General features: G+C 69.7%; 59 protein-coding genes and 1 tRNA gene (1 of these 60 only partly in view). 23 read left to right on the top strand and 37 right to left on the bottom strand.

The features are described 5' to 3' along the window. Together ACFWYW_RS15600 and ACFWYW_RS15595 are read right to left on the bottom strand one after the other, a co-directional pair. Positions 1-112 carry the 5' portion of a hypothetical protein gene (locus tag ACFWYW_RS15600; RefSeq protein WP_379615696.1) on the bottom strand. 47 nt of this gene lie to the left of the window's left edge, so only the first 112 of its 159 coding nucleotides appear in the window; the start codon lies at positions 110-112; its stop codon lies off the left edge, out of view. A 1-nt stretch (position 113) separates the two neighbouring features. Next, positions 114-749 (bottom strand): class E sortase, encoded by a 636-nt coding sequence (locus ACFWYW_RS15595; RefSeq protein ID WP_379615698.1) that lies wholly within the window; start codon positions 747-749, stop codon positions 114-116. Between the two features lie 116 nt (positions 750-865). On the opposite strand from ACFWYW_RS15595, the gene ACFWYW_RS15590 reads away from it, so the two are divergent. Beyond that, positions 866-1,141, top strand: a complete 276-nt coding sequence (locus tag ACFWYW_RS15590; protein WP_184959033.1) for a cell division protein CrgA — start codon at positions 866-868, stop codon at positions 1,139-1,141. A 34-nt stretch (positions 1,142-1,175) separates the two neighbouring features. On the opposite strand, the gene ACFWYW_RS15585 is transcribed toward ACFWYW_RS15590, so the two are convergent. Both ACFWYW_RS15585 and ACFWYW_RS15580 read right to left on the bottom strand, forming a co-directional pair. Next, positions 1,176-2,030, bottom strand: a complete 855-nt coding sequence (locus ACFWYW_RS15585) for a rhomboid family intramembrane serine protease (RefSeq protein WP_379615700.1) — start codon at positions 2,028-2,030, stop codon at positions 1,176-1,178. 44 nt (positions 2,031-2,074) lie between these two features. After that, a complete protein-coding gene (locus tag ACFWYW_RS15580; RefSeq protein ID WP_379615702.1) occupies positions 2,075-2,611 on the bottom strand; it encodes a peptidylprolyl isomerase in 537 nt (178 codons plus the stop codon). Between the two features lie 159 nt (positions 2,612-2,770). Between ACFWYW_RS15580 and ACFWYW_RS15575 the strand changes: the two genes are divergently transcribed. Continuing rightward, positions 2,771-3,286, top strand: coding sequence for a hypothetical protein (locus ACFWYW_RS15575; RefSeq protein WP_379615704.1), 516 nt, complete (start codon positions 2,771-2,773; stop codon positions 3,284-3,286). A gap of 350 nt (positions 3,287-3,636) precedes the next feature. Next, positions 3,637-4,710: a hypothetical protein gene (locus tag ACFWYW_RS15570; RefSeq protein WP_379615706.1), complete on the top strand. Its 1,074-nt coding sequence runs from the start codon at positions 3,637-3,639 to the stop codon at positions 4,708-4,710. 392 nt (positions 4,711-5,102) lie between these two features. Here the strand turns inward: ACFWYW_RS15570 and ACFWYW_RS15565 are convergent, their stop codons facing one another. Continuing rightward, positions 5,103-5,561, bottom strand: a complete 459-nt coding sequence (locus tag ACFWYW_RS15565) for a hypothetical protein (RefSeq protein WP_379615708.1) — start codon at positions 5,559-5,561, stop codon at positions 5,103-5,105. A gap of 122 nt (positions 5,562-5,683) precedes the next feature. Here ACFWYW_RS15565 and ACFWYW_RS15560 point away from each other — a divergent pair, with 122 nt between their 5' ends. From ACFWYW_RS15560 to ACFWYW_RS15550, 3 genes are all read left to right on the top strand, one after another. After that, a complete protein-coding gene (locus ACFWYW_RS15560) occupies positions 5,684-6,355 on the top strand; it encodes a response regulator transcription factor (protein ID WP_184959038.1) in 672 nt (223 codons plus the stop codon). A 650-nt stretch (positions 6,356-7,005) separates the two neighbouring features. Then, complete coding sequence (locus ACFWYW_RS15555) at positions 7,006-8,337, top strand: ATP-binding protein (RefSeq protein ID WP_379615710.1); 1,332 nt, start codon at positions 7,006-7,008, stop codon at positions 8,335-8,337. A gap of 11 nt (positions 8,338-8,348) precedes the next feature. Beyond that, positions 8,349-8,732, top strand: coding sequence for a Rieske (2Fe-2S) protein (locus ACFWYW_RS15550; RefSeq protein WP_379615712.1), 384 nt, complete (start codon positions 8,349-8,351; stop codon positions 8,730-8,732). On the opposite strand, the gene ACFWYW_RS15545 is transcribed toward ACFWYW_RS15550, so the two are convergent. The 5 genes from ACFWYW_RS15545 to ACFWYW_RS15525 are packed head-to-tail and all read right to left on the bottom strand — an operon-like array spanning position 8,719 to position 11,959. Further along, on the bottom strand, positions 8,719-9,684 hold the full coding sequence (locus tag ACFWYW_RS15545) for a GNAT family N-acetyltransferase (protein WP_379615714.1): 966 nt from the start codon (positions 9,682-9,684) through the stop codon (positions 8,719-8,721). The two genes, ACFWYW_RS15550 and ACFWYW_RS15545, sit on opposite strands and share 14 nt — an antisense overlap. 11 nt (positions 9,685-9,695) lie before the next feature. After that, positions 9,696-10,088, bottom strand: coding sequence for a hypothetical protein (locus ACFWYW_RS15540; RefSeq protein ID WP_379615716.1), 393 nt, complete (start codon positions 10,086-10,088; stop codon positions 9,696-9,698). A 9-nt stretch (positions 10,089-10,097) separates the two neighbouring features. Further along, positions 10,098-10,694: a PadR family transcriptional regulator gene (locus tag ACFWYW_RS15535; protein ID WP_379615718.1), complete on the bottom strand. Its 597-nt coding sequence runs from the start codon at positions 10,692-10,694 to the stop codon at positions 10,098-10,100. A gap of 42 nt (positions 10,695-10,736) precedes the next feature. Next, complete coding sequence (locus ACFWYW_RS15530; RefSeq protein ID WP_379615720.1) at positions 10,737-11,531, bottom strand: MBL fold metallo-hydrolase; 795 nt, start codon at positions 11,529-11,531, stop codon at positions 10,737-10,739. After that, positions 11,528-11,959, bottom strand: a complete 432-nt coding sequence (locus ACFWYW_RS15525; RefSeq protein WP_379615722.1) for a GNAT family N-acetyltransferase — start codon at positions 11,957-11,959, stop codon at positions 11,528-11,530. The genes ACFWYW_RS15530 and ACFWYW_RS15525 overlap by 4 nt, the downstream gene beginning before the upstream one ends. A gap of 22 nt (positions 11,960-11,981) precedes the next feature. On the opposite strand from ACFWYW_RS15525, the gene ACFWYW_RS15520 reads away from it, so the two are divergent. Beyond that, positions 11,982-12,401 carry a VOC family protein gene (locus ACFWYW_RS15520; protein ID WP_379615724.1) on the top strand — a complete coding sequence of 140 codons (420 nt, stop codon included), beginning with the start codon at positions 11,982-11,984 and terminating at the stop codon, positions 12,399-12,401. On the opposite strand, the gene ACFWYW_RS15515 is transcribed toward ACFWYW_RS15520, so the two are convergent. Together ACFWYW_RS15515 and ACFWYW_RS15510 are read right to left on the bottom strand one after the other, a co-directional pair. Then, positions 12,394-13,023: a response regulator gene (locus ACFWYW_RS15515; RefSeq protein WP_379615727.1), complete on the bottom strand. Its 630-nt coding sequence runs from the start codon at positions 13,021-13,023 to the stop codon at positions 12,394-12,396. The genes ACFWYW_RS15520 and ACFWYW_RS15515 overlap by 8 nt on opposite strands. Beyond that, complete coding sequence (locus ACFWYW_RS15510) at positions 13,014-14,165, bottom strand: histidine kinase (protein ID WP_379615729.1); 1,152 nt, start codon at positions 14,163-14,165, stop codon at positions 13,014-13,016. Before ACFWYW_RS15510 ends, ACFWYW_RS15515 begins: the two co-directional genes overlap by 10 nt. 78 nt (positions 14,166-14,243) lie before the next feature. Here ACFWYW_RS15510 and ACFWYW_RS15505 point away from each other — a divergent pair, with 78 nt between their 5' ends. Genes ACFWYW_RS15505 through ACFWYW_RS15495 form a run of 3 tightly spaced genes read left to right on the top strand, consistent with a single transcriptional unit; the run spans position 14,244 to position 15,863 of the window. Then, on the top strand, positions 14,244-14,870 hold the full coding sequence (locus ACFWYW_RS15505) for a TetR/AcrR family transcriptional regulator (protein WP_379615731.1): 627 nt from the start codon (positions 14,244-14,246) through the stop codon (positions 14,868-14,870). Continuing rightward, entirely contained in the window at positions 14,863-15,549 is a 687-nt protein-coding gene (locus ACFWYW_RS15500; RefSeq protein WP_379615733.1) for a hypothetical protein, read from the top strand. Before ACFWYW_RS15505 ends, ACFWYW_RS15500 begins: the two co-directional genes overlap by 8 nt. Continuing rightward, complete coding sequence (locus ACFWYW_RS15495; RefSeq protein ID WP_379615735.1) at positions 15,546-15,863, top strand: hypothetical protein; 318 nt, start codon at positions 15,546-15,548, stop codon at positions 15,861-15,863. Before ACFWYW_RS15500 ends, ACFWYW_RS15495 begins: the two co-directional genes overlap by 4 nt. On the opposite strand, the gene ACFWYW_RS15490 is transcribed toward ACFWYW_RS15495, so the two are convergent. The 3 genes from ACFWYW_RS15490 to ACFWYW_RS15480 are packed head-to-tail and all read right to left on the bottom strand — an operon-like array spanning position 15,817 to position 21,824. Then, complete coding sequence (locus tag ACFWYW_RS15490; protein ID WP_379615737.1) at positions 15,817-18,384, bottom strand: LuxR C-terminal-related transcriptional regulator; 2,568 nt, start codon at positions 18,382-18,384, stop codon at positions 15,817-15,819. The genes ACFWYW_RS15495 and ACFWYW_RS15490 overlap by 47 nt on opposite strands. A gap of 51 nt (positions 18,385-18,435) precedes the next feature. Continuing rightward, positions 18,436-18,588: a hypothetical protein gene (locus ACFWYW_RS15485; protein WP_379615739.1), complete on the bottom strand. Its 153-nt coding sequence runs from the start codon at positions 18,586-18,588 to the stop codon at positions 18,436-18,438. A gap of 47 nt (positions 18,589-18,635) precedes the next feature. Then, positions 18,636-21,824 (bottom strand): BTAD domain-containing putative transcriptional regulator, encoded by a 3,189-nt coding sequence (locus tag ACFWYW_RS15480; protein WP_379615741.1) that lies wholly within the window; start codon positions 21,822-21,824, stop codon positions 18,636-18,638. A gap of 114 nt (positions 21,825-21,938) precedes the next feature. On the opposite strand from ACFWYW_RS15480, the gene ACFWYW_RS15475 reads away from it, so the two are divergent. Beyond that, positions 21,939-22,451: a universal stress protein gene (locus ACFWYW_RS15475; RefSeq protein WP_379615743.1), complete on the top strand. Its 513-nt coding sequence runs from the start codon at positions 21,939-21,941 to the stop codon at positions 22,449-22,451. A 1-nt stretch (position 22,452) separates the two neighbouring features. On the opposite strand, the gene ACFWYW_RS15470 is transcribed toward ACFWYW_RS15475, so the two are convergent. Genes ACFWYW_RS15470 through ACFWYW_RS15460 form a run of 3 tightly spaced genes read right to left on the bottom strand, consistent with a single transcriptional unit; the run spans position 22,453 to position 24,852 of the window. Further along, on the bottom strand, positions 22,453-23,025 hold the full coding sequence (locus tag ACFWYW_RS15470; RefSeq protein ID WP_379615745.1) for a YdeI family protein: 573 nt from the start codon (positions 23,023-23,025) through the stop codon (positions 22,453-22,455). A gap of 16 nt (positions 23,026-23,041) precedes the next feature. Further along, positions 23,042-23,422: a hypothetical protein gene (locus ACFWYW_RS15465; RefSeq protein ID WP_379615747.1), complete on the bottom strand. Its 381-nt coding sequence runs from the start codon at positions 23,420-23,422 to the stop codon at positions 23,042-23,044. Between the two features lie 38 nt (positions 23,423-23,460). Next, positions 23,461-24,852 (bottom strand): PLP-dependent aminotransferase family protein, encoded by a 1,392-nt coding sequence (locus tag ACFWYW_RS15460; RefSeq protein ID WP_379615749.1) that lies wholly within the window; start codon positions 24,850-24,852, stop codon positions 23,461-23,463. Between the two features lie 96 nt (positions 24,853-24,948). Here ACFWYW_RS15460 and ACFWYW_RS15455 point away from each other — a divergent pair, with 96 nt between their 5' ends. Then, positions 24,949-26,550, top strand: a complete 1,602-nt coding sequence (locus ACFWYW_RS15455; protein WP_379615751.1) for an FAD-binding oxidoreductase — start codon at positions 24,949-24,951, stop codon at positions 26,548-26,550. 427 nt (positions 26,551-26,977) lie between these two features. Beyond that, the gene (locus tag ACFWYW_RS15450) at positions 26,978-27,805 is read left to right on the top strand and encodes an alpha/beta fold hydrolase (RefSeq protein ID WP_379615753.1); all 828 of its coding nucleotides are present in this window, start codon (positions 26,978-26,980) and stop codon (positions 27,803-27,805) included. A gap of 29 nt (positions 27,806-27,834) precedes the next feature. Here the strand turns inward: ACFWYW_RS15450 and ACFWYW_RS15445 are convergent, their stop codons facing one another. The 4 genes from ACFWYW_RS15445 to ACFWYW_RS15430 all read right to left on the bottom strand — a co-directional run bounded on the left by ACFWYW_RS15445 (position 27,835) and on the right by ACFWYW_RS15430 (position 32,693). Further along, on the bottom strand, positions 27,835-30,054 hold the full coding sequence (locus ACFWYW_RS15445; RefSeq protein WP_379615755.1) for a heavy metal translocating P-type ATPase: 2,220 nt from the start codon (positions 30,052-30,054) through the stop codon (positions 27,835-27,837). A gap of 29 nt (positions 30,055-30,083) precedes the next feature. Further along, entirely contained in the window at positions 30,084-31,055 is a 972-nt protein-coding gene (locus tag ACFWYW_RS15440) for a hypothetical protein (protein WP_379615757.1), read from the bottom strand. Further along, entirely contained in the window at positions 31,052-31,261 is a 210-nt protein-coding gene (locus ACFWYW_RS15435) for a heavy-metal-associated domain-containing protein (RefSeq protein WP_184959061.1), read from the bottom strand. The genes ACFWYW_RS15440 and ACFWYW_RS15435 overlap by 4 nt, the downstream gene beginning before the upstream one ends. A gap of 67 nt (positions 31,262-31,328) precedes the next feature. Then, the gene (locus ACFWYW_RS15430; RefSeq protein WP_379615760.1) at positions 31,329-32,693 is read right to left on the bottom strand and encodes an MFS transporter; all 1,365 of its coding nucleotides are present in this window, start codon (positions 32,691-32,693) and stop codon (positions 31,329-31,331) included. Positions 32,694-32,896: 203 nt separating this feature from the next. On the opposite strand from ACFWYW_RS15430, the gene ACFWYW_RS15425 reads away from it, so the two are divergent. The 4 genes from ACFWYW_RS15425 to ACFWYW_RS15410 all read left to right on the top strand — a co-directional run bounded on the left by ACFWYW_RS15425 (position 32,897) and on the right by ACFWYW_RS15410 (position 34,589). Next, complete coding sequence (locus ACFWYW_RS15425; RefSeq protein ID WP_214319204.1) at positions 32,897-33,016, top strand: DLW-39 family protein; 120 nt, start codon at positions 32,897-32,899, stop codon at positions 33,014-33,016. A gap of 16 nt (positions 33,017-33,032) precedes the next feature. Beyond that, the gene (locus ACFWYW_RS15420; protein WP_379615762.1) at positions 33,033-33,764 is read left to right on the top strand and encodes an HAD family hydrolase; all 732 of its coding nucleotides are present in this window, start codon (positions 33,033-33,035) and stop codon (positions 33,762-33,764) included. A 15-nt stretch (positions 33,765-33,779) separates the two neighbouring features. Continuing rightward, a tRNA-Ala gene (locus ACFWYW_RS15415) sits at positions 33,780-33,852 on the top strand. A gap of 536 nt (positions 33,853-34,388) precedes the next feature. Continuing rightward, positions 34,389-34,589, top strand: coding sequence for a hypothetical protein (locus ACFWYW_RS15410; RefSeq protein WP_379615764.1), 201 nt, complete (start codon positions 34,389-34,391; stop codon positions 34,587-34,589). A gap of 112 nt (positions 34,590-34,701) precedes the next feature. On the opposite strand, the gene ACFWYW_RS15405 is transcribed toward ACFWYW_RS15410, so the two are convergent. Both ACFWYW_RS15405 and ACFWYW_RS15400 read right to left on the bottom strand, forming a co-directional pair. After that, the gene (locus tag ACFWYW_RS15405) at positions 34,702-35,076 is read right to left on the bottom strand and encodes a hypothetical protein (RefSeq protein ID WP_379615766.1); all 375 of its coding nucleotides are present in this window, start codon (positions 35,074-35,076) and stop codon (positions 34,702-34,704) included. Positions 35,077-35,555: 479 nt separating this feature from the next. Beyond that, positions 35,556-35,885: a Clp protease N-terminal domain-containing protein gene (locus ACFWYW_RS15400; RefSeq protein ID WP_379615768.1), complete on the bottom strand. Its 330-nt coding sequence runs from the start codon at positions 35,883-35,885 to the stop codon at positions 35,556-35,558. A 969-nt stretch (positions 35,886-36,854) separates the two neighbouring features. Between ACFWYW_RS15400 and ACFWYW_RS15395 the strand changes: the two genes are divergently transcribed. Then, complete coding sequence (locus ACFWYW_RS15395; protein ID WP_379615770.1) at positions 36,855-37,292, top strand: hypothetical protein; 438 nt, start codon at positions 36,855-36,857, stop codon at positions 37,290-37,292. 204 nt (positions 37,293-37,496) lie between these two features. On the opposite strand, the gene ACFWYW_RS15390 is transcribed toward ACFWYW_RS15395, so the two are convergent. Beyond that, positions 37,497-37,859 carry a hypothetical protein gene (locus ACFWYW_RS15390; protein ID WP_379615772.1) on the bottom strand — a complete coding sequence of 121 codons (363 nt, stop codon included), beginning with the start codon at positions 37,857-37,859 and terminating at the stop codon, positions 37,497-37,499. A gap of 160 nt (positions 37,860-38,019) precedes the next feature. Here ACFWYW_RS15390 and ACFWYW_RS15385 point away from each other — a divergent pair, with 160 nt between their 5' ends. Further along, positions 38,020-38,469 (top strand): hypothetical protein, encoded by a 450-nt coding sequence (locus tag ACFWYW_RS15385; RefSeq protein ID WP_379615774.1) that lies wholly within the window; start codon positions 38,020-38,022, stop codon positions 38,467-38,469. 181 nt (positions 38,470-38,650) lie between these two features. Further along, a complete protein-coding gene (locus ACFWYW_RS15380) occupies positions 38,651-39,700 on the top strand; it encodes a hypothetical protein (protein ID WP_379615776.1) in 1,050 nt (349 codons plus the stop codon). 878 nt (positions 39,701-40,578) lie between these two features. On the opposite strand, the gene ACFWYW_RS15375 is transcribed toward ACFWYW_RS15380, so the two are convergent. The 5 genes from ACFWYW_RS15375 to ACFWYW_RS15355 form a co-directional block, all read right to left on the bottom strand. Beyond that, a complete protein-coding gene (locus ACFWYW_RS15375; RefSeq protein WP_379615778.1) occupies positions 40,579-40,920 on the bottom strand; it encodes an STAS domain-containing protein in 342 nt (113 codons plus the stop codon). Positions 40,921-41,168: 248 nt separating this feature from the next. Continuing rightward, positions 41,169-41,798 (bottom strand): DUF6000 family protein, encoded by a 630-nt coding sequence (locus ACFWYW_RS15370; RefSeq protein ID WP_379615780.1) that lies wholly within the window; start codon positions 41,796-41,798, stop codon positions 41,169-41,171. Positions 41,799-41,949: 151 nt separating this feature from the next. Continuing rightward, positions 41,950-42,537 (bottom strand): hypothetical protein, encoded by a 588-nt coding sequence (locus ACFWYW_RS15365; RefSeq protein WP_379615782.1) that lies wholly within the window; start codon positions 42,535-42,537, stop codon positions 41,950-41,952. A gap of 71 nt (positions 42,538-42,608) precedes the next feature. Then, positions 42,609-43,157 carry a hypothetical protein gene (locus ACFWYW_RS15360; protein ID WP_379615784.1) on the bottom strand — a complete coding sequence of 183 codons (549 nt, stop codon included), beginning with the start codon at positions 43,155-43,157 and terminating at the stop codon, positions 42,609-42,611. A gap of 263 nt (positions 43,158-43,420) precedes the next feature. Then, positions 43,421-43,783 (bottom strand): hypothetical protein, encoded by a 363-nt coding sequence (locus ACFWYW_RS15355; protein ID WP_379615786.1) that lies wholly within the window; start codon positions 43,781-43,783, stop codon positions 43,421-43,423. Positions 43,784-43,839: 56 nt separating this feature from the next. Here ACFWYW_RS15355 and ACFWYW_RS15350 point away from each other — a divergent pair, with 56 nt between their 5' ends. Beyond that, positions 43,840-44,799: an NAD-dependent epimerase/dehydratase family protein gene (locus tag ACFWYW_RS15350; protein ID WP_379615788.1), complete on the top strand. Its 960-nt coding sequence runs from the start codon at positions 43,840-43,842 to the stop codon at positions 44,797-44,799. A 43-nt stretch (positions 44,800-44,842) separates the two neighbouring features. Here ACFWYW_RS15350 and ACFWYW_RS15345 read toward each other — a convergent pair whose 3' ends face one another. Continuing rightward, positions 44,843-45,733 (bottom strand): M23 family metallopeptidase, encoded by an 891-nt coding sequence (locus ACFWYW_RS15345; protein ID WP_379615790.1) that lies wholly within the window; start codon positions 45,731-45,733, stop codon positions 44,843-44,845. 219 nt (positions 45,734-45,952) lie between these two features. Here ACFWYW_RS15345 and ACFWYW_RS15340 point away from each other — a divergent pair, with 219 nt between their 5' ends. Continuing rightward, entirely contained in the window at positions 45,953-47,161 is a 1,209-nt protein-coding gene (locus ACFWYW_RS15340; protein WP_379615792.1) for a cytochrome P450, read from the top strand. Here the strand turns inward: ACFWYW_RS15340 and ACFWYW_RS15335 are convergent. The 4 genes from ACFWYW_RS15335 to ACFWYW_RS15320 are packed head-to-tail and all read right to left on the bottom strand — an operon-like array spanning position 47,128 to position 51,663. Next, positions 47,128-48,345, bottom strand: coding sequence for a cytochrome P450 (locus ACFWYW_RS15335; RefSeq protein ID WP_379615800.1), 1,218 nt, complete (start codon positions 48,343-48,345; stop codon positions 47,128-47,130). The two genes, ACFWYW_RS15340 and ACFWYW_RS15335, sit on opposite strands and share 34 nt — an antisense overlap. Continuing rightward, positions 48,345-49,070, bottom strand: a complete 726-nt coding sequence (locus ACFWYW_RS15330; RefSeq protein WP_379615794.1) for a hypothetical protein — start codon at positions 49,068-49,070, stop codon at positions 48,345-48,347. The genes ACFWYW_RS15335 and ACFWYW_RS15330 overlap by 1 nt, the downstream gene beginning before the upstream one ends. Before the next feature lie 38 nt (positions 49,071-49,108). Further along, positions 49,109-49,762, bottom strand: a complete 654-nt coding sequence (locus tag ACFWYW_RS15325; RefSeq protein ID WP_379615796.1) for a response regulator — start codon at positions 49,760-49,762, stop codon at positions 49,109-49,111. Then, positions 49,759-51,663: a sensor histidine kinase gene (locus ACFWYW_RS15320; protein ID WP_379640989.1), complete on the bottom strand. Its 1,905-nt coding sequence runs from the start codon at positions 51,661-51,663 to the stop codon at positions 49,759-49,761. Before ACFWYW_RS15320 ends, ACFWYW_RS15325 begins: the two co-directional genes overlap by 4 nt. Positions 51,664-51,693: 30 nt before the next feature. Between ACFWYW_RS15320 and ACFWYW_RS15315 the strand changes: the two genes are divergently transcribed. After that, the gene (locus ACFWYW_RS15315; RefSeq protein WP_379613000.1) at positions 51,694-52,677 is read left to right on the top strand and encodes a hypothetical protein; all 984 of its coding nucleotides are present in this window, start codon (positions 51,694-51,696) and stop codon (positions 52,675-52,677) included. Between the two features lie 40 nt (positions 52,678-52,717). On the opposite strand, the gene ACFWYW_RS15310 is transcribed toward ACFWYW_RS15315, so the two are convergent. Together ACFWYW_RS15310 and ACFWYW_RS15305 are read right to left on the bottom strand one after the other, a co-directional pair. Beyond that, positions 52,718-53,218: a hypothetical protein gene (locus ACFWYW_RS15310; protein ID WP_379613001.1), complete on the bottom strand. Its 501-nt coding sequence runs from the start codon at positions 53,216-53,218 to the stop codon at positions 52,718-52,720. Between the two features lie 109 nt (positions 53,219-53,327). Then, on the bottom strand, positions 53,328-53,735 hold a 408-nt coding region (locus ACFWYW_RS15305), incomplete at its 5' end, for a zinc-binding dehydrogenase (RefSeq protein WP_379640987.1).

The following is a 53,735-nucleotide window of genomic DNA, read 5'->3' as shown; positions in this document are numbered from 1 at the left end:
GAGGAAAAACCACATACCAGAGTACGGCTGCCGCGATCGCGGCCAGGACCGCGGCCGTCAGGAGCCGTTTGCCCAGCGGGGTGGGGAGCTTGCGCCAGAGCCAGCCGTACATGTCAGACCTTTCGTTCCTCGGTCTCCTTGAGCACGCCGTAGACGATCAGCCGTTGGGCGGCCGAGTACTCGGGATGACAGGTAGAGAGCGTGATATATGAGCGGATGGGGCTGATGTCGGGCTTGCCGGGAACGGGGGCGATGATCTCGATCTCGTTGGGTTCGACGATGTCCTGGGAGGTGACCCGGTAGGTGTAGCGGGCCTCGCGGGCCTCCACGACGATCTCGTCGTCGCGCTGGAGTTCGTCGATCCGGTTGAACGGGGCCGAATACGTGGTCCGGTGACCGGAGACGACGAAGTTGCCGACCTGGCCGGGCAGGGCCGTACCCGGGTAGTGGCCCGGACCCTTCTTCAGGTGGTCGGTTTCCACACCCTCCACCACCGCGTAGCGGTAGTCGCGGCCGAGTTTGGGGATGCGCAGCAGCGCCATCGCCTTCCCCAGCGAGATCTTGGGGATCTTGCCGTCGGCGGCCGGCTGCGCCGGAGTGGCGCTCTCCTCCGCGAGTTGCTGCTGCAGCAGGAGTTGCTGGCGCTGGGTGTAAGCGCTGGTGCCCCAGAGAAGGTAAGCGCAGAAGAGCAGCATGATCACGCCCGCCGTGATGCTCAGCTCGCCCACGCTCCGCAGGATGGCCCTCACCCGGCCAGGGTATTCGTGACTGATCCGGTTCCCTGGGGATCGCCATGTCATGCGCGTGGCGACTATCCTGGGCCACGCTTCAACTACGCTAACCACAGAGCCTGTGGACGATCCGGATGCCCCAGGCCCTCAGCAGGAGTTATCCAGTGTCCAAGCCCAAGGCTCGCAAGAAGGCGGTTTACACACCGCCGCAGAAGACCCAGCAGGTCAAGGTCAGCCCCCGCTGGCTGGCACCGACGATGGTGGGCACGTGGATCATCGGCATCCTGTGGATCGCCGTCTACTACATCGCGCCCGACGCGCCCTTCATCGGCGACCTACAGAACTGGAACCTGCTGATCGGGTTCGTTTTCATCATCTTCGGTGTGGTGCTTTCCACCCGCTGGCGTTAGTTCTTTCCACAGTCTTTTCCACACCTGGGGAAAGTCAGCTCACGATCGCGGACGTCCGGAGCAACACGAGCACGCCGAGGACGACCACCGCCCCCACCACCGTCAGCGTCTGTACCAGGGCGCGGTTGTTCTTGGGGGCGTACGCCAGCGCCGCGGCCAGCGCCGATCCGGTGATCAGGCCGCCCACGTGGCCGGTCCAGCTGATGTTGAACCCGGGCAGGAACGTGATCACCAGGTTGATCACGATCAGCACGGCGATGCCGCGCACGTCCATGTTGAGCTTGCGGCCGACCACGAAGATCGCGCCGAACAGGCCGAAGATGGCGCCGGACGCGCCGACCGTCAGCGTGTCGGGCGTGTCCAGCCAGTAGCCGAGCGTGGAGCCGCCGAGCGCGCTGACGACGTAGATGGCCGTGAACTTCACGTGCCCGAAGGCGCGCTCCAGGTAGGGGCCGACGACGTACAGCGCCCAGCTGTTGAACAGGATGTGGAAAACTCCGCCGTGCACGAACGCGGCGGTGATCAGCCGGTAGTACTGCTCGCCGAAGGCGACGCCCACCGGCCACATCCCCAGCCGGGCCGTGACGGCGTTGCCGGTCAGGTATTGCGCGCCGAAGACCAGGATGTTGACCGCCAGGATGGCCCAGGTGACGTAGGGCGTGGCGACTACCGCGCCGCCGAAGGCGGCTTTGGCCTGCCGTACACCCTTATTGCCTTCGGCTACGCACTCGGGGCACTGGAAGCCCACGGCGGCGTCACGCATGCAGTCGGGGCAGATGGGCCGGTCGCAGCGCTGACAGCGGACCCAGGTCTCACGGTCGGGATGCCGGTAACACGTCGGCACCGCCTCGGCGGGATGCTCGGGCGGGCTGGGCGGCTGGCTGGTCATGCTCGCAGCCTACGGCCTGCAGCCCGCCCGACGCGCACACGAACTCAGGCGGGCTGGCGGTCGAAAGTGAGCGACTCGATGACCACGTCCTGCTGCGGACGGTCGTTGCGACCGGTCGGCACCTTGCAGAGGGCGTCGACGACGTTCTTGCCCTCGATGACCTCGCCGAAGATCGTGTGACCTCCGTTGAGGTGCGGCTGCGCGCTCACGGTGATGAAGAACTGCGAGCCGTTGGTGCCCCTGCCCATGCGGATGCCCGCGTTGGCCATGGCCAGCAGGTACGGGCGGTTGAAGTTGTTCTGGGCGTGGATCTCATCGTCGAAGGCGTAGCCGGGGCCGCCGATGCCCTGGCCGAGCGGGTCCCCGCCCTGGATCATGAAGCCGTCGATGATGCGGTGGAAGATCGTGCCGTCGTAGAGCGGCTTGGTGGACTTCTCCCCCGTCTCCGGGTGGGTCCACTCGCGCGTCCCCTCGGCGAGTTCGACGAAGTTGGCGACCGTGTTCGGAGCAAGCTCAGGGAAGAGCTTGATACGGATCAGGCCGTGGTTTGTCTTCAGGTTTGCGATCAGCTTCTCAGCCACGAGACAGCTGCCCCCCTCTATGCACAGGGTTGGTTTTGTGGTGTTTTGATGACGATGGCCCTTGGGCCGTTGGCAGCATCCTCCCACGGCTCACGATGATTGAGCCGCCTTGTACCGGGAAGGTCACGCTCCGGGGCCCCAATGACAGGGGAGGTTGTCGTGTCCCTGACACTTAGAAGACGCCGTGCGGTGATCGAAGTACCCGATACATGGATGGGCCGCGTCAAGGCTCAGGCCGTGCAGGCGGGCCGCCGGCTCGCGCCGATGGCGGACCAGGCCAAAGTGGCCACCGCCCAGCGCATCGAAGATGCCCGCTACTGGGCAGCGCCCAGGCTGGAAGACGCGGCGCATCACGTGGAGGATCGGCTCGCGCCGGCGGTCAGCACCATGCTGACCCAAGCCGCGCACAAGATCGATCCGACGCCTATGCCCAAGTCCCGCCGGTGGCCGGTGATCCTGCTGATGACCGGACTGGCGGTGGGCGTTATGGGCTACATGTTCTACCGCCGCAACGCGCAGCAGTGGACTGACCACATGAAGGACTCCGCCTCGGACGCCTCACAGTGGGTGAACGACCGGGCGGAGAAGGCTGCCGACCGGGTCTCCGACACGGCGGACAGGACCGCGGACCACATCTCGTCCACGGCCAATGAGGCATCTCGCAAGATGTCCTGATTTATCCGCAGAAAGCGCGCCACCGAAGGGGTGGCGCGCTTTCCGCACCCACTCCCCTAACTAGCCCCACCACGCACCCCCCACCACCGACCGCCCCGCGCCTCACACCCCGCACCCCCGCGCCTTGCACCCGCATCCCGCACCCCGCACCTCACCACCGCGCTGCACCGTGCCCCGGGTCCTCGCACCTCCAAACCCGGCGCCCCGCACCTCGGACGCCGCGCACCCGGGAACAGCAGCACCGCGCAGACCAGAGCGGGCGAGCCAATGGGGGGCACACCGGCCGGGTGGAATGGCCGGGCAGGGGGTGGGGCGTTGACGTTGTACCAAGCGCTTGCTACAACCCTGGCATGGCGCTCTCACCCCTGGACGACTACCCGATCCATCAGGCACCCCAGGTCATGCGGCATGTGGCCACCTCCGACCGCAACTTCTACGACCGCTACTACTTCAACTGCCACGCCGCCACCGACGAGCTCATGCTCATCATCGGCGTAGGCCAGTACCCCAACCTGGGTGTCACCGACGCCTTCGCCTGCGTCAGGACGCAGCGGCTGCACCGGGTGGTCCGCGCCTCGCGGGAGCTGGGCGCGGACCGGATGAACACCGAGATCGGCCCGTTCCGGGTGGAGGTACTCGAAGGGCTCAAGCGGCTCCGGGTGCTGTTGGAGCCGAACGAGCATGGCCTGTCCTTCGACCTCCACTGGGAGGGCACGATCCCGGCGACCTTGGAGCCGCGCCACTTCGTGCGCTGGCAGGAGCGGGTCATGTTCGATTCGGTACGGATGGCACAGACGGGACGGTGGTCAGGAAATATCCGGATCGGGGAGGAAGAGATCGCCGTCACCCCGGACCGCTGGCAGGGCACCCGCGACCGATCCTGGGGCGTACGACCCGTTGGCGAACCCGAGCCGCCCGGCATCCAGTCGAAGAACCCGGGCACGTTCTACTGGCTGTACGCGCCCATGCAGTTCGACGACCACGCGATCCTCTGCATCATCCAGGAGGACGAGAAGGGCCGCAGGGTGCTGGAGGAGGCGACACGGGTCTGGTCGGACGGCCGGGAGGAGGAGTACCTCGGCCGCCCCGAATACCAGCCCGTGTACGCCCCCGGCACCCGTGACGTGGTCGAGGCCGTGATCGGCTTCTCCCCGCCCGGCGGCAAGCCGTTCGAGGTACGCGCCCGTCCGATCCTGCCCGTCCACCTCATGGTCGGCACCGGGTACGGCCTGGAGCCCGACTGGAAGCACGGGATGTACCAGGGTCCGGACCCGGTGGTCCAGGGTGTGACCTATACGCTCCCGGACGACGCGGCGCGCATGTGGGGCATGGTCGACGCGGTCGGCCGGTTCGAATACGACGGCCAGGTAGGGCACGGCCTGTACGAATACTGGGCCCTGGGCCCGCACCCAACCTTCACCTAGACCTCACACCAGAACCCCACACCGCCCGTACTCCCCGTCCGTACGGCCGGCGCACGTCCCATCCGGCACATGACCCCGACACACCCCGCAGCCAACCGATCGGCCACAGTCGGCTGCGGTCGGTCGTGGCCAATCGTGGTCGGTTACGGCGAGCCATGGTCGACCCTGATCGATCGTGGCCAGTCACGATCGGTCGGGGTCAGCCGTGGTCGGTCGTGGCCGCCGCTGCGGGACATGACATCGGTGCGGGACATGTCACCGGTGCGGGACATGACATCGGTGCGGGACATGACATCGGTGCGGGACATGTCACCGGTGCGGGACCGTTGCCCCTGCGGGGGCATGGCACCGGTGCGGGACTGGTTGACGGTGAGGAATGGCTGCCGGTGTGGTTAGTCGACCTTCGCGCACTTGATGGAGATCGTCTTGGCCAGTCCCTCCGCGGGCGGGGCGCCCATCACGGTCAGCGAAGGCTTGGAACCGGCCTCGGTCTTGCCGCCCTGCTCCGTGCCCTTTTCGGCCGGAAGTGCGGGTACCGCCTCCGTGAACTCCAGGACGCCGCCCTTGACCGGGTCGTCGGCCTTCTCGGCGTCCTTGCCGGAGGTGGGCGTGGCGCCCTCGGCGGGCACGCCTTCCGCGTCGGCCGAGGTGGTGACCTTGCCGTCCTTGTCGATGGCGATCGCCTTGGTCGCCTGGGTGAGTTCGGCGATGACCTTCCCGTTCTCGTCGGTGCAGACGACCTTGCCGCCTGCGCCGGGCGCGGGTGTCTCGTCGGCCATCGCCGATCCGGCCAGGGCGGCGAGCCCCAGCACGCCTACCGCACTGAGGACCATTACGCGGCGCTTGAACATGAATTCTCCTGTCGTGTGGGTCGGACGGGAACGAATCTGCTCTGCCGTACCTGAAGAGAGGCTGAAGGCGCCCTAAATGATCTTCAGGTTGGCTTTAGGTGGCTTGCTGCACTCTGAGAGGCGTGCGAGTGCTATTGGTTGAGGACGAGCAGCGGCTGGCCGACCTGGTGAAGGGCGGGCTGACCGGCGAAGGGTTCGCGGTGGACGTGGCCTACGACGGGCGCGACGGGCTGTGGATGGCCACCGAGAACGACTACGACGTGATCGTGCTCGACGTGATGCTGCCCCGGATGAACGGCTACGCCGTCTGCGCCAAGCTTCGTGAGGCGGGCAACTGGACGCCGATCATGATGCTGACCGCCAAGGACGGCGTCTACGACGAGGCCGAGGCACTCGACACCGGCGCCGACGACTATCTGGCCAAGCCGTTCTCGTACGTGGTGCTGCTGGCCCGGTTGCGTGCGCTGGTGCGGAGGGGCGGGCGGGAGCGGCCGGTGTCCATCACGGTCGGGGACCTGGTGATCGACCCGGCCGGGCTGCGCTGCCGCAGGGGTGAGACGGAGGTGTCGTTGACGCCGAAGGAGTTCGCGGTGCTGCACGGGCTGGCCAGGCGGGCGGGCGAGGTGGTGTCCAAGAGCGACCTGCTGGCCGCCGCCTGGGACTTCTCCTACGACGGTGACGCGAACATCATCGAGGTGTACATCAGCGCGCTGCGCCGCAAGATCGATCTGCCGTTCGGCAGGACGACCCTGGTGACCGTCCGCGGCGCGGGCTACCGGCTGGAGGCGGAATGACCGGCAACGGCGACACAACCCCCCACAACCCCCAGCCCCACCCGCACCCCGCCGCTCAATTGCCCAAGACCACTCAGCCAGCCACGCGAGAGCACAAAACCACGGGTGAAAGCCAGGCAGCGAGGGAACACGAGGCCACGGGGGCGCACACCGCGAGGGAACGCCAGACCACGCGGGACCAGCAGACCACGGGCGCGCACAAGACCGTGCGGGCGCGCCAGGACACTCCCGCTACCGTGCAGATGCGCACGGATGCCCCGGCCGCAAGGGGGCGCCAAGACGCTCCCGCGGCTGCGGAAATGCGCACGGACGCCTCGGCTGCTCGCGGGCGGAAGACCGTGCGAGCACACATGGCCGCGGAGGAGCACGAGGGTGTGCGGGCGCGCAAGGCTGTGCGAGGGGACAGGGCTCCGCAAGGGGACAGGGCTGTGCGAGGGGACAGGGCTGTGCGGGGGGACGGGGCTGTGCGGGGGGACGGGGCTGTGCGGGGGGACGGGGCTGTGCGGGGGGACGGGGCTGTGCGGGGGGACGGGGCTGTGCGGGGGGACGGGGCTGTGCGGGGGGCTCGGGGGCGGCGGGGTGTGCGGGGGGACGAGGTGCGGGGGCTGGGCTCGGGGAGGGGTCGGGTGGGTGGGTCTCTGGTTGCTCGGGTGCGGGAGGGGGCCTCCTCGGTACGGCTGCGCGCCACCCTAGCCGCCACCCTGGTGGTGGCCCTGGCCCTGGGGGTGACGGCGCTCGTGCTGACCCAGTCCATGCGCGGCAGCCTCCTGGCCAGCGTCGACGCGGACGCCACCCGGCGGGCCGTCGAGGCGGCGCCCGTTCTGCAGGCGTCGGTGGCGCGGGCCGATGCGCAGAAGGCCGAAATGGCCACCCTGACCGGCACTACCCTGCCCTATCAGCCCACCATCGGCACTACCCAGCCCTACCAGACGACCCTCGTCGATCCGGACGTCATGCTCAGTGCGGACGGCAAGACGTTCACCACCGCCTGGGAGCAGGTCGACGGGTTCCGGGTGGTGGGGATGTCGGTGGCCACGGAAATGGGGCCGGGTATGGTGCTCGCGCGTTCCTCGCTGGCCCCGGCGGAGGAGGCGCTGACCACGCTCAACAGCGTGCTGCTTCCTGGCGTGCCCGCGCTGCTGCTGGTGGTGGCGCTGATGACGTGGCTGTCGGTGGGCCGGGCGCTGCGCCCGGTGGCGGCCATCCGGGCCAAGGTCGCCGACATCACCGCCCGCGACCTGCACCAGCGGGTCCCGGTCCCGCGTTCGGGGGACGAGATCGCCGCCCTGGCCACTACGGTCAACGGCACCCTCGACCGGCTGGAAACGGCGGTCGACCGGCACAAGGGCTTCGTCGCCGACGCCGCCCACGAGTTGCGCAGCCCGATCGCGACCCTGCGGGCCAGGCTGGAACTGGCCGAGCCGAGCGAGCTGACCGCCGAGGCCCTCGCCGACGTCGAACGCCTGCAGGCGCTGGCCGGTGACCTCCTCCTGCTGGCCCGGCTGGACGCGGGCGAACCACTCCAGGCGGCCGACGTGGACCTGGGCCAGATCGCCGCCGAGGAGGCCGTGCGGGTCGAGCGCCGTTCCGAGGTGGAGCTGAAGCTGGACGTGCAGCCGGACGTGGTGATCGAGGGTGCGCGCGGGCACGTCGGCCGACTCGTGACAAACCTCGCGAGCAATGCGGTACGGCATGCCGCCTCGACCGTCGTGGTCCGGGTCCGCCGGGAGGGTACGACGGCGGTGCTGGAGGTCGAGGACGACGGGCCGGGGATTCCGGAGGGGCAGCGGGAGGCGGTGTTCGGCCGGTTCACCAGGCTGGACGAGGCCAGGGCGCGCGATGCCGGTGGCGCGGGTCTGGGCCTGCCGATCGCCAGGGACATCGCGACGCTCCACGGCGGCACCGTGCACGCCATCTCCGGGGGATTTGTCGCACGTTTCCCCATGAACCACTACGCCGATGCGGTACGTGTGGACGGTTGAAGGAGGCAACCATGCTCACACGCCGTGCCTTAGTCACCCGCGGCACCCTCACCGGCGCCGCGATCGTGTTCCTGTGGCCAAGCCGGGCCGACGCGGACGCGGAGTCTGCCAAGCCGGTCCTGGCCCTCACGAAGAACATTCGCGTCGGCGGTGGAAGGATCATCAAGAACAAGTACGTGATCACCCAGCCGAAGAAGAACGTCTTCCGGTGCTTCAGCGCCAAGTGCACCCACCAGGGCTGCACGCTGGCCGGCGTCAGCCGCGGCACGATCAACTGCCCGTGCCACGGCAGCAAGTTCAACATCTCCACCGGCGCCGTCGTCCAAGGCCCGGCCACCCGCGCCCTCCCCCGCAAGAAGATCAAGGTGGCGGGCGGCAAGATCAGGCTGGCGTGAGCATCCTCGTATAGGCGGAGGTGCGCTGGACCACGGTGAACCCGGAGCGCTCATAGACGCCGAGTGCTCCGGTGCCGTTGTCGGCGTCGACGCTGAGGCCGGCTCTGCCGTACCCCTGACTCTTGAGTTCGGTGAGGGCGTGTGAGATGAGCGCGCTCGCCACGCCCTTGCCGCGCCAGGGCGCGAGGGTGCCGATGATCTGGATCCACGCCTCGCGCACGCCGGTCACGGCGGTGTCGGCGGCGAAGTAGTGGGTGATCAGGATGCCGACGACCTCGTCGCCGTCGAGGGCGAGGAAGGAACCTTCCGGGACGAAGGCGCGGGTGCCGGTGATCTTTTCCTTCCAGCTTGCCGGGGTGTGGGGGGTGGTGCCCCAGTGGCCGCTGAAGGCTTCGTTGCGCACGTTCAGGGCGCCCGCGTCGCGGTCGGGGGTCCAGGTGGTGAGGCGCAGGCCGGCGGCGGGCGGGCGGGACTCGATCTCGGTGGCCAGGTCGCGTTCCATCTGGAAGAACCAGCGCGCCTGGGCGAAGCCTCTGCTCTCGAAGAGTTTCGCCGCCCAGACCTGCGTGTCGCGGGAGTGGAGCTGGAGTTCGAGCGGCCTGCCGGGGTACGCGCGCTCGTGCAGGCGCGGGGCGGCCTCGACGGCCCAGTCGAGGACGCGCGTGCCGAGGCCGGTACGGCGGTGCTCGGGGTGGACGCCCGCCCACAGCCCCATCCGGTGCACTTCCGGGGCGGTCTGCCTGATCGGGAGGAAGGCGAAGGCGACGAGGCGGTCGCCGTCCCTGGCGGCGAGCGTGCCTTCGGCGAGGTCGACCAGCGGGCTGGTGAGGCTCTCCGTGAGGTCCTCTGCGCCGTAGTTCTCGCCGTCCTGGTCGACGGCCTGGATCGCGGCGGTCAGTTCCGCCCATCGTCCGGCGTCGTCCTTGCGCAGCGGCCCCCACGTGATGCTCATGGAGCGGCAGCCTAAGCCAGCCTGGTCGAACACCCCAAACGATTTCCTAGCTGGACAAGCCGCTCGGCGAAGCCCTCCCGGGTGGACTCCTTGAAGCCGACGAAGAAGCGGTTGGCGAGCGGTACGCCCCAGCGCATCCAGGTCGCCACGTTGAAGACGCGGTGGACCAGGAGCGAGCCCTGCGGGTGCGGCTCGACGCTCCATTCGCCCCGGTACCACCACCCGCCCTGGAAGGCGATGGTCCGCCCGGCGACCTCGACGGTCGAGGTGTGGCCGGGGGCGTCCTCCACGGTGAACCGGCCCTCCTGGTGGCCGCCGGGCAGCAGGCTCCGCGCCAGGTCGTCCCAGACCTTGGCGCCAGGGGCCTCGACCACGCCGGACACCTCGGTGATGAGCTTCTTCACGGTTTCCTCCTATTCGAGGGTTTTCTCCATCAGCTCGCGGGTGAGCGTCCCCTGCCAGGACAGCTCGCCCTTCTCCAGCCGCGCGATCAGGTCGTCCATCCAGGACAGCTCGGCCTGGCTCAGCGTCCGCTCGTAGTCGACCTCGATCATGAGCAGTTCGGGCAGGCCGTTGTCGCGCATGGCGGCGACGTGTCCGTCCATGGCGGTGATCAGCCCGCGTACCGAGGCCGCTCTGGACCGCAGCGCGTTGAGCGCCTCGGGCACGGGCAGGCAGCCGATCAGCGAGACCGCCGCGGTGAACGCGCGGCGGTCGCCGCCGGGGCTCTGCAGGAGCGACCTGAGCCGGGTGGACAGTTCCTTGCGGCCTTCGCCGGTGATCTCGTAGACCGTCCGCTCGGGGCGGCGGCCCTCCTTGGTGGTCTCCACCGGGACGATCAGCTCGTCGCCGGCGAGCTTCTCGACCGCGTGGTACAGGCTTCTCGGGAGCCCGGTCACGTAGTCCTTGTGCGTGTCGACGATGAAGCGGTGCAGCTCGTACGGGTGGCTGGCGCGTACCGAGAGCATGGCCAGCACGGTCAGGCCCACCAGATCGGGACGACGCGCCATGTTGCCTCCTTCTATATTGCATTATGCACTAGTGCGTACCGGCTAGTCGAGCTGCTTGAAGGCGCGCTCGATCGCCTGGCGGGCCACGTCCTCCGGGTAGGGGAAGCGGCCGATCAGGTCGCGCAGGCCCTCGGCGTGGGCGCGGCGGGCCAGTGCGGCGACCTCGGCCAGCTCGTCACGCTGGCCCTGCGCGAAGGCGAGGTCGACGACCGCGCCGTGGCCGGGCACGATCACGGGCTCCGGCAGGCCGGCCAGCATCGCGGACATCGTGGCCGGCCAGTCGAGCGGGTAGGAGTCGCTGAAGGCCGGCGGCGCGCCCTCCTCGACCAGGTCTCCGGCGAAGACCACCCCGGCGTCCGGCACGTGCAGCACGATGTCGTTGTCGGTGTGCCCCCGCCCGAAATACCGCAGATGTACGGCCCGCCCGCCGATGTCGAGCGTGGCCCGGTCGGTGAAGGTGTGGTCGGGCGCGACCAGGTCGATCTCCTCGACCTCCGCCCGCCGCTCCTCCGCCACGAAGCCCAGCACGCCCGCCCGCTGCGCCTCGCCGCCGGACCTGATCTCCTCCGCACACCGGGCGTGCCCCCAGATCTCCGCGGGCAGGAACATGGCGTTGCCGAAGAAGTGGTCCCAGTGGGCGTGGCTGTTGACCACGGTCCACGGATCCGGCGTGATCCGGCGGACGGCGGCGATCAGGTCCACGGCCTCCCGGTGGGACATGCGGGTGTCGAACACCAGGCAGTGCCCGTCGCCGACGACCAGGCCCACGTTGAGGTCGACGGACTCGTGCCTGCGTACGAAGACGCGGTCGCCGACCTCCTGCCACTGCTCGTTCACGCGCCCGTCCCGAAGGTCAGCTCGGGCCGTTCCCAGGTGATCCTCGGCGGCTTCGGCGGCGACGTGCCCACGCGTACCGCGCCCATGCGCAGGTAGAAGGCCTCGGCGGGCGGGTGGGAGACCACCCGGACCCGGGTCAGCCCGGCCGCGCGGGCCTGGGCCAGCATGTGCTCGACCAGGCGGCGGCCGAGACCCGTGCCCTGCGCCCGGTCGGCGACGAACAGCAGGTCCAGTTCGTCGCCGACCAGGGCGTAGAAGCCGAGATGGCCGTCGGTGGTGAAGACCGGGTGGGCGGCGATGTACGCGGCGGTGACCTGGTATCCCTCCAGGATCGTGGCGTACTCGCCGTGGTAGGCGCTGGAGGCGTGCATGAGCGCGGTGAGCGCCCCGGCGTCGCGGGGCTCGGCGCGGCGGATCGTTTCAGGCATGGTCTGGCCTATGTTGTCGAACATGAGCTATGGCTTCCAAGTGAGCGTCGACGCGGCCGACCCGCACGCGCAGGCCGACTGGTGGGCGGACGCGCTCGGCTGGGAGGTGGAACCCCAGGACGCGGACTTCATCCGCGACATGGTCTCCAAGGGGTTCGCCACCGAGGCCGACACCATCGTGCACGACGGGCAACTTCGCTGGCGGGAAGGCGTGGCCATCCGGTGCGAGGGGCATCCGCGGGTGCTCTTCCAGCTCGTGCCCGAGTCCAAGACCGTCAAGAACCGGGTCCATCTCGACGTCCAGGTCGGTCAGGACAACGTCGAGGCGGAGGTCGAACGGCTGACCGCCAGGGGCGCGAGCTTCTCGCATCGGGGACAGCAGGGACCGCACTCGTGGGTGACGATGACCGACCCCGAGGGCAACGAGTTCTGCGTCACCTAGTCAGGTAGGCCAGCACCGCCAGTACGCGGCGGTGACCGTCCTGTGTGGGCGGCAGGTCGAGCTTGGCGAAGATGCTCGCGATGTGCTTGGCGACGGCCGCCTCGGTGACCACGAGTTCCCTGGCGATGGCGGCGTTGGCCCGGCCCTCGGCGATCAGCGAGAGCACCTCGCGCTCGCGCGGGGTGAGGCGGGAGATCGGGTCGCGGCGGCGGCCGAGCAGTTGCCGGACGACCTCGGGGTCCACGACGGTGGCGCCGGCGGCGACCCGGCCGAGGGCGTCGGCGAACTCCTTCACGTCGCCGACCCGGTCCTTGAGCAGGTAACCGACGCCGGTGCCGGTCTCCAGGAGTTCGGCGGCGTAGGTCTGCTCGACGTACTGGCTGAGCACGAGCACGGGCAGGCCGTCGCGCCGCAGTTCCAGGGCGGCGCGCAGGCCCTCGTCGGCGAACCCCGGCGGCATGCGCACGTCGGTGAGCACGATGTCCGGCGCGTGCTCGCGGACCGCGGCGAGCAGGGCGTCCGCGTCGCCGACGGCGGCGGCCACCTGGTGGCCGAAGCGTTCGAGCAGGCTCACCAGGCCCTCGCGCAGGAGGACGGCGTCCTCGGCGATGACTACGCGCACGGGATCTCCGCTCTGATGGTGGTCGGGCCGCCCGGCGGGCTGGACAGGGACAGTCTGCCGCCCACCACGTCGAGCCGGTCGGCCAGGCCGGTGAGCCCGGTTCCCGCCGCCGTGTCGGCGCCGCCGCGGCCGTCGTCGGTGACGGCGATCGACAGGCTTTCACGCGATTTTTCCACTTTTATCGTGATGTTGGTGGCGTTGCTGTGTTTGGTGGCGTTGGTGAGGGCTTCGCTGGCCACGTAGAAGGCGGCGATCTCCACGGGCGGCGGGAGCCGTACGTCCAGATCTGTCGTGATCGTCACGGGGATGGCCGAGCGCGCGGCCAGTTCGCCGACGGCGGCGGCGAGGCCGCGGTCGGTCAGCACCTGGGAGTGCACCCCGCGGATCAGCTCCCGCAGCTCGGCCAGCACCTGCTTGGCCTCGGCGTGCGCCCGGTCGAGCGTACGCGCCAGCGGGGCCTCGTCGGGAACGTCCAGCCTGGCCAGCCCGAGCGTCATGGTCAGCGCGACCAGCCGCTGCTGCGCGCCGTCGTGCAGGTCGCGCTCGATCCGGCGCCGCTCGACCTCGAAGGCGTCGACCAGCCGCGCCCGCGACCGCCTGACCTCCTCCAGCTCCGCCCGCTCGGGCGCGAGCACCGCCCTGACCATCGCCGCGCGCACCCCCGCCCAGGCCGTCAGCACATACGCCCCCACGGGCACCAGCGCCGCCCCCACCAGCGACCCGGCCACTGCGACCCCGCCCGCGGAATCCGGCTGCACCACGGGCGAGAGCACCAGCAGGATGGGCCCGCCCACCGCGACGCCGACGATCGCCAGGTCGATCCACCAGAACGCGACCAGCGTGAGCACGGCAAGACCGATCTCCCGCCGCCGCTCCCGGGTCCCGGGCACCGGCGACAGGTCCACAAGCCGCATCCGCCACCGCTCGAAGCGCGTCACGAACGGCCCGAACGCCACCAGCGCGACAATCCCGGCGCCCACCGCGGCCCATCCGGGCAGCACCTCCGACAACGCCGCCACCACCAGCGGCACGACGCAGAAGACCGCTCCGGCCAGCAGGTACGCCAGCGCCCGCCAGGGCCAGGACGAACGCAGGAACGGCAGCGGCCGGGAGCCGAGCGCTTCGAGGGCGGAGGTGCTCACCCCGTCAAGGTAACCAGAGGGCGGAAACCTAAATTTAGGTCAATGACAAAGTTGAGTCGGTCATGCCAAAATGGCGGCATGACGACAGGGCTCCGCGCGATGAAGAAGCAGCAGACCAGGGAGAACATCTCCCAGCACGCCACCAGGCTCTTCCTCGAACGCGGCTACGACAAGGTGACGATCGCCGACGTCGCCACCGCCGCGCAGGTGGCCAAGATGACGGTGACCAACTACTTCCCCCGTAAGGAGGACCTGGCGCTCGACCTGGGCGACGCGTTCGTCTCCGGGCTGGCGCACACGGTCGCCGAGCGGCCCGCCGGTCAGTCGGCGCTGGCCGCGCTCCGTGCCGCCTTCCTGGCCGCGGTGGAACGCAAGGACCCGGTGATCGGCTTCGCACCCCTGGAGTTCGCCCGGATGATCACCGACAGTCCCGCGCTGGTGGCCAGGCTCCGCGAGTTCCACGACGAGCGGGAGGCCGCCCTGGCCGACCGGCTCGCGGCCGAGACCGAGCCCGGCTTCCTGCCCCGGCTCGCGGCGGCCGAGCTCGGGGCGGCACACCGGCTGCTGTTCGACGAGACGCTGGCCCGGGTGCTCGACGGCCAGGACCACGACGGGATCGCCGCGGCGCTGACCGAGGCCGGGCGCATGGCCTTCGACCTGCTGGAGCCCTCCCTCGGAACCTATGCCGTCGCCGCGGATGCGTAGCCGCAACGAGCTCGCCGCCGACTACGCCGCCTTCCAGACCCGCGGGCGGCGGGCACTGCTCGACGGCGAGTCCACCCACGACCTCCCCTTCACCGAAGGCAGCCCGCGCTGGGGCATGACCACCATCCTGCGCCCGACGGGCCCCGCGCTGGACCGCCTGGAGTCGCTGGCCAGAGCGGCTGGCGAGGCCGCGGGCCCCGGCCACTGGACTCACGGCCGCGGCGTCCTGCACGTCACCCTCCGCTCGCTGGAGGCGTACCGGCAGGTGATCCCCGCCGCCGACCCGGCCCTGCTGACCTTCGCCGCCGCCCTGCGGACCGCGGCCCGGGGGCTGCCGCCGGTGCGGATGCGCGTCGAGGGCGTCAGCCCGCACGCCGGTGGCGTCCTCGCCTTCGCTTACCCGGAGGACGACACGATCTGGACCCTCCAGCGCCGGTACGACGAGGCGCTGGGGGTACGCGGGGCGTTCGAGTCGTGGCCCAGGGAGCGCTGGTACATCAGCCTGGTCCACTTCGCCGCGCCGCTGACCGACCCCAAGAAGGTGGTCGCCTGGTGCGACGACCACGCGGGCGAGGCGCCGGGCACGACCGAGATCCCGGCCGCCGACCTCGCCCACGCCACCATCGCCGGCCCGCACGTCCGCCTTACCACCCTGAAACGGGTCATACTGGACAGGTGATGATCGCCTTAACCTGGGTGACCCTCGGTTTGCTGGCCGCCAACACCGTCGTGGCCGCGTACGTCATCTTCTTCGACCGTTTCCCGCCCTGGACGCCGTGGTTGCGCAGGCACCGCTTGAACCGGATCAGCGGCTGGGGAAACCTGCTGGTGTCGGCCTCAATCGCGCTGAACATCATCGCCGCACACACCGACTACTCCTATCCGATCACGGCGGCCGCCCTCCTGTGCCTGGTGGGCGCGGCGGGGCTCTGGTACGTGGGTGGGACTAGAAGCTCGTCCCCAGCAGGCGGGCCACCTCCGTACGGTCGTTGACGCCCAGCTTGTCGTAGACCGCCTGCAGGTGGTTGGCGGCGGTGCGCATGGACAGGGTGAGGCGGTCGGCGATCTGGCGGTTGGTCAGGCCGGCCGCGGCGAGCTGGACGATCTCCCGCTGGCGCGGGGTCAGGTCCGGGGTGGCCAGTTCGACCAGGGCCGGGGTCGTGACGCCGGGGCAGCGCCTGGCCAGCGCCCAGGCGCGGGTCTGGGCGCCCTTGGCGGCGGTGCCGCGGCCCATCCGGCGGTAGGCGGCGGCCTCCTGCGCCGTGGCCTCCGCGGCGTACAACACCATGCCGAGCGACTCGAACTCGGCCGCCACCGCGCGCAGGCCGGGCGGGTCGTTGCGGGCGGCGGCGCGGGCGTGGCGGACGCAGATCTGGGCGAAGGGGCCCTCCATCCGACCGGCCAGCTCGTCCAGCGGGCCGGTCACCAGGTCGGCGGCGCCCATTCTGACGACGTCGTGCAGAGCGAGCATCCGGTAGCCCAGGTAGGGGCAGTCGGCGGCCATGGACAGCGCCGTCCGAACGGCCCCGTCGAGGTCACCGTCGGCGGCGGCCAGCCAGGCCTTGGCCAGCAGCACGGGCTGGAGCGTGTAGTTCCAGCATCCGGCCAGTTCTTCGGCTTCGGTCAACGCCTTTCTGGCGGTTTCCAGGTCGCCCAGGAGCGCCGCCGAGTGGGCCAGTTCTGCCAGGCACCTGCCCAGGTACGGCGAGCGGGCGCGCAGCCGTACGACATCCTCGCGGCACCAGCGCAGGGCGGCGGCCACGTCGCCGCGCAGGCGGCAGATCCGCGCGCGGTAGACGCCGAATCCGCAGACCGACAGGTCCGGCGCGGCCAGTTCGGTGCCCTGGACGGCGACGCGGGCGGCGTCGGCGAGTTCCCCCGCGAACAGGTGGGCCGCGCACCGCGCGTCCAGCATGACCGGCAGCGCGTGCGGGGCGCGGTCGCGCCAGGCGTCCGCGTCGGCCATGGCACGTTCCACGACGGACACGCAGCGGGCGCTGCGGCCGGAGTGGGCGCTCACCCAGGACTCCAGCGCGGCCAGGTGCCCGCTGCCGGGCGCGGTGTCGGGGGCGAGGTCGCGGGCGCGCGTGAGCGTGTGCTCCGCGGCGTCGAGGCGGCCGGTGAAGAAGTCGACGACGCCGCGGTGGACGAGCAGTTCCTGGCGCCAGGCCGGGTCGGCCAGTGTGTCGGCGGCGCCTTGGAAGACGCGGCCGGCCTCGTGGGTGTCGCCGGACCAGAGCATGTTGACGCCGAGCGCGAGCGCGTGCTGGGCGCGTTCGGCGTCGGTGGCGCCGGAGCCGCCCTGACGGCGCAGCACCTCCTGCGCGCCGCCGGTGTCGCCGAGGATCGTCAGCACCTGCCCGAGCAGCGCCACCGCCTCGATGCCCGCGCCCGCCTCGACCGCGGCCCGGCCGAGCCGGGCGGCCAGGTGCGGGTCCTGGCGCCCCCACGCCAGGTGCGCGGCGACCAGGAGCATGCGCGGGTCGGCGGGCGAGCCGCTGTCGAGCCGCCACACGGCCGCGCGCAGCATGTCGTCGCGTCCGCGCATCCCGCTGGCCTCCAGCGACTCCGCCAGCGTGCGCAGCCGCCGCCGGGCCCTGAGCGTACGGCAGCGCCCCCGCACCACCTCGCCATAGAGCGGATGGCCGAGCCGCATGCCGGGTCCGTCGGCGACGATGAGCCCGCGGTCCTCCACCCGTTCGACCGCGCCCGCCGAGGCCATCGTGACCAGCAGGTCGGTGCCGAGCGGTTCGCCGAACGCCACGAGCTCCAGCACCTCGCGCTCGTCCGGGTCGAGATGCCCGATCCGCTCGCTGACCAGCTCGCGCAGGCGGGTGGTCATCGACAGCCCGCCCCGCCAGCGCCACTGGCCGCCCTGCTCGGACAGGCAGCCGAGGTCGCGCCCGGCGTGGACGAGCTCGCGCAGGTAGAGCATGTTGCCCTCGCTCACCCGCGCCAGGTGGCGTACGGTCTCGGCCGCCACGTCGCCGCGCAGCGCCGCGGTGAGCGCCTGGCTGACCTCGTCGCGGGTCAGCGGCGCCAGCTCGATCCTGGTGACCAGCTCCTCCTTCCAGAGGGCGGCCACCGGCTCGGGCACGGGCTCGCCGGTCCGTACGGTGACCAGCAGTGCCGCCTCGCCCCGCGTGGCCAGGTAGTGCAGCAGCGCGGCCGAGGCGGCGTCCAGCCGGTGCGCGTCGTCCACGGTGACCAGCAGCGGGGCCTGGCCCGCCCGGGTCCGCAGATGCCGGGCGGCCCAGCCCAGCAGGTTCTCCCCGCCGTCCGGCGGCCCGCCCAGCACGTGCGCGAACGCCCCGAACGGGATCATCGCCGCGGTCTCCGTGCCCAGGGCCCGTACCACGCAGTACTCCGTCAGGCCCGCCGCCACCTCGGCCGCCAGCCTGCTCTTCCCCACTCCGGCCTCGCCCGCGATCATCGCTCCCGTGCAGGATCGCAGCGCCCGGCGGACGGCGGCCAGCGGGCCCTGCCGTCCGATGAATGGCCATCGATTGCTCATCGCAGCCCCTCCTCCCGGATCTCATCGTCTGGATCCCGGTTCGCGGGAGGTTCAGGTCTTCAGTCCCGCCGCCGCCAGCAGGAGATCCACCACCGCTTCGGTCCCGCTGAACGGCACCGGTTCGCCGCCCACCTCCTCGAGCAGCCCGCGGAGCTGACCGCCGGACTGCTCGGGTTCTACCAGGCGTACGATGACCGTCCTCATGCCCGCACGATCCACCGGCGTGGTTCAGGTCTGGTTCAAGTGAGTTTTCAGGTGGGGAACGGCGCGGGCTCGACCTCCAGCTCGCGCATGCGCTCGGTGTAGACGTGGTAGCGGCGGCGGGCGTCGCCGCGCCGTCCCGCCTGGTCGAGGGAGCGGATGAGCCCCAGGTGGGCGCGCTCGTCGTAGCCGTCGCGCTCCAGGAGCCGCAGCCAGTAGCGGGCCGCCTCGTGATGGCGGCCCTCCTCCGCCCGCGCGCCGGCCAGCCGCGCCGCCGCCTGCACGTAGGCGAGCCTGGCCTGCTCGCGCAGCCCCACGGCCCAGTCGGCGTAGGGGTCCTCCTCGCAGAACTCCCCGCCGTAGGCGGCCTCGGCCGCCTTCCACCGCGCCAGCGCCTCACCGCCGCGCCCGGCCTGCTCCAGCCGTACGGCCGCGCCGACCAGCCCCAGGAACCGCTCGATGTCCACGTCGGCATGGTCCAGGTCGAGCCGGAGCGCGCCCTCGTCGGAGACCACGATCTCCACCTCGTGCGCCGGGTCGAGCACCGCGCGCAGCGTGGAGACCATCACGTTGAGCCGTTTGAGCCCGACCGCCTCGTCCTCCTGCTCCGGCCAGAGGATCTCGACCAGGCGCTCCCTGCCGATCGCCCTGCCTCTCCTGCTGACCAGGATCTTCAGCAGGTCACGGGCCTTGCGGGACTGCCATGCCGTACGCGGGACGGGGAAGGAGCCGCGCAGCACGCGGAAGGCGCCCATCGTCTCGACCGTCACCCGCGCGCCCGAGGCGGGGGTGACGCGCGCCAGCAGCGCGTCGATGCGGTCGTCGAGCATGCGGCAGCCGATGGCGTGCATGCGCTCGGCCACCTGCCCGGCCACCTCGGCGCCGACGGCGGGGTCGGCGAGCGCCGCTCTGACCAGTTCGGCTCTGGCGCGTCCGACGGGGTCGCCGAGCGTGCTCCAGATGCGTACGGCGTCGTCGGCGCGGTCGTGGTCCTTGTCCAGTTCGGCCCGGAGTTCGGCGATGCCGGCCAGGCCGGTGTGGTGGCGGCGTTCGGCGGCGATGGGCTCCGCCTCGTCCAGCAGTTTCCTGGCGGCCTCCGCGCGGCCGGCGACGACGGCCACGCGGGCGGCGGCCACCCGGGCGCTCACCGCGGCCATGCCCTCGGTGTGCTTGAGCGCCTCGGCGGCCAGGCGGGCGGCCTCGTCGGGGTCCTCGGCGGCCAGGAGCTCGGCCAGCTCGGTCAGCGTGTTGCCGAGCGCCTGGGCGTCACGCGAGCGCCCGGCCTCCACCTGGACCCGGCGGTAGGTGGCCGCGGCCGCGGCGCGCTCGCCGCGCAGCGTCTGGATTCTGGCCAGTTGCAGCAGGCCGTAGCCGATGCGCGAGCCCATGGCCTCCCAGCGCGCGACGGCGTCGGCGGCGTCCACGGCGGCCTCTTCGAGCCGGCCGAGCCCGATCAGCGCCTTGGCCCGGTTGGAGACGGTCAGGGCGGCCCACGGTGCGAACGCCACCAGGTCGGACAGCCGGCCGGCGATGTCCACGTCGGCCAGCGCGGCGTGGTAGTCGGCCTCGTCGATGTGGCGTGATGCCCGGTTGGCCCGGATGCGGATGAGCTGGAGGATGTCGCCGGCGCGCTCGGCGTACTCCAGCGCCCGCAGGTAGTAGGCGTCGTTGGCGCGGCGGTCGCCGTCGAGCGCGGCGACCATGGCGATCACCGTGGTGGCGGCGGCCAGCGCGCCCGGGTCGCCCAGCAGCGCGGCGGCGTCGAGCGCCCGCTCGGCCATCTCCGCGCAGGCCGCCCGGTCGCCGCGTAACCACAGCACCGAGGCGGCCGAGGCGGTGCAGATCACCGCGTCGGCCGGCGGCGAGCCGTGCTCGGCGCCGCGCAGGTACATGGCCATGGCGGTGTCGAGGTCGCCGCGCAGGTGGTCGATGAAGCCGAGGCGCCGGGCCAGGAAGGCGTCGAAGGCGGGGCTGCCGGCCGCTCTGGCGAGCAGTTCGCGGGCGCGCCGCCAGTCGCCGCGGTTCTGCTCGGCGATCCCGGCCAGCCTCAGCATGGCCGGGCTCTCCCGCCGGTCCTCCGGCAGCAGCGCCAGCCCGGCCAGGACGTCGTCGCCGCGCTCGGCCAGCCGGGGTCCGTGCGCGGTCAGCAGCGACGCGGTCAGCTCGGGGTGCCCGGTGGCGACGGCGGCGCGCAGCGCCTGCTCGGGCTGGTCGTGCTCGACGTACCAGCGGGCGGCCACCTCGGCCGTGTCGTGGGACTCGTGCCGGTCGAGCGGCGCGTGCCTGGCCAGCACGTGCCGGCTGGTGGCGGTCAGCCGGTGACCGTCCTGGGCCGCTTCCAGGAAGAGCCCGCGGCCGGCCAGCGAGGTCAGCGTGTCGGGCGGCACGCCGAGCGTGGCGGCCAGGTCGGCGGTGAGCACCGGCAGGACCGTCGCCGCCCGCAGCAGCTCGCGCATCTGGGTGGGCAGGTCGCGCAGGGCGTCGAGCGTGAGGCGTTCGAGCGTGTCGGAGGTCGCGGCCAGGCCCGAGGCCATCGCGGGCCACAGCGCGGGCTCGGCGCGGGCCATGGCGTCGAGCGCGGCCCGCACCGCGGCGGGCCAGCCGCCGCTGGCCGCGTGCAGGGCGGGGGCGATGGCGGCGCCGGACGCGCCGAGCCGGTCGCGGGCCCAGTCGGCGCACTCGCCGACGCTCAGGGCGAGGTCGGTCGCGTCGAAGGTCAGCACTTCGAGGTCCTGGCGCAGCCGCGCGGTCGGGAACGGCAGCGGCGCCCTGGACGCGGTCACGATGTGCAGGTGCCGGGGCGCCGCGCGCACCAGCGTCTCCACGAACCGCACCGGACCCGGCGCGCCGGCGATCACGTCGAGGCCGTCGAAGACCACCACCAGGCCGCGCCGCAGCCGTAACCGCAGAGCCTCGGCCAGCGCGCCGGCCAGCGCCGCCGCCCTGGCGGGTTCGTCGGCGTCGGGGCCGAGCGGGGCGTCAGCGGCGGCGGGCAGTTCCGCGGGCAGGTCGGGCACGCGCGTGGCCAGCTCCGCGATCACCGCGGCGGAGAACGGCGCGAGCTCCCGGTCGCCCGGTCCGAAGCGGTGCAGCACGCCGCCGACGGCCTGGCTCCACCCGGCCAGCGCGATCGACTTGCCGTAGCCGGTGGCCGCGACGAGCGTGGTGAGCCTGTGCGTCAGCGCACCGTCGAGCCGCCGGTCGAGGGCTGGACGGGGCCGCACCCACCCGCGTTCCACCCCCGCATGTTACGCCCCGTTTCGCGGGCGACTCCAGAGTTCGGAAAGTGCCACCTCCCGTTCACGCGCAGAGAGGAGCACTATGGTCAGGTACCTCTTTCCGAGGAGGGCGCCGTGGATCAAGACCTGCCCGGCGGAGCGCGCGTGATCGTCGGTGTGGACGAGTCGCCGGCCGCGCGCTTGGCGCTGGCCTGGGCCATCGGCGCCGCACGACTACGCCGCATGCCGCTGGTCGCCGTGCACGTGAGCCGGGCGCCGATCCATCCTTTCCCCGAGGCACTGCCGCTGCAGCACGCGGCCAGGTCCGGAGAGGAGGCTCGAAGTACGGAGGTGGTCGCCGACGCCTTCGCCGAGGTGTGCGGCGGTGTGCCCACCGACATCGTGACCGCGGTCGTCGGCCGGATGGGCGACCCCGGCTACCACCTGGTCGACCTGGCCGGCGAGTGCGACCTGCTGGTGCTCGGCCGCAGCAGGCGCGGCCTGCTCAGCCGGATGCTGCTGCCCTCGACCAGCATGTACTGCGCCCGCCACGCGCGGGCCACGGTGGTGATCGTGCGTGAGCCCGCGCCGCCCGACGAGCCGGAGGTCTCGGGCGAACGCGGGCACCGGCGATTCTGGAGCCGTTGACTTACCCCGGGCGATTTGTCAGGAGAAGCAGGGCTTTGTCCAGCCGGTCCCGGCGGGCCTCCGGCGTCAGCGCCTGAAGCACCGGCAGCATGGCCAGATAGCGCCCGGTCTTGTCGAGCCGCTCGAACGCCTCCTTGGCGGCGGGATCCGCCTCCAGCGCCGCCGCCAGGTCAGGCGGCACCACGGCCGTCTTCTGCGACTCGTAGGCGGCCGCCCACCTGCCGTCCTCCTGCGCCCTGCGCACCTCGGCCAGGCCGGGCTCGCGCATCCGGCCCGCCGCCGCCAGCATGGCCACCTTGTCCACGTTCACCTGCGACCACAGGCTCTTGGCCCGGCGCGGCACGTATTTCTGCAGGTAGTACCGCTCGTCCAGCGAACGGCGCAGCCCGGAGACCCAGCCGTAGCAGAGCCCGATGTCGACGAGCTCGTCCTCGGTCACCGTCGCGATGCCCGACTTCTTCTTGGCCACCTTGATCCACACGCCTTCCTGCCGCGTGTGGTGTCCGGTCAGCCAGCTCTCGAACGCCGGGCCGTCGGCGAAGGCGAGGACCTCCACCCCGTCGAGCTCATCCATGCGCGTCAGGCTAGCGCTAGCACTTCTTGACGCCCGGGAAGGGGTCCTTCCAGGTGTAGAGGGTGCTGGCCGGCACCCAGCCGTAGCGGCCGCTGTCGTCGCCCTGGGTGTAGTACCAGACGTTGTTGCCGCCGCTGTGCTTCTCGCCCCTGGTGTAGCACTTGAACCAGCTCGGGTTGGAGCGGAGCGTGTCCACCCTCCTGGGCCAGGTGTGCTGGTTGTCCGGGTCGCCCCAGCTGGTCTTGTTGTAGACCGGCCTGGGCGCGTAGTTGCCGCACTTCAGGCTGCCGTCCCCCTGGGCGTAGCAGGGCGGGTTCTGGGCCTGGGCCGCCGCCCCGATGCCGACCGTCACCCCGGCCGCCGCCACAACCGCCATGACCACCGTACGTACTCGCATGATGTTGATTCCCCTCGTATCCGCGAACAGGGGAGACGCTAGACGCGCGGGCTATCGATTCGCTTTAGAGCGGTTATCAGCAGGCGGACGCCCTCGGGGATGGCGGTGCGGGAGATGCCGCCGTAGCCCAGGACCACGCCGTGGGCGGGTGTGCCTTCCGCGTAGTAGGAGGACAGGGACTCCACGGCCAGGGACGGCGCCGGCCGTACCTCCAGGGTGGGGTCGAGGCGGGCGCAGACGTGCAGGCCCGCGGCGGACGGGACCAGCCGGAAACGGCCGTCGGCCGCGAGCAGGGCGGTGATCCGCGCGTGCCGGGCCGCGTACTCCTTGGTGGCCTTTCTGATGTGCCTGGCCAGCAGGCCCTCGTCGATGAAGCGGGCCAGCGCGGCCTGCGCGAACGGGTCGCCGTGCCAGTCGGTGAGCTGCTTGGCGGCGCGCAAGGCGGCGCGGAGGGAGGCGGGCGCGACCAGGAAGCCCAGCCGCAGCGTGGGCAGCAGCGTCTTGGAGAAGGAGCCGACGTAGACGACCCGGCCGGCGCCGTCGAGGCTCTGCAACGGTTCCAGCGGGCGTTCGCCGAAGCGGAACTCGCTGTCGTAGTCGTCCTCGATGATCACCGCGTCGCGGTGCCGCGCCCACTCCAGCAACACGGTACGGCGGGCCAGCGACATCGGCACGCCCAGCGGGAACTGATGCGACGGCGTCACGTAGACCAGCCGGGCGGCCTTGGGCAGGGCTGCGACGTCCAGGCCCTCCTCGTCCACCGGCACCCCGGCCACGCGGGCGCCGAGCGAGCGGAAGAGCCGGCGGGCCGGCGGATACCCGGGCTCCTCGACGGCCACGCACGCCCCGGGCTCGATCAGCACCCGTCCGATCAGGTCGAGCGCCTGCTGGGCGCCCTGGGTGACGATCACGTCGTCGGCGCCGGCCCGTACCGAGCGGCTGATGCCCACGTGCCGCGCGATCGCCTCCTTGAGCGAGCCGTCGCCCGCGGGGTCGATGTAGCCCGCCGAGCCCACCCGCAGCTCCCGTGCCAGCAGCCGCCGCCAGCTCGCGATCGGAAACAGCTTCGGATCCGGCAGCCCGACCGTGAAGTCGTGGAGCACCCGGCCGCGCGGCGGCATCAGCGGCTCGGCCGCGCGCCAGAACGCCCTCGGCTGCACCACGCCTCTGGGCGCCGACCTTCCCCTGACCGGCTCGCCCGTCACGAACGTGCCCGCCCCGGCCCGGCCGGTCAGGAAGCCGTCGGCCACCAGCCGGTCGTAGGCCACGGCCACGGTGTTGCGCGAGACGTCGAGGCGCCCGGCCAGCTCGCGGGTGGGCGGCAGCCGTTCGCCCGGCCGGAGCCGGCCGTCGAGTATCGCGTCGAGCAATTGCCGGTATATTCGCGCGGCCAGGTCGCCGCGGCCTTCGAGGCTGACGTGGAAGTCCACTCTTCACCCTCCTTTTCGGCCGGGTGGACCTAGCTCCACCCTGGCGTGCATCTGAGTGCATTCCTGGGGCTGTGCCGTACTTCTAGCGTCATTGATATGAATGTCACGCGTCGAGGTTTCATCGGTGGCACGGCCGCTGTGAGCGGCACGGCGATGCTGGCGGAAAGCGCGTACGGCGCCGCCGGCGACCACCCGGCCATCGGTCCGGTGATCGTCAAGCCTACCGACCCCCGCTACGACGACCTGGCCGAGCGCCGCACCAACCAGCGCTTCCGCCACGAGCCCGAGTACTTCCACATGGCCGGCTCCACCGAGCAGGTCGTGGCCGCGGTCAACCAGGCGGTACGGGCCGGCCGCCGCGTCACGGTCCGCAGCGGCGGCCACTGCTACGAGAACTTCGTCGGCGACGGCGCGCAGGTGGTGATCGACCTGTGCGAGATGAAGGAGGTCACCTACGACGAGAAACGGCGGGCTTTCCTGGTCGAGGCGGGCGCGACGCTCATGCAGGCGTACCGGACCCTCTACTTCGGCTGGGGCGTCACTCTCCCCGGCGGCCAATGCGGGGGCGTGGCCGCCGGGGGCCACATCGCCGGCGGCGGGTACGGCCCGCTGTCGCGCCGGCTCGGCCTCACCGTCGACTACCTGCACGCCGTCGAGGTGGTCGTCGTCGACGCGTCGGGCCGCGCCCGCGCCGTCGTGGCCACCAGAAACCCGTCCGACCCCAACCACGACCTGTGGTGGGCCCACACCGGCGGAGGCGGCGGCAACTTCGGCATCGTCACCCGCTACTGGCTGCGCGACCCGGCGGCCCGCGGCGACGACCCGGCCAAGCTGCTGCCGAAGCCGCCGGCGAAGGTCGTGTCCGGCATCGCCATCTGGTCGTGGGCGGGCATGACCAAGGAGTCCTTCCGCCGGCTCCTGCGCAACCACGGAACCTGGCACGAGCGCAACAGCTCCCCCGACTCCCCCTACGCCGGGATGATGGGCTCGCTGATCATCCCCGGCCGCAAGTCCGGCGACGACCCCGGCGGCATGATCCTGCCCACCCAGATCGCCGGGGACGTACCCGACGCCGAGCGCCTGCTACGCGACTTCTTCGCCGCCGTCGGCGAGGGCGTCACCCCGGAGGCGTTCGTCCCGCCCGTCCTGCACCAGCCCTGGTTCCAGGCGGTCCGCGACCTCTCCCTCGGCGCGGAGCAGGAGACCGGCCGCTACAAGGGCAAGTCCGCCCATCTCCGCAAACGTTTCACCGACGCGCAGGCCGACGTCGCCTACGACCACCTCACCGCCCCCGGCCCGGTGGCCGACGGCGGAATGCTCTGGCTCCTGTCGTACGGCGGGCGGATCAACACCGTCGCCCCCACCGCCACGGCCACCCACGAACGTTCGTCCATCCTGAAGGTCATCCACCTGGCCGGATGGGCCCCGGAACAGGACGGCAAGGCCCACCTGGAGTGGGTCCGCAGCCTGCACGGCAAGACGTTCGCGCAGACCGGCGGCGTCCCCGTCCCCGGCGGCAACTGCGGCGGCGCCTACATCAACTACCCCGACACCGACCACGCGGACCCGCGCTGGAACACCTCCGGCGTCCCCTGGTCCACCCTCTACTACGGCGAGAACTATGCCCGCCTGCAGCGGGTCAAGGCACGCTGGGACCCCCGCGGCGTCTTCCACCACGGCCTGTCCGTGCGCGCCTGACGAGTCTGTGCCCCGGGAGCGGCTGGCGTGGGCGCGTTCCCGGGGCGTTGGTGGTCTCCGCGTCCACCCGGGGGGCGCCATTCCCGTCGGGCAGGCCGGAAGCCGCGTCCCTGTTCTTTCAGGACGACTTTTCTCGATAAAGGCTTTTGTGTCACGAACGATCACTAAGATAGCCGGACGATTTGCGGATGCGCCAATGTATTTATCCGCCCCTTCACTGCACCCTTCCCCCTAAAAGGTAGGCTTTGGGGGGTTGAGTGGATACTGTCCTGAACTGGACAAATGCCCGCTCATTGCTTTGATGGTGAGAGTGGCCCTTCTGAGAAGATCGCTTGCCGCTTTCGCCCTAACCGGTTTCGCCAGCGCCCTCTACCAGAGCTGGCGCTCACATCAGGATCGCCTCCGGCACCCGCCGCCAGGACGCCTCGTGGACGTCGGCGGACGCATGATCCACATGCTGGAGGCCGGTCGCGGCTCCCCCACCGTGGTGATCGTCCCGGCGCTCGGGACGACCTCGATCGAGTACGCCCCCCTCCTGCCCGTCCTCGGCCGGGAAACCTCGGCCGTGGTCTTCGACCGCGCCGGCATGGGATGGAGCGACCCCGTCAGCTCGCCGCTGGCCATGCTCGACGCCGCCGCCGACCTGCGCAGAACCCTCGCCCTGTCCGGGTACGGCCCGCCGTACGTGCTGGTGGGGCACTCGATGGGCGGCTACGTCGTCCGACTGTTCGCCGCGGCCCACCCCGGCGAGGTGTCCGGAGTGGTGCTCGTGGACTCCAGCCACCACGACCAGGCCAGCCGCTACCCGGGCTACCACCTCACCACGATCAGGCGCGCCCTCATCGAGCGGCTCACCCCGTACGGCCTGCGCCGCCTGGCCATCGACCTCGGCCTCCTGGACAGCCCCGGCCATCTCGACCTCGGCGACCACCAGCGCCGCACCACATGGTGGGAGCAGACCCTGCGCGCCCAGATCGGCACGGAGACCGGCCGCCGCGCCCCCACCCTGGGCGGCATCCCGCTGACGGTGGTGACGTGCAGCGAGCACAACGAGGACAACAGGACGCCCGAGCAGGCCGCCAGCTTCAGCCGCCACTACCGCATCTGGTTCCCGATGCAGCGGGAGCTGACCGGCCTGTCGACCAGCAGCAGGCACATCGTGGCCGAGAACGCCGGGCACTACGTGCACCGCGCCCGCCCGGACGTGGTCACGAAGGCGATACTCGAGCACGTGAAAGGCGCCGGCCCCCTGTGAGGTCGGGGCCGGCGCCTAGAACTGAGAATCTACTTGAAGGCCTTCAGCCGCAGGCTGTTGGACACCACGAAGACGCTGGAGAAGGCCATCGCCGCACCCGCGATCATGGGGTTGAGCAGGCCCAGCGCCGCCAGGGGCAGCGCCGCCACGTTGTAGGCGAACGCCCAGAACAGGTTGCCCTTGATGGTCTTCAACGTCTTGCGGGACAGGCGGATCGCGTCGGCCGCCACCCGTAGGTCGCCGCGGACGAGGGTCAGGTCGCTGGCCTCGATGGCGGCGTCTGTGCCGGTGCCCATCGACAGCCCGAGGTCGGCCTGGGCGAGCGCGGCGGCGTCGTTGACGCCGTCGCCGACCATCGCCACGACCTTGCCCTCCTGCTGCAGCTTCTTGACCACGTCGACCTTGTCGGCCGGCAGCACCTCGGCGATGACCTGGTCGATGCCGACCTCGGCGGCGACGGTGGCCGCGACGGCCTGGTTGTCGCCGGTGAGCAGCACCGGGGTCAGGCCGAGCGCGCGCAGCCGCTCGATCGCCTCCTTGCTGGTCGGCTTCACGACGTCGGCCACGACGAGGACCGCGCGGGCCTTGCCGTCCCAGCCGACCGCGACGGCGGTACGGCCGGCGTTCTGCTCGGCCTCCAGCGCCTCGACCAGGTTCGCGGGCAGGTGCTGCGACCACTCCTCCAGCAGCCTGGGCCGCCCGACCAGCACCGCGTGCCCGTCGACGATGCCCTGCACGCCGAGGCCCTCGACGTTGGCGAAGTCCTCCACCGTGGCATCCGACTGAGCGGCCTTGGCGACGGCCTGCGCGATCGGGTGCTCGGAGGCGTGCTCCAGCGCTCCGGCCAGCCTGAGCACCTCGTCGCGGTCCTCGCCCTCGGCCAGGTGCACGTCCGTGAGCGTCATCCTGCCCTCGGTGACGGTGCCGGTCTTGTCCAGGACGATCGTGTCGATCTTCCGGGTGGACTCCAGCACCTCCGGGCCCTTGATCAGGATGCCCATCTGGGCGCCCCGGCCGGTGCCGACCAGCAGAGCCGTCGGCGTGGCCAGGCCCAGAGCGCAGGGGCAGGCGATGATCAGGACCGCGACCGCCGCGGTGAAGGCGGCACCGGCGCCGTTGCCGGTGCCGAGCCAGTAGCCGAGCGTGCCCACGGCCAGCGCGATCACGATCGGGACGAAGACGCCCGAGATGCGGTCGGCCAGGCGCTGCACCGCGGCCTTGCCGGTCTGCGCGTCCTCGACGAGCTTGGCCATCTGGGACAGCTGCGTGTCGGTGCCGACCCGGGTGGCCCGCACGATGAGCCGGCCGCCGGCGTTGACGGTGGCGCCGGTGACGGGGTCGCCCGGCCGTACCTCCACCGGGACGGACTCCCCGGTCAGCATGGAGGCGTCTACCGCGGAGCTGCCTTCCTGGATCACGCCGTCGGTGGCGATCTTCTCGCCGGGCCGTACGACGAAGGTGTCGCCGACCGCGAGCTGGTCGGTGGGGATGCGGCGCCCGTCGGCGAGCTCCACGTCCTTGGCGCCGAGCTCCAGCAGAGCGCGCAGGGCGGCGCCCGCGCGGCGCTTGGAGCGCGACTCGAAGTAGCGGCCGGCCAGGATGAACGCGGTGACGCCCGCGGCGGCCTCAAGGTAGATGTTGCCCGAGCCGTCGGTGCGCTCGATCGAGAACTCGAACGGGTGCGTCATCCCCGGTACGCCCGCGGTGCCGAGGAACAGCGCCCAGATCGACCAGAGGAACGCGGCGATCGTCCCGATGGAGACCAGCGTGTCCATGGTGGCGGCGCCGTGGCGCAGGTTCGTCCAGGCGGCCTTGTGGAACGGCCAGCCCGCGTAGACCACGACCGGCGCGGCCAGCGTGAGCGACAACCACTGCCAGTACTCGATCTGCAGCGCCGGGACCATCGCCATCGCGATCACCGGGATGCCGAGGACGAGCGAGGTGATGAGCCGGTTGCGCAGCGGCCTGAGCTCGTCGTCCTCTTCGGCGGCGGTTCCCGCCTCGGCCTTCTCGACCTTGGGCAGCGCCGCGGTGTAGCCGGCCGACTCGACCGTCGCGATCAGCTGCTCGGGGTCCAGACCTTCAGGAAAGGTGACCTTCGCCTTCTCCGTCGCGTAGTTGACCGTCGCGGTCACGCCGTCCATCTTGTTCAGCTTGCGCTCGATGCGGTTGGCGCAGGACGCGCAGGTCATGCCGCCGATCGATAGCTCGACGGCGCCCTGGGGCTGGTCGTCGGTGAGGGAGGACATCACCTCTCCTTTCTGTACGTCGCGTCCTGCTAGTGGCCGTGCGGGGTGGAGTCGTGGTCGTTCTTCGCGGTCGGCTTGGCGACTGTGCCCTCACCGGCCTTCGCGGTGAAGTCCGCCGTGTGTACGGCTCCGCCGTGCTGGAAGTCCAGGAACAGACGGTAGTCGCCCCCACTGGGTGCCTCGGCGTAGAACGTGATTCCCGGGCCCGGCTGCGTCTTGCCGTCGCCCGGCGCGCCGTCGGGGTGCACGTGCAGGTAGGCCAGGTCGCCGGCGCGCAGGGCCACGAGGTGTCCATATGCCCCTAGATACGGCTGCAGGTCGGTGACCGGCTTGCCGTCCTTGCTGACGTTCAGCGTGAGCTTGCTCGACTGGCCGGGGACCAGGTCTCCGTCGAGCGTCACTGTGTAGCCGTCGACCTCGGAGGTGCGGCTGACCGCCTTCAGCGGCTTGGGCTGGAAGTCGCCCGCGACCTGGATGTCGGCGCCGAGCGTCAGGGCCTGGCCGCCGGTCGGGGTGAAGTCGGCGAACGCGCGGAAGGTTCCGGCGGCCGGGAAGGCGATCTTGACCGACCAGGTGCCGTCGGCGCTCATCTCGGGGTGGACGTGCTGGAAGCTGGACAGGTCACGGGAGACGACGATGAAGTGGAGCTTCTTGTCGTGCTCGACCTGGTAGTCGGTCACCGGCTTGCCGCTGGGGCCCGTCACGGTGAACTGGAAGTCGGTGGGCGCACCGGCCTTGGCGGCGGTGAGCGGGTTGAGGGTGTAGCCGTTCTGCGACACTTGGAGCCCCCCAGGGGTATCACTGGCGCTTTGCGTTGTTGCTGGCTTGGAGGTTGGCTGCTTGGAGGTTGGCTGCTTCGACATTTCCGACATGTCGTGACCTGCGGTGACGGGCTTCTGCGGGGTGGCCTGGGGGCCGGCCAGGTTGCCGACGCCCCAGGTTCCGCCGAAGACGACCGCAAGACCGAGCACATATGTCCCGAGCTTCGCGGCGGTGTTCACTTCGTCACCAGCTCATATCCGGCCTCTTCGACGGCCGAGCGGATGTCCGCGGCGTCGATCGGGCTCACGCTCTCCACGGTCAGCAGTCCACTGGCCAGGTCGACCTCCACAGAGGAGACTCCCGCGACCTCGCTGACCTCTTCCTTGACGGAGCTGACGCAGTGGCCGCAGGTCATGCCCTTGACGGTGTAGGTGGCGCTGGTCATGTCGATCTCCTTAGCTTCTCTGTCTGCCTCTGAGTGTAACACCGTACCCCCCTAGGGTATTTCGGGGCTACACGGAAACCTCGTTCTGATCCTGTACGGCGGCGCGCGGCCGGCGCATGAGCACCACGCTCAGCAGGGCGCCGAGACCCGCCACCACCGCGGCGCCGATGAAGGCGCCCTGGAAGCCGTCGATGAGCTCGGCCTGGGAGGTCGCGATGGCCGTCATGACGGCCAGCCCGACGGCGGACCCGACCTGGTAGGTGGTGTTCACGATGCCCGAGGCCAGCCCGGCCTCCTCCGGCTTGGCGCCGGACATCGCCGAGATCATGGCCGGGATGTAGGCCAGGGACATGCCCACGGCCGCGATCAGGCTCGCCGGCAGCACGTCCACCACGAACGTCCCGCCGGGCCGCGCGAACGACAGCCCCGCCACGCCCGCGGCCAGCACCGCCAGCCCGAGCACGATGAGCGGCTTGGCCCCGAACCGGCCGAGCAGCCTGGCCGTGATGCCGATCATGAAGATCATGACCGCGACCGTCATCGGCAGCAGCGCCGCCCCGCTGGCGAACGCGCCGTAGCCGAGGGTCTGCTGCAGGTAGAGGTTCAGGAAGTACCACATCGGGATCCAGGCGGCGCCGAGCAGCGCCATGGCCAGGTTGGCGGTGGCCAGGCCGGGCGTACGCCAGATCGACAGCGGCATCAGCGGCTGCTTGACCATGCGCTGCACGATCAGGAACAGCACCAGCAGTGCCGCGCCGGCGGCTCCGGCGATCAAGTTCTCCGCCACGATCGCGTACACGACCAGCGCCAGGCCGGCGGTGACCGAGATCGCGCCCACGACGTCCACCGAGCCGCGCCTGCCCTTGACCGCGGGGAGAAGTCCGGTGGCGGCCAGCGTGGCCAGGCCGATCGGGATGTAGACGATGAAGACCCACGGCCAGCTCAGGTACTCGGTGATGACGCCGCCGAGGAAGACTCCCGCGGTGCCGCCGGCGGGGGCGGCGGCGCCGTACAGGGCCATGGCCTTGCCGAGCTCCTTCTGGTTGTGCCCGAAGAGCATCATGAGCAGCGTCATCGCCGCGGGCGCGATGAGCGCCCCGCCCACTCCCTGTACGGCGCGGCCGAGCACCTCGACCCACGCGGTGCTCGCGGCGGCGGCCAGCACCGAGCCGGCGATCAGGATGATCCAGCCGGTGGTGAAGACCTTGCGCGCGCCCAGCAGGTCGGACAGCCGGCCGCCGAGCAGGAGCAGACCGCCGAACGCGATCACGTAGGCGTTGAAGACCCACTGGAGCCCGCCCGGGGTGAACCCCAGCTGCCGCTGCATCTCGGGGAGCGCCACGCCGATGATGGACGTGTCCATGATCACCATGAACTGGGCGGTCGCGAGCACGAGTAGCGCCCACCACCGCCTGGGATTTTCGGTAGCCACTGCGATCTCCTTTGTACTTATACCCCCATGGGGTATCTCGACGGCGAGGAACGTAACATACCCCATGGGGGTTTGTCTACTTGCCTGATTCGGGAGGTTCCTGGGTGCTCGACAGCGGGAGTACGGCCATCACTTGCTAGGCTGCATCCAACCGTTGGGTCTCACCCCGGCAGGTGAGACCGTCGAAGAAGTGGGGTCACACCGTGAAGAAGCTGATCGTTCTGGCGCTGATCGCCCTTGGGGGGTTGCTGATCTGGCGTAAGGTGCAGGCCGACCGCGCCGAGCTCGACCTCTGGACCGAGGCGACCGGCAGCGAGAACTAACCGACCTGGCGAGGCGATGAGCGACGTCGTCGTCCCCATCAAGCTGGCGTGCATCGACCTCGCCGGCACAACGATCGGTGACATCGCCATGGTCGAGCGTGCGTTCGCCGAGGCGATCGCAACTCAGGGCATCGTCCCCGGGACCGGGGCCTATGCGCGTGCCATGGTTCACGTGCACCGGTCCCGGGGATGTCCCAAGATCGAGGTCTTCCGCGGGATCTTCCCCGGCAACGAGGCCCAGGCACAGGCGGCGAACCTGACGTTCGAACGCTCCTACGAGGGTGCCCTGGACCGCGCCGGGCTTGTCCCCATCCCTGGGGTGCTGGAGACGCTCGACAAGTTGCGGGGCTCCGGTGTGCAGCTCGCGCTGATCACCGGATTCAGCCGCGCCACCTTAGGCCGGGTGCTTGGCGTACTCGGGTGGCATGACCGGGTCGATCTGGCCATCTGCCCTGAGGATGCTGGGGGGCGTGGTAGGCCTTGGCCGGATATGGTGCTGCATGCCGTGCTCCGGTTGGGTATCGAGGATGTCCGGCAGGTCGCCGTCGTCGGAGACGCCGAGAGCGACATGCTGTGCGGGCGGCGGGCCGGGGCTTCGGTGGTGGCCGGGGTGATGACCGGAGTACACAGCCGCGAACGCCTCCTCAAGGGCGGCGCCACCCACATCCTGGACTCGATCGCCGACCTTCCTGACTTGATCTTGATCGAAGACTTGGGGACGCACCAGGTAGCCGCTGCGGGCCGGTAAGCTAGTGCGTCGTAAGGGGCCTTAGCTCAGCTGGCAGAGCGCCTGCTTTGCAAGCAGGATGTCAGGAGTTCGAATCTCCTAGGCTCCACAGGCATGGACTTGCCCCTCATGCGCGCTTCGCGCGTGGGGGGCAAGGCTGTTTCTCCAGTCGAGCTGAAGCTCGACCCCTGAAGGGCCTCCCTCCGGTCGGACGCCCTCTCTGGCCCGCCCGTTGCCCAGCTAAGTGGTTGGGCAGCTGGATCCCGCCCCGGTCAAAGGTGCTCCGCTTCGCTCCGCGCGCTTCTCCATGCCGCTCGCGCCCGAGCATGCCCATCGTTCCTACGTCTGCGGCATCACGGACGTCCATTGGCATCCCCGTGCAAGGTTGACGGTTCTGCTTCAGGGCGGGCACTTCTTGCTCTGCACCGGAGATGATGACTCGCCATAAGGCGACACCACCTGCGCAAAGGCAGCACGCCGCCGTGGCGTCGTCGTGTGCCTTGCCTCTCGGCCAGCGGGTGCCTTCGGGGTCGCAGTGTTCGGCGTCGCGGACCTGCTTGAGCAGGGTTTGGGGGCCCTTGGTGGCGAGAAGGTCGAGGGTCTGTTGCCGGCCCATCCGAGTATCGGACGGAGACCGCTGGACAAATGCTCGCGGACGCGGCCGAGCGGCCCGTTCAGAAGGCACAGATTGCCCTGCCGTTCCCCGCCACCAGTACCGCCCTGGCGTCGCTGCCGCTGGAGATCTCCAAGATTCAGACACCGCTCACGGAGATCGAGCGTGTCCACGAGACGAAGCTGGACGAGATCCTGAAGATTCTCCGCGACGGTGTGAGCTCAGGCTCGTAATCGGCGTTGGCGACAGGGTCCCCCGCTGTCCCCCAACTCGTTCTGACCGCACAAACAGAACTGATCCAGAGGGCGCTCGCCATTGTTCAGTGTCCCCTGTGTTCCCGCTCAATCACGCGGGCGACGGCCCGTATAGCGCCTCAATCACGAACACGGACGCCATGCCGATCAAGGGGAGCACTGGCATCGAAGCCACCACCAACCAACGAATGCCGATCCGACCTTTCTGCAACCACAAGAGGGTAAGGCCGGATATCACCCAGGCCAGCGGAGAAGCCAGCCAAGACCAGAATGTGACGCTGCTCCACGCGGCTACAGGCGCGCACATGGCGGTCTCGTGGTTGGTTAGAGGGTCAAGACCGCACTCCTTGTTCTCTATTGCACCGGGAACGAGAAAGTACGCGAAGAACAGCAGAGCCCAGACAACCACCGAGATTCCCAGAACGCACACCGCAACTACTCGCTGTAAGTACAGGGTGTCCGACATCTCAGCATCCACTCGCGACTCCACCATGGCGGCGAACTTAGAGCCTCCCCCGGGGACAGGCAACCTCGGCGGAGCCGTCGGGTTGCTGGCTCAGGAAGTGTCCCCATGTCACCGCTGTTCCCCTAGTCTGTGCTGACCAGCGCGAACGGTACCGATCAAGAGGGACACTCACCGATAGCCGGTTTCCTCGTGTCCCAGGAGAGGTGCGAGACGCCTACTTGACCTTTCCTGCGGGAGCCTGGTCAACCAGGTTGAGGGGGCGATTACGGCTGACGCCGATCGCGTGAGCCCTGTCCGTATATCAGTCTGTTGGAACTTCTAAGAATGCCTATGCAGTGCAAGCTTGGACGGGGTCGCCCTGCAGCCGACCGACACGCTATGTGCTATCTACTCCCGCTTCGCAGAAGTGCTAGCGGGTGCGCAGATTGTGCATGGGTCGTGATCGAAAGAGCGCTGCTCGGTCAAAGACTCTCCAGCGTTTACTGGTCGCCTTCGGTGAGCATCCCCCATCGCCGCCCTGCATCCGGATCCAATGGTTGACTCGCGAGAGAGGCATAGGGTTCGGCCGACATAACAGCAGTGATGGCCGAAACTGCATCGCTTGGATTCAGTAGGTCCCTTAGAGCCCGTGACGCTACGTCGATTTGGACTCCGCGTGCCGCTCGAAACGTTGCGAGGAGGACGTGTTCTACTCCAACAAATCCATGACCCATATCGCGCGCGATCTGCTCAGCGTCATGAAGCCTTGCTATCAGTTGCGGCGTGGGGCTGGGGCGTTCAATAAGGGACACTACCTCTCCTTCTCTCATCGAAAAGCACTAGGAGCACTTTGCAGGTTCTGTTAGTGCTACTGGACTTCTGCGAGCATAGATAAGGTAGCTCTAGAATTTTCGGAATGCAAGCATTTGAGGCAGATTCGGTTCAGACAATGTCAAGCAAGCACCATTTGGCTGTCGGTTGCCTAATCTAGATAAGGCCGACACGGGAGAGTGTAATGCACTTTATGGCTAGGCCGAATCTTTTCTATAATAACTCTGGCATACACTTCGCACGTCGGCGACGGCTCACACCAGACGTTGGGCATTTCCCCTCGGGCCCCCCGGTGCCCCTCCAACCCATTTTGACCGGCGCAAACGGAGCTGACCAAGAGGGATGCTCTGGTCCATCCAGCATCCCTCGTGCCCGCCGAAGAGATAGAAAGACGCTCCGCATACAAGTGCGGCTGAAACACTTTGGGGTAATCCACGTGGGCGCCCGGGATGTCTCTCGGAGTTGATGGTGTTTGAAGCGCGTTGAGGCCCGGTGCCCTGGACGGCGGAATGCGGTGGCGATGTCGGCGCCGACGCCGGCAGGCGGCTACGTGGTTCCAAAAACCGAAACGAGCGCCATGGTGCGTGAAGCGCCTATCCGACCTAACGTAGCGGCGGTGGGCGTGGGTGTGCTCCGGGGTGTCAGATGGGAGTCCATCTCAGCCCGATGGCGGTGCCGATCTGGCTTCACGGTCGTCGCAGATGACCATGGGTTCCCCTGTACCGAATCGGGCCAGCACCAGCCGCTCCACGGCGTCAGCCGTACGGCGAAGCATGACCACGGGCGCGGACGGAGAGCCGGGATGGGGCAGATCGCAGGTGCGTCAGCCCAAGGGAGGAGAGTGCGGGCGTTTGTCGCTAATCTGGGCCAGACAATTGGCGCAGTTCGCTCGGAGGCAAGAGATGTGGCGACGTCGCAGCCGCACGGTCCAATCCGACTCGGTCCCGACGGACGCCGAGACGACGGAGATGATGCAGAGCCTCGCTGAGACCTTTGTTCATGGAGCCACGCTTCAGGGATTCTCCATTGACTGGACCTCGGCCTCTGCTCTTCAGCTCGATCCATATTGCGATGCGTTCATGGCTGGAGAGCTCAGCCCGACGAGTCGCTGGACCGGTAGGCCGACGAAGGACTACATCCACACCATGGTGATGAGTATGGGGGCGTATCTCGGCGAGCTCTTGGTCCGTAATGGCGGTGGACGGTGGGCCTATGACATAGAGCAGAACAACGCCTGTGTCGATCTGGACAACGACCTCCGAATCTGGCCGCACAACAAGGTCTTCAAGCGGCTCACCATAGGACCTGAGCATTCTCTGGCGCCGTACTACCACTACGGCCTCACCCAGGAAGTTCTGGACGGGTCGATCGCGCGCGAATGGACCGACGACACCAAGCCCTCGTGATCGGTGGGTCCGCGGCGTCACCACGAAGCCATCCAGTCGTGCCCGTTGCGTGCCCGATGGGGAAGAGCGGAGAGTCACGAGGACACGATCGACGCACTGAGCTGCACCTGCGTCGATCGCTCAAGGTCGGCATGTGCACTGCAAGCAGGATGTCAGGAGTTCTGATCTCCGGGTATGCGGCCTGCTAGAAGGCCGGGTCCACTTCTAACCTGCGTCTTCCTCATCAGCCGGCGGAAGCAGGCCGCACGCATGCTCGATGTCTCCGCTGGCGACCATGTCTCGTATGGCGGCAATCATCGAGGCGAAGCCGGGCTTACGGATGATGATCAGATCCGGGCAGGAGAAGTACCGACCGCTGAGCTGCTCTCCTGTCTCCTCCCACCGATCCATGATCCCTCTGACGACGCCAAGTGTCATGAATGTCGCGTACCGGCGAGTGCCATCCGGCAGGGTGATTGTCGCGTCGGCCTGATCGGCGGTCTCGGGGGCGTATCCCTCCCACGCAGGGATCAACATCTCAAAGCCTGGGTCGCGGACGCGATAGAAGGGCCCGTCGATCTCGATCATGGAACCCACACTGTCAGGCTTGCCGCAAGCTGCAACAGTCCTCAAGTTGCGCCCCTACATCGAGCACCCCGCGCCAGGCGACATGACCGGCTAGACATCACAACCCGTGCCTTCCGATCGGTCCAAGAACCAACCCACGGACCTGGCCATCACACCATGCATGAGGTCATTTCAACGAGCGAGCGCGTGGCTGGCCGTGTTCGTTATCGGTCTGCCCGCGCTGGGCTTGGTCGCGGTGATAGTCGCGTTGCGGGGGCGGTCGTGGGTGCTGTTCTCGGTGCCGTACCTGGTGCTGTTCGTGCTGGCCTATCTCGCGAGCCTGGTCCTGCTCGCCCTGCTGCGCTTCCGGCCGGACTGGCTGCGCGCGCTGCTGGCGGCCGTGGTGGTGTACATGATCGCGTCGGTCACGCCGTTGGTCGGGACGATGATCCATTATCCGTATCACGTGCTCAGATGCGGTGGCCTACCCGTCGTCGCCACCGGCTTCGCGGCCGCCATGAGCTACAACATCCCCGGTGACGAGAGCTACGCGGTGACACCGTTCGACGAGACGTTCTTCTGCAATGAGAAGGAGGCCAAGGCCGCCGACTACCACCACTACGACTTCTGACCGGGTTCACGAAGTCCTCCCGCAGCCGGTGGCGTGGCGACGCTTCAACGGATGACCAGGTTTCGAGCGCACAGTGAATCGATAATCAGTTCGATAAAGACTTCCCTGTACGGCCGTGGGCGTTTACGATCTTCATGCTGCTTCACCTAGGCCATCACCGATGGGAACGGGGAAGATCGACATGAGACGCAAGTTGCTCGCCTGCGGTTTCGCGTTAGGCCTGCTCACCACCGCCGCCCCTGCCGCGCTCGCGCAGGCGGCCGACGTGGTGTCGGCCCCGCTCGTCTTCGGAGTGTCGGCGGCCCAGCAGGCCGTGGCGTATTGGCTGGCCGACGGGGGCGCCAAGCTCAAAACTGCCACTCCCCTCGGCCAGCCGTACGACATCAGTGGAGAACGCGTCTCCGACCCCATCGTGCCGTCCGGCAAACCCATCCAGTTCAGCCCCATGGCCCCGCTGGCGGAGGACGAACCACCCCAGACCGCGGGCAAGGTGTACTTCGTCGGCGGCGACCACCAGCCGCACTGGTGCTCGGGCGTCTCCGTCTACAGCAAGTACCGCAACCTCGTCACAACATCCGCGCACTGTGTGTACGACATGGTGAGCGCACCCGCCACGAACTACCACTGGGTCTTCATCCCAGGCCCCGCCACCGACGGCACGGCCCCGTTCGGCATCTATGCCGGCAAACAGGCGTTCACTCACTACGACTTCACCCAATACCGCGACCCCGACCGCGATGTCGCCTTCGTCAACGTCTACAGCGGTGTCGTCCCCGCCGACGACGGCACGCTGACCACCAACGGCCATCTGGGGGAGATCGTCGGCATGCAGGGCCTGGCCTACAACCGGACGATCAACGAAACGACTGCCCCTGCGGTGAACCTCTTCGGCTACCCCGCCGGCCCCCACCCCGACGGGACCCGGCCCTACACCGGCCAGAGTCTCGAACGCTCCGCCGGGCAGGTGTCCGCGACGAACCTGTCCAGCCCGTCCGCAGACCAGCTGGTCGGCGTGGAGTCCCCGTTCACCGGTGAGGGCTCGCTCGGCTCCGCCTGGCTGCAGGACTATCAGGACGATCAGGGCCTCGGCTACCTCAACGGCATCACCGTGGGAGTCTCCGACACCGACAGCGACGGCCGCTACGACACGGGGGTCTCCCCGTACTTCGACACAGGGCTGTTCAGCGTCTACCGCGCCGCGGCCTCCTACTGGACCGGCCGCATCACCTGAAGCACTCGGCCGCGCGTTCAGCGAGCAGGCGTACTGCCAGCCATCGACAGACGTCCTTCTACGACCGCATCAGGCAACGCTCCGTTGACCTCGGGGTCGAACAGAACCTGGACGTCATCCCACAACAGGTCGGGCACAGCATTCATCATCCCTTGAGAACTTGCCTCCGGGGAGGAACCTGATCATCTCGTCCACCATCGACTAAGCGTCGCCAGTCAGCCGCGCGTCATCCCCGAAGTGGGGACGACGCCGCTGCCGCCACCATGGCGAGTCAGGTGAGGCACGGGGATCCGGCGACGTTCGGACGAGGAAGCTTCTGTCGATGGGAAGCACCAGACCGTAGAGATACGGCCTGGCCCAGCGGGGCAGCGCTACGAGTATCCGTTCGAGGTCTCCACGCGGATCTTCCCAAGAGCATCCATCGCATGGGCACGTTGGCGGGAGTTCGGTGGTGGTGCCGGGGATTACGTCCCGCGTCCAGGTGAGAAGCGCAGTTGCCACCTCACCAGGCCTCAGGATGGTGTGTTCCAGGGCAATCACGGCGGCCATGGGTCGGCGCGTGAGACCGGGAACGTGGTGGATGGAGGGTCTGTGGGTCCCGCATGGCAACCTTCGCGAGCGGACCTCGGAGGGGCGCCTACGCGGCATGGCCCTTTCTGGTCGATGTCATGGCGTCGATGATCTCACGTTGAGGCCGATCTCCAGGTTCGGTCTGCAGCTGAACGGGGCCACGGCAGGATCACGATGCTTCTCAAGCGGCATAGGGCTGAGAAGCGGTGGTCGCAGGCGATGGGAATGCCGAGCGGGGTGGCTGTCCCGCTCGGAGTTCGAGCGGGACAGCCGTGCGCAATTCGGAGCGTGTTAACGCACAGTCGTGCCTAGCGCTGGCTGCCGAAGGCGGCTACGGCATCTTCTGTCGTGTCGTACAACACGAAAGGGAGTGCTGCCTCGTGGAAACGTTCGGCCAGGTCGGGTGGTGCGGCGGCGATGACCAGCCATCCAGCCTCGGACCAGGCCTGCTTTCCGGCGGCGATGAGGGCGCTGACTGTCGTCTCATCCCAGTCCGTCATTTCGGCCACGTCCAGCACCACGCATGCGGGAGTAGGGAGCAGGTCCATCACCTCTCGGAGCCGCATCGCCGGCTCGGTTTCCGTGCCGAACGTGCCGACGAGTCGCAGGACGGTGCAAGTGTCGTGATCCACCCGCTGGACATCAGACATCGATAACTGCCTTCCGCTCGGCCGTCTTTCGCTTCATTGTGCCGTCGGCGGGGCCTCGCTGCTTCCTGAACGATCGATGGCGTCGAGGACTTACGCGGGCCGACGCCCGCAGAATCGGCTGAATAACTCAGGTTTGGGAGGTCATGTCCTGGACGTCGCAGTCGTGAATGAGTGGTACTGGGATGGCGACCATGACACAAACTGGCCCTAAGGATCTAAAAGGCGTTTATCCGGTACGGCGTTCGCCGCTATGTTTTGCGGCGGCCGGCTGCCCACTCAGGGAGTTTGCCGGACATGGCGGCGGTGGCGAAGGCGCAGCGGTCGTCCATGTCGGCTTTGCATTCGGCTGGATCCATGTCGCGCCATGTCGACTGAGACCACAGGCCGTTCGGGGTCAGGTATGGAGCTGCGTGGCGGGCGTCCAGGTGTAGGAGTGCGCCGAGGGCGTCGTTCTGGTCGTAATGGCAGTCGAGGCGGGGCAGGTAATAGTCCAGGTAGGCGGTCAGGATTTCCGTGTCTCGGGGTTCGGCGAAGCGGGCCAGTGCGAAGCAGTAGCCTCTGCCGGCGTAGACGAGTTCGCTTTCCAGGAGTAGGCGGCCCAGGTGCTCGCGGAACTGGGTTCGGCGGTCCAGGCCGATCAGCCAGGCCGCTGTCAGGCGTGTTCGCCATTCGGCCGACAGGAGGAATTCGAGTTCCGCATCGGTGATTCGGCGGGCGTCTCTCGCCAGTGCGCGGCCGAAGTGGATCGCTTCCCTGTCCGGCAGGTACAGGAAGCCGCCGAGCAGCTTCAGGTAGCGGCGAACGCTTCCCCGGCCAGGCATGACGTAGCGCTGGATGGTGGCTGTCTGCTTGCTCTGAAGCCATGGGGGCAAGCGCATGTGGGCATCATGCCGCGATGCCGGCCCGAGCGGATACCTCACTGTGCCCGCTGTGGCGCGTGGACATTATCCAGAAGCGTTGTCCACAGGGTGTGGAAAGTGCCTGTTGTTTGGACACGCTGCCGCTCCCGGGGGCGGCAGGTGGCTGGGCTCAAGGCAGGTCGAAGTGCTCGATGGTGCGTGCCGCGACTGCTTCAGGCGATAGGGCGGTGTTGTCGATGCTTAGGTAGTCCGCCCGGTGGTCGAACTCGCCGTTTGAGTTGAGGCGGTACTGGGCGTCGGCGTCCAATAGGAGCTGTCTTGATCGGGTGAGGTCGCGTTTGGAGGGCTTTTCGGCCAGACGGAGTTCCCCTTGGTTTCGCTCCAGGCGCACTTCCTGGGTTGCGGAGAGTTCCAGGTGGAGAATTCGGCTGCCGTTGTTGCGGAACGGGGTGGTGTAACCGTCCAGTTCGGCTTGGTCCTCCGGGACGTCGAATGCGCAGACGTAGGTGAAGATCAGGCCGGGTAGGGAGCTCGCGGCCACCTCCTCGAATATTCGCCTGCGGAACTCTCCGACCAGTCTGCCGAAGGGCTCGGTGCCGAAATCGAAGAATCGCAGCACCGGCTCGATCGACAGATGATTGTGGAACAGCTTGTAGCCGGTTCGTTTCGCGATTTCCTCGCCGACTGTCATCTTGCCGACCGCGGGTGGACCGACAATGCACAACAGGGTGGGGCTGTTCGATTCGATATCTCTCACCGTGACACGGTAGACAGGACGTCCGGGATTCAGCAACGGCATTCCGCACCGCCCACAGATGCCATCTAGGGTTAGTCGATCCAGTGGAACCAGGCGTCGAACACCCTGTACGGCGGGTCGCCGAGGAATGTCTCCACCCGGAGTCGCGGGTCCAGAGGCAGGGCGAGTGTCTGGGAGTCGAGCAAGGCGATGCCGTGCTGATCGAGGACATGGCGGAGCTCCCGGCATTCCTCTTTCCATCCCGGGACGTCGCCATCCGCGACCCGCCCCAGCTGAGGCATTTCACAGAAGCTCGAAGACCTGATTCCAGGCTCGAAGAGCGCTGCGAAAGGAGCGAGCCGGCACAGTGCCAGGCCCAGTCCCTCGATATCCGGACCGGCCCGCCTGGCCACGAACACATCGACGTAGGACGCGTATCCGGAGCCGTAATTCCGGAACTCCGCGTGGGGAACTCTCACGCGAGGAAGCCGGCCGATATCGGCGACGACCCTCCGGAGAAATCCCTCGACGGCGGCTGCTCCACCGCCCCAGGCTCCTGCCGTGCATGCCGGCTCATCCTTCACGGCCTTTTGGAGGGCTGCCAGATCGGCCGGTTCTGTACTCACGAAGTGGATGCCCATTCTCGCGTCCACGGCCAAAGGCACGGTCTCCGGTGCTGTCCAGCTTCCTCGGCGTCGTGCCCGATCGCCTACCGCTCGGCGTACCGAGCCGTACCCACGCGGGAAGGAGCGGCGCAATGCCGAAGACCGTACCCATGAATGTTAGCCCGGGTCTCAACCCAGACGCCGATCATGATCCGGGTGAAGGAGACGGATCCCCCGGGGCCGACCTCTGGGGAGAAGTGTCGCTGGACGACGTGGATGCGGTGTTCGATGTATCCAGATCAGGCAGGGCAGATGTACTTCTTGATCGCGTTGTTGATGCCCTTGCCCTTCGCCGCCCCGAACCCCTTCGGGTGGGCCGGGGAGGTGAAGCGCTTGTCCACCTGGATGAGCGCGTCCATCTTCACCTTCGGCCACTGCTGAAGCCACGGGCACTGGTTACGCCCACGGTCCACGGCCTTCTGCTCGTCGCCGTGCACGATGTCCCGGTCGATCGTGTCCAGCGCGCGGATGTAGCCGGCCCACGCCTCCGGGCCCGGAGCCGGCGGGATACGAACGTCTTGAGAAGCGCGGGGAGAAGCCGGGGCACCGGCGCAACCTGAGATGAACGCCGCGATGGCGATCGTGGCAACGGCTAGGCGCATGGAAGGCTCCTTAAGCGGGGGCGTTCCATCCTCGCAGCTTGGTAACGTCGCCGACCATGCGGATCCTTGTTCTTGGCGGCACGTCCTTCATCGGCCGCGCCATCGTGGAGGACGCCCTGCGGACGGGCGCCGAGGTGAGCCTGTTCGGCAGGGGGAGGACGGGGCCGGAGTTGTTCCCGTCGGCGATCCGGTACCGAGGAGACCGGGACGTCGGCGACTACGCGGCGCTGCGCGACGGTGCCTGGGACGCGGTGGTGGACGTCAGCTGCTACCTCCCACGCCACGTGGAGCAGGCGATGGCGACGCTGGAAGATCGGGTGGGCCGGTATCTGTTCATCTCCAGCCATGCCGTCTACCAGCGCACGGGCGTGGGACCCGGCTCGGATGAGGACACTCCGAGAAGGCCGCCGTTGCGCGACGCCGAGGAGATCGACGACGACACCTACGGCCCGCTCAAGGTCGCGTGCGAGGACGCCGTCGTGGCCAGGTACGGCTCGCGGTCCACGATCGTGCGACCGGGCAAGGTGGCCGGGCCGTACGACCCGTCGGACATGTTCACTTATTGGGTACGGCGGGCCGCACAAGGCGGCCGGGTGGCGCTCCCCGCGGACCCCGAGCAGCCGATCCAGATCGTCGACTCGCGCGACCTGGCCCGCCTGGTGGTGCGGTTGCTCGCCGACGAGCGTCCCGGCGCGTTCCACGCGGTGGGACCGGCCGAGCCGGCCACGCTCGGCGGGCTCATCGAGACCTGCGCGCGGGTGGCGGGCAGGTCGGTGGAGATCGTGCCGGTTCCGCCCGAGTCGGTGCCGCCGTTCTTCCCCCTCGTCCGCCCGAACTGGCCCTCGCAGCAGCGCAACCCGGCGAAGGCCCGAGCGGCGGGCCTGCCCGCGACCCCGCTGGAGACGACGGCGGCCGACGTCCTGGCGTGGGATCGCGAGCGCGGCGAGCCGCCGCTGCGCAGCGGATTCACGGCGGCCGAGGAACAGGCCATACTGGCAGCGGCCACTCCCCGGTGACCCGGACAGTGACCGCCAAAAGCCAGAACCACTCTGGAGCAGGTCAGCCGCAGTGTTCGAACGGGCTGGTGTACGCGCTGCTGCCCACCGAACCGCCCCACCTGACGCACTGCTTGGCCGCGTTCGACCGGACCGGACCGGCGTAGTAGCCGTAGTTACCCGAGTCGGCGGCGCGGCTCTCGCCCTGCGGTTCGAGGAAGGCCGAGACCGCCGACGCCGTGCCGAGGTTCGTCGACTTCATGGTCACGACGCAGTTGTTGCCGTTGCCCGCGTTGTAGAGCAGGTAGGTACGGCCGCCGGTGAGCGCGGCGGAGTCGATGACCGCGTAGCCGCTGCCGCAGGCCTTCTCGGGCGTGTACGGGTTGGTCGGGTTGCCGCCACCGCCGCAGCCGTTGGTGCTGCTGATGGGCCTGCGCTGGCCCAGCGACACGGTCACGCCCTCCACGGTCGGGCTGGTGTCCATCGCACCGCCGGAGGTCCGCTGCTCGTAGTGGAGGTGCGGGCCCTTGGAGCCGCCGGTCGAGCCGACCGCGCCGATGACGGTGCCCTGGCCGACGCTCATCGAGCCCCCGGCGCCCCGGACCATGCTCGACAGGTGCGCGTACCGGGTTCTGCTGCCATCACTGTGGCGGATTTCAACCCACTTTCCGTAACTGGAGCCGCCCGCGTCGCGGAAGTACGCGGTTCCGGCGGCGGTGGCGCGCACGGTTTCACCGTTGATGTCGTCGCCGTTGTGGTTCTGCCAGTCGATGGAGCCCACGGGGTTGTGGTTCGGGGTCCAGTTATTCGCGCTGAAGGTCTTACCGCAGTTGAACGGGCTCTTGTGGGACACGGCCAGGACACTCGCGTCCTGTGCCGAGGCAACCTGGGGGATCGTCGCGACGGCGAGCGCGCATAACGCGGTCACGGTCGCGGACTTGAGGAGCTTCGGCATGCTCACCTCTCTGAAGGCGCATTTCGGGGGGTGCGGTCCCCCGATATAGATCATGAAGATAGTGGCGAAGGTTGTCTTCATTCAATCTTTGTCGAATGAAATTTTGCGGCTCTTAATCTTGGTGTCGTACGCCATAAACACCTGGAGAGATTGACCAGCTACGGACGGTCTCGTACGTTCCATTCAGCGCGTTGGACGTATCGCCAGGAGGCGACCTCAATGGAACAGTCCAGCACCACATGGCCCTGGCCGGACCTGCCGCCCGGCCCTCTCGGCTCACCCTCGCCCGACCTGCCCCGCCGGCACGCCGAGGCTCCGCTGGAGCCGACGACGATGCCCAGCGGCGACAAGATCGTGATGGCCGTCCGGTACGAAGACGTCCGCACCCTGCTGACCTCGCCGTCGTGCAGCCGGAACCTACGGACCCCCGGCCTGCCCAGGATGGTCAGCGGCACCAGCGTGGACGACGACCCCGCCGCCCTCATCAACCAGGACCCGCCGGAGCACACCCGGTACCGGCGCATCATGCAGGGCACGTTCACGCCCCGGCACATCGAACGCTGGCGTCCGCGCGCCGCGGCCATCGCGAACGAGCTGCTCGACCGGGCGGGCACGGACTTCGACGTGGTGACCGACTTCGCGCTGCCGCTGCCCGCCCGGGTGATCTGCGAGATGCTCGGCGTCCCGATGGACCGCTTCGAGCAGTTCCGCGGCTGGACCGAGACGTTCCTGTCCACCTCCGACGCCGGCGCCGAGGCGAGGGCGGCGGAGTTCGGCGCGTTCCTTGACTACGCCCGCGAGCTCATCGCCGCCCACCGGGCCGAGCCCGGCGACGATCTGCTCGACCTGCTCATCGAGGCCCGCGACGAGAGCGACCGGCTGAGCGAGGACGAGCTGACCAACATGGTGTTCACACTGATCCTGGCCGGGCACGAGACCACCGCCTCGATCATCATCAGGGGCGTGTTCCGCCTGCTGAGCCATCCTGAGCAGTACGGGCAACTGGTGGCGTACCCCGGACTGCTGGGACCCGCGGTGGAGGAGATCCTCCGCTACGAGGGGTCGGGCGGCAACGGGCTCCTGCGGCTGGTGACCAGGGACGTCGCACTGTCCGGCGGGGTCGTGCCCGGCGGTTCCGTCGTGCTGCCCAACCCGTCGGCCGCCAACCACGACCCGTCCGTGTACGCCGATCCCGGCCGGTTCGACATCCGGCGCTTCGCCGCGTCTCCGCCCCAGCCACACCTGTCCTTCGGGCATGGGACGCATTACTGCCTGGGCGCGAACCTGGCCCGGATGGAGCTCCAGGAGGCCTTCCGCGCGCTGTCCGGGCGGCTGCCCGGGTTGCGGGCGCGGGAGGATCTGGCCTCGGTCCGATGGAGCTCCGACGGGCTGATCTACCGGCCGCTGCGGCTGGAGGTGAGCGCCTGAGCGGGTGGGCCCAGATCCACCCATAGGGAACGCAGCCCCCGGAGGCGGTCGCTCCGCATCCAGACGGGAGGGCGTCCGGGGGCCCGGGAGAAGGCGGGGAAACGGGCCAGCAGCGCGGTGAAGGCGATCTCCGCCTCCATCCTGGCCAGCGGCGCGCCGAGGCAGTGGTGGATGCCGTGGCCGAACCCCAGGTGACCGGAGGCGGGGCGCCTGACGTCGAGCGCGCCGGCCTCGGTGAAACGGGCCGGATCCCGGTTGGCGGCCAGCAAGGACACATGGACGACCTCGCCGGCCGGGATCTTGACGCCGCCGTAGGACACCGGCGCGGTCGTCACCCGGAGGCTCGCCTGACCGACCGGGCCGTCGAAGCGCAGGAACTCCTCGACCGCGCCAGGGACCAGGGACGGGTCCGTGCGTAGCGCGGCAAGCTGGTCAGGATGGTCGAACAGGGCGTTCAGGGCGTTGCAGATCAGGTTGACGGTGGTCTCGTACCCGGCGACGAGCAGCAGGAACGCCGTGGCGATCAGCTCCCGCTCGGTGAGGGCGTCGCCCTCGTCGCGCGCCTGGACCAGCGTCGACAGCATGTCCTCGCCCGGGTCGGCCCGCTTGGCGGCGACCAGCGCCGACAGGAACCCGACCATCGCGGCGGTCGCCGCCGCCTTCTCCTCGGCGGGCGCGTGGCCGATGAGCGTGTCGGTCCAGGCCTCGAAGTCGCCGCGTTCACCGGGGACGACGCCGAGGATCTCGCAGATCACCGTGATCGGCAGGGGCCCGGCGAACCGGGCCATGAGGTCGACCACGCCGCCGTCGCGGGCGAGGCCGTCCAGGAGCGATTCGGTGATCTCGGCGATCCGGGGGCGGAGCGCGTCGATCGCCTTCGGGCTGAACGCCTTGGCCGCCAGCCGGCGGAGCCTGGTGTGGTCGGGCGGATCGCAATTGATCATGCTCTGCGTGAGCCACTGGCCGCTGATCATCGGACGGGCGCCGTGCCGGGCGAGCGCGGCCTCGACGTTCGCGTTGGCCTTGGACAGCGCGGGATCGGCCAGCGCGGCCCGCCCCTCGGCATAGCCGGTGATGAGCCAGCCGGGGGTGCCGCCCGGCGCCTGATCCATCCAGAGCACCGGGGATTCACTGCGCCAGGCGATGTAGTGGGAGTGCGGATCGTCGTAGAAGCCGTCGTCCATCACGGCAGGACCTTGGTGGTCAGGGGGGCCTTGAAGGGCAGGACGAAGAGGGGGCCGGTGACCACCGCCTGCTCGCTGCCCGGTCCGAAGGGGAGGTCGGCGATCTGGCGGCAGGTGCCCCGGTCCTCGATTCCGAAGATCGGGCGGCCGTCGCGGCCGATGTTGAAGCGGCCGGTCAGGGAGATGCGGTCGCGGACCTTTCCTCGCTCGTCCACGAAGAAGCCGTGGATGGGCGCGGTCGCGGAGAAGCCACGCCGGCCCTGGACCTCCTGGACGAGGTCGGAGATCAGGAAGCGCAGCGTGCGGCCTTCCGCGTCGGTGACCGTGCCCTCCAGTTCGCCCAGGAACGGGGTGAAGAGGCCGGGGGCGGCCGTGGCGAAGCCGTCCGGGTACGGCTGGGGCCGCTTGGCGAGCTGCGAGATCCGCCACATGCGTTTGAAGGTGCCGGTCCGGATGGTGTACGTGCCGTGGTCGCACACGAACGGGCGCAGCGTGCGGCCGGTCAGGTCGATGGTCTCGCGGACGATCGGGTTGCCGGTGCCGGGGTCGCCGAACCGGTCCTCGTCCACGCGTACCGACAGTCTGTGGGGGGTGAGTTTCAGGACGAAGCCGGGGCCCACGGCCTTCACCTGGTGGGCGTTCTCCTTGATGGTCAGCCCAGGGGCGCCCGGCTGAGCGGGGAGCGCCAGTGCAGTGAGCAGGGTGACGGTGATCCGTAAGACCATGGGGTCCTCCCTCGCGACCGCGCGATCACCTCAGCGTACTAGTCGCCGCCCGGCAGGACGAGGCCGTTGTCGTAGGCGAAGATCGTGGCGTGCAGGCGGTCGCGGACGCCGAGCTTGGCCAGGATGGCGGCGACGTGGTCCTTGACGGTGGCGGCGCTGATGCCGAGCTTCGCGCCGATCTCGGCGTTGCTGTGGCCTCTGGCCACCTCTGCGAGGACGTCGTTCTCCCGGGGGGTCAGTGCGGCGAGCGCCTCGGAACGGCTGGGCGGGCGGTGGCGGGCGAACTGCTGGATCAGGCGGCCCGTGACGGCGGGGTCGAGGAACGACTGGCCGGTGGCGGTCAGCCTGACGACCTCGATGACCCGGCCGGGCTCGGCGTCCTTCAGCAGGAACCCGCAGGCGCCGGCGCGCAGGGCGGAGTAGACGTATTCGTCGAGGCCGAACGTGGTCAGGACGACGACGCGGGAGCCGGGCAGCGCGGTGGTGATCGTCCGGGTGGCGGCCAGGCCGTCGGTGCCGGGCATCTTGATGTCCATCAGGATGACGTCGGGACGCAGGTCTTCGGCCAGGGCGATCGCGGCGGCGCCGTCGGCGGCCTGGGCCACGACGGTGATGTCGGATTCGGCGGACAGGACGGCCGCGATGCCGGCGCGTACCATCGCGTGGTCGTCGGCGAGCAGGACGCTGATCATGCCGGCAGCCAGACGCGGACCCGGGCGCCCCTGGCGGACACGGCGCCGCCGGCCGCTTCCGCGACCGCGCGCAGGCGGCGGGTGGCGCGGCCGGCCGGGGCGGACAGTTCCACGCCTTCCGGCAGGTAGGTGACGGTGAGCGGGGCGTCGTGGCCGAGGAGTTCGCGGGCGGCCCAGAACGCCGTCGCCTCGACCGCGCCGTGCATCTGACGCCGTTCGCCGACGCTGGTGACGAGCACGCCATGCCGTACGGCGAGGGCGTCGATGCCGGCCAGGCACGGCGGCGGATCGTCGGCGGCGGGACGGCGGAGTTCGCCGAGCAGGTCCCGAAGCGCGTCGAGCGCGGCCCGCGACCGCGCGGCCACGACGGGCAGGTCGTCACCCGCGGCCACGAGCGCTTCGGCGTGCCGCAGCGCGGTCGCGCGCAGCCGGGCGGCGAGGCGGGCACGCTCGGCCAGCGCCGCCCGCTCGCGCAGCCGGCCGTGGCGGGCGGCGGCCCCGTCGCGGCGCCGCGCCCTCCCGGCGGCGAGCAGCACACCGGCCGCCCAGGCGATCACCACCGGGACCAGCACGAACGCGCTCAGCACCGCCCACGCGGCGAACCGGTTCCCGACGATCCCCGGCCCCCAGGCCAGCGCGGCGCCCACCGTGGAGCCCACGGCCAGCGGCGCGAGCACGCCGCGCGGGCCGCGGGCGACGCCGATGCCATAGACCATGATCAACTCGATCCAGCCGCACCACAGCACGAGGTCCCCGCCCGGGGTGATCGGCCAGCCGGAGACCCGCGCCAGCTCGATCAGCGGGTAGAGGGACAGGGTCGCGGCGAGCGCGGGGACCGGGCGCGCGAGGTGCCAGCGCAGCGGGAGCGCGTGCAGGATCAGCAGGGGTACGAGCAGCGCCAGCTCCTTGCCCGGCAGCGGAACGTCGCCCGGATCGGGCACCAGCAGCCCGCCCACCGGAATCCCGACGCCCAGGACCACCGGCGCCCAGTTCCGGACATGCTCGCTCCACCACCGCCCCCGCCGCGACCCGCCGTCACCGAGCGGCAACACGGCACGCACCCGCCAGCCGCACCCCGCAGGGACCGCCGTGGGGCCCGCCTCCAGGGAGCCGCCCGCGGCCGCGGCCTCCGACTGCAGAACCGCCAGTCCGCAGCCGCTGCCCGCGTCGAAGGCCGCGCCGCCTCGTCCCTGGTCGGTGACGGTGACGACCAGCCTCCCGCCATGCTCTCTGACCAGCACGTCGACCGGGACGCCTGGGGCGTGCCGCCGGCTGTTGGTCAGCGCCTCGCGTACGATCCGCACCGCCAGCGCCGCGATCGGCGGCGGCACGTCCCCGGCGTCCCTGCGGTAGGCGACCCCGCGCCCCGGCCAGCCGGCGACGAGAGCGTCCAGGTCGGCCAGACGCGCGTGGTCCGCGCGAGCGTCGAGCTCGGTCAGCCTGGTCAGTTCCGCGACGACCAGCCGCCCCTCCCGTACGGCATGCGCCCCCGCCTCAGCCGTCAGCCGGCCATCCCGGACATGCAGGGCGGACGAGGCGCCGATCATGATGCCGGTCAGCCGGTGGGCGGCGGTGTCGTGCAGGTCGGCGGCCAGCCGGTGCCGCTCGGCCTCGGCCGCCAGACCGGGCACCGCCGCCGCACCCGAGGCGTACGCGGCGAACGCGCGCCTCCTGGCTCCGCGTACCCGTGCCGACCTGCCGAGTGCCCAGCCGGCGGCGCTGAGGCCGGCGGCCAGGAAGGCCACTCCGGCGACCTGGCCGGGGGTGCCGCCGGCGGCCAGGGTCACGGTTGTCGCGCTCGCTCCGGCCAGGGCTACGAACCAGAGGACGACGCGGGCCGTACAGGAAAAGGACAGTCCCGCCACCACCGCGACGGCCGCGAACGAGCCTGCCCACCACACCGTTCCAGGATAGGGATATCTTGTCGGGCCATGTCGCCAAGATCGTGGTTATGGTGGGGCGTCGCCGTGGTGCTCACGCACGCGCACCTGGTCTTCGCCCGCCCTTCCGACGGCATTGGGTGTGCCGGAATCGGCCTGTATCAGGTGGTCGCCGCCGAGCTGTGGTCGATCGCGGACTGGGTTCCGCTGGTCTGGTACTCGGGGATACCGGCGGTCGGCCTGGTCGTGGTGACGTGCTGGCTGTGGGAACCGTGGATCGCCCGGCAGATCGTGCGGTGGCTGGCGGCGTTGCTGCTGCTCTTCTTCGGCCTTGAGCAGTTCGGCTTCCTCGTGGATCTGTTCTTGAGCCCAGGATGTCTGGACACGTGGGGCTGGTCGGCGTTCACTCGCCTCGACCTGCTTCCGCCGCTGGCGGCGTTGTGCATGATCGCGGCGGTGCGCGCTCCCGGTCGGAGGCTCCTGAACGTCCGGCGGGTGACGGTCCTGGTCGTGGTGGCGCTGCTGACCCTGCTCCCCACGGCCGACCAGGGGCCCGGGCACACCGGTGAGCGGACGCCGGTGCGCCCGAGGGCGGCTGCGGAAGAGCAGGACTTCGATCGGTGGGAGGCCGACAGCCGGCGGGCCTGCGACCGGGGCAGGCACCGGCCGAAGGTCAAGCCGGTGGTCGCGGGCCGGCAGTGGATCCTGTCGGAAGCCGGGCTCGCGGTGTTCGAGGAATCCGCGGATGAGGGCCTGGCGTTCGAGGTGGCCGCGGACTATCCGGTCTGCGTCACCACCGAGGCGTATCGCCAGGCTCCCCCGCGGGAGTCGCGTGGGTGGGAGCGGGTCAAGGAGGTGGCGTACGTGAGCCCGGACGGCGCGATCGTGGTGCACGATCCCTTGGCGGGGCCGTCGGGGCTGCCGAACCTGGCGATCGCCGGGCCCGGACGCTACCGGGTGCGGACGCACTACCGGATCGCGCACGACGACGGGGTGGGGCATCTGCTGGTGATCGTGTTCCCGGAGCGGCGGTGAGCCACGGGGCGGGTGCCTCGGGGCTCACCGGGTGGGGCTGTTATCGCTCGTAGTGCTCGTGCAGGGTGACCGAGCGGTACTCGTGGGTCCTGTTGATCCTGGCGTCGACCAGCCAGACCTTCGCGTACACGTCGTCCTTGTTGTCGGTCCACGAATTGTCCTCGTCGAGGCGGCTGCCGCCGACGCGGATGTCGAACTCGGCGCTGAGGCCGCCGGACCAGGCGGAGACCCAGCTGACGGGGACGGCGAAGAGGGCGTTGTCGAAGGCGGGGTCCTCGCCGAACGTCTTGGCCGAGAACGGCTCGCCCGGCGCGTCGATGATGGCCTGGGCGTCGCTCTGGCTCATGGTGACGTCGATGCCGATGTGCACGTCGTAGATGCCGGGTCCGGCCTTGGTGATGCCCAGGCAGATGACGGCGTTCTTGTCGGTCCTGCAGGACTGGGCGTTGGCCGGGGGCGCGACGAACAACATCAGCGTGGCGATCGTGGCCGTCAGGACGCTGATCGCGGCGACGAACCGGCGGCTCATGGTGGTGACCAAGGGTTCTCCTCGGGGTGGTGCGCCGCACTCCGTTGGCGGCGCGCTCATCCCGTGGGGCGTGACATCGCCGTTCCATGGGGGTGGAACGGCGCATGGCACAGGCCGGACGTCAGGTGACGAGCAGCAGCGACTTGCCGACCGTGGCGCGTTCGGCGAGGGAGGCGTGGGCGTCGGCGGCGCGCTCCAGCGGGAAGGTGGCGCCGATGCGTGGCGTGATGACGCCCTTCGCGGCGAGGTCGAGCGCCTGGGCCAGCACGTCGCGGACCTCGTCCTGCTCGGGCGGGCCCGCCTCCAGCGCGTTGTGGACGCGTACCCGGCGCCGTTCGGCGAGGTCCGGGTCGATGGTGGTGAACTCCCCGCCGGAGGTGCCGTACGTGATGAAGCGCCCGCCCTCGGCCGCCGTCTCGAACGCCGCGAGCCCGAGCGCCCCGCCCACGCCGTCGAAGACGAGGTCGACGCCGCCGGTGGCAGCGCGTACGCGCTGCCGCCAGTCCTCGGCCGAGTAGTCCACGACGAC

The sequence above is a fragment of the Nonomuraea sp. NPDC059023 genome, assembly GCF_042740095.1.
GTDB lineage: Bacteria > Actinomycetota > Actinomycetes > Streptosporangiales > Streptosporangiaceae > Nonomuraea.
This window is presented reverse-complemented; position numbering and strand designations above follow the sequence as displayed.

Excerpts from the sequence above, each read along its gene's own strand:
- ACFWYW_RS15590 (WP_184959033.1), top strand. The coding sequence starts at position 866 with ATGCCCCAGGCCCTCAGCAGGAGTTATCCAGTGTCCAAGCCCAAGGCT.
- ACFWYW_RS15585 (WP_379615700.1), bottom strand. The coding sequence starts at position 2,030 with ATGACCAGCCAGCCGCCCAGCCCGCCCGAGCATCCCGCCGAGGCGGTG.
- ACFWYW_RS15570 (WP_379615706.1), top strand. The coding sequence starts at position 3,637 with ATGGCGCTCTCACCCCTGGACGACTACCCGATCCATCAGGCACCCCAG.
- ACFWYW_RS15565 (WP_379615708.1), bottom strand. The coding sequence starts at position 5,561 with ATGTTCAAGCGCCGCGTAATGGTCCTCAGTGCGGTAGGCGTGCTGGGG.
- ACFWYW_RS15550 (WP_379615712.1), top strand. The coding sequence starts at position 8,349 with ATGCTCACACGCCGTGCCTTAGTCACCCGCGGCACCCTCACCGGCGCC.
- ACFWYW_RS15545 (WP_379615714.1), bottom strand. The coding sequence starts at position 9,684 with ATGAGCATCACGTGGGGGCCGCTGCGCAAGGACGACGCCGGACGATGG.
- ACFWYW_RS15535 (WP_379615718.1), bottom strand. The coding sequence starts at position 10,694 with ATGGCGCGTCGTCCCGATCTGGTGGGCCTGACCGTGCTGGCCATGCTC.
- ACFWYW_RS15525 (WP_379615722.1), bottom strand. The coding sequence starts at position 11,959 with ATGCCTGAAACGATCCGCCGCGCCGAGCCCCGCGACGCCGGGGCGCTC.
- ACFWYW_RS15520 (WP_379615724.1), top strand. The coding sequence starts at position 11,982 with ATGAGCTATGGCTTCCAAGTGAGCGTCGACGCGGCCGACCCGCACGCG.
- ACFWYW_RS15505 (WP_379615731.1), top strand. The coding sequence starts at position 14,244 with ATGACGACAGGGCTCCGCGCGATGAAGAAGCAGCAGACCAGGGAGAAC.
- ACFWYW_RS15500 (WP_379615733.1), top strand. The coding sequence starts at position 14,863 with ATGCGTAGCCGCAACGAGCTCGCCGCCGACTACGCCGCCTTCCAGACC.
- ACFWYW_RS15490 (WP_379615737.1), bottom strand. The coding sequence starts at position 18,384 with ATGAGCAATCGATGGCCATTCATCGGACGGCAGGGCCCGCTGGCCGCC.
- ACFWYW_RS15485 (WP_379615739.1), bottom strand. The coding sequence starts at position 18,588 with ATGAGGACGGTCATCGTACGCCTGGTAGAACCCGAGCAGTCCGGCGGT.
- ACFWYW_RS15470 (WP_379615745.1), bottom strand. The coding sequence starts at position 23,025 with ATGGATGAGCTCGACGGGGTGGAGGTCCTCGCCTTCGCCGACGGCCCG.
- ACFWYW_RS15465 (WP_379615747.1), bottom strand. The coding sequence starts at position 23,422 with ATGCGAGTACGTACGGTGGTCATGGCGGTTGTGGCGGCGGCCGGGGTG.
- ACFWYW_RS15455 (WP_379615751.1), top strand. The coding sequence starts at position 24,949 with ATGAATGTCACGCGTCGAGGTTTCATCGGTGGCACGGCCGCTGTGAGC.
- ACFWYW_RS15445 (WP_379615755.1), bottom strand. The coding sequence starts at position 30,054 with ATGTCCTCCCTCACCGACGACCAGCCCCAGGGCGCCGTCGAGCTATCG.
- ACFWYW_RS15435 (WP_184959061.1), bottom strand. The coding sequence starts at position 31,261 with ATGACCAGCGCCACCTACACCGTCAAGGGCATGACCTGCGGCCACTGC.
- ACFWYW_RS15420 (WP_379615762.1), top strand. The coding sequence starts at position 33,033 with ATGAGCGACGTCGTCGTCCCCATCAAGCTGGCGTGCATCGACCTCGCC.
- ACFWYW_RS15410 (WP_379615764.1), top strand. The coding sequence starts at position 34,389 with ATGCTCGCGGACGCGGCCGAGCGGCCCGTTCAGAAGGCACAGATTGCC.
- ACFWYW_RS15405 (WP_379615766.1), bottom strand. The coding sequence starts at position 35,076 with ATGTCGGACACCCTGTACTTACAGCGAGTAGTTGCGGTGTGCGTTCTG.
- ACFWYW_RS15400 (WP_379615768.1), bottom strand. The coding sequence starts at position 35,885 with ATGAGAGAAGGAGAGGTAGTGTCCCTTATTGAACGCCCCAGCCCCACG.
- ACFWYW_RS15395 (WP_379615770.1), top strand. The coding sequence starts at position 36,855 with ATGATGCAGAGCCTCGCTGAGACCTTTGTTCATGGAGCCACGCTTCAG.
- ACFWYW_RS15390 (WP_379615772.1), bottom strand. The coding sequence starts at position 37,859 with ATGATCGAGATCGACGGGCCCTTCTATCGCGTCCGCGACCCAGGCTTT.
- ACFWYW_RS15385 (WP_379615774.1), top strand. The coding sequence starts at position 38,020 with ATGAGGTCATTTCAACGAGCGAGCGCGTGGCTGGCCGTGTTCGTTATC.
- ACFWYW_RS15380 (WP_379615776.1), top strand. The coding sequence starts at position 38,651 with ATGAGACGCAAGTTGCTCGCCTGCGGTTTCGCGTTAGGCCTGCTCACC.
- ACFWYW_RS15375 (WP_379615778.1), bottom strand. The coding sequence starts at position 40,920 with ATGTCTGATGTCCAGCGGGTGGATCACGACACTTGCACCGTCCTGCGA.
- ACFWYW_RS15370 (WP_379615780.1), bottom strand. The coding sequence starts at position 41,798 with ATGCGCTTGCCCCCATGGCTTCAGAGCAAGCAGACAGCCACCATCCAG.
- ACFWYW_RS15360 (WP_379615784.1), bottom strand. The coding sequence starts at position 43,157 with ATGGGCATCCACTTCGTGAGTACAGAACCGGCCGATCTGGCAGCCCTC.
- ACFWYW_RS15355 (WP_379615786.1), bottom strand. The coding sequence starts at position 43,783 with ATGCGCCTAGCCGTTGCCACGATCGCCATCGCGGCGTTCATCTCAGGT.
- ACFWYW_RS15350 (WP_379615788.1), top strand. The coding sequence starts at position 43,840 with ATGCGGATCCTTGTTCTTGGCGGCACGTCCTTCATCGGCCGCGCCATC.
- ACFWYW_RS15345 (WP_379615790.1), bottom strand. The coding sequence starts at position 45,733 with ATGCCGAAGCTCCTCAAGTCCGCGACCGTGACCGCGTTATGCGCGCTC.
- ACFWYW_RS15340 (WP_379615792.1), top strand. The coding sequence starts at position 45,953 with ATGGAACAGTCCAGCACCACATGGCCCTGGCCGGACCTGCCGCCCGGC.
- ACFWYW_RS15335 (WP_379615800.1), bottom strand. The coding sequence starts at position 48,345 with ATGGACGACGGCTTCTACGACGATCCGCACTCCCACTACATCGCCTGG.
- ACFWYW_RS15330 (WP_379615794.1), bottom strand. The coding sequence starts at position 49,070 with ATGGTCTTACGGATCACCGTCACCCTGCTCACTGCACTGGCGCTCCCC.
- ACFWYW_RS15325 (WP_379615796.1), bottom strand. The coding sequence starts at position 49,762 with ATGATCAGCGTCCTGCTCGCCGACGACCACGCGATGGTACGCGCCGGC.
- ACFWYW_RS15315 (WP_379613000.1), top strand. The coding sequence starts at position 51,694 with ATGTCGCCAAGATCGTGGTTATGGTGGGGCGTCGCCGTGGTGCTCACG.